The sequence below is a fragment of the Nocardioides deserti genome, from assembly GCF_014266025.1.
GTDB lineage: Bacteria > Actinomycetota > Actinomycetes > Propionibacteriales > Nocardioidaceae > Nocardioides > Nocardioides deserti.
This window is the reverse complement of record NZ_JACMYC010000015.1, coordinates 1-56,117: the sequence shown is the minus strand read 5'-3', so window position 1 is coordinate 56,117 and position 56,117 is coordinate 1. Positions and strand designations below refer to the sequence as shown.

The window sequence follows — 56,117 nt, the reverse complement described above, 5'->3', positions numbered from 1 at the left end:
CGGCGATGTCCGGCTGGCTGCCCAGCGCCCGGGACAGGTCGCGGGCGACCTGGGCGACCTCGAGGCTGTGGGTGAGCCGGTTGCGCACGAAGTCGTCGGACCGGGGGTCGACGACCTGCGTCTTCGCCGCCAGCCGCCGCGACGCGGCCGCGTGGACCACCCGGGCCCGGTCCCGCTCGAACGCGGTGCGCTCCGGGGCGTCGACGCGCTTCGGCGGCTCCGGGACGAGCCGCTCGCGGTCGGCGTCGTCGTACAACTCCTCGGTCGTCATGTCGGGGGCGAGCCTAGGGCCCGCCACCGACGGAGTGACGACGGCGGAGTGCCGACGGCGGAGCGAGCGCCGGGATCAGTACGTCGTGACGTGGACGTGGTCGTAGTGGTTCGCCGTGGCCGAGCCGCGGTCCTCCATCGCACGCCAGCCCTCGCCGGAGCGCTCGACCGACCAGATCTTCTGGGCGTAGATGAGGTAGGAGATGCCCAGCTCGCCGTAGTTCGCGCGGAGGAACTCCGCGATCTCCCAGCCAAGGTCGCCGCTGACCATGATGTCCAGCGCGATGCCCTGCGAGTGCTCCCCGTCGCTGCGGAAGTCGCCGTACGAGGTGATCTGCGGGAACGCCGAGCAGACCGCCTGGTGGACCGCTGCGACGTTCGGGCTGACACCGGCGGAGACCGACGTGCCGTTGGTGCAGGTGCCACCGACCGCGGGCTTCGCGGAGCCGGCTTCCTCCACCGACTCGACGGCCTCGACCTCGGGCTTGTCCGCGACCAGGTAGCCGGCGCTCACCCACCGGGAGCGGCCCTCGACGACGACCTCCTCGCGGCCCCACAGGGTGCGGCCGGTGACGAGCACCTTGGTCAGCTCGTCGAGGAGGCCGACCTTGCGGGCCTTCTCCCCGGGCTCGCTCCACAGGTTCAGCGCCTCGGTGGTCCACCGCTTCTGGTCCGCCTCGCGCACGGCGCGGCGGGTGGCCGCAGCGGCCATCATCCGCTCCGCCTTCGTCGGCTCGCGTTCGATGCGGTCGGAGGTACGGGAGACGACCGGCTGGCGCTCGAACTCCATCGAGGGACCGGGGACGGCGGCCTCACGAGCGTTGGCGGTCACCAGCTCGGTCGGCGAGGGTGCCCCGACGACACCGAGGGTGACGGCGCCGGCGGTGGCGAGGAGGGCGATCGGCGCCGCCACGAAGGCGGCCCGGGGCTTGCGGCGGGCATTGGTGTCCCGCTTGTGGCGGTGGTCTGCCACAGCGCTGATCCTTTGCAGTTGCGTACATGGGACGGCCGGTCAGCTCGTCGCTGGACCGGCACGGCCTCCACCGTGACACACCTCGGCGCCACTGCGTGAAAGTTGAACGGCAAAAGTTGCTGTGTGTCCAGTCACCCGCCGGAGCCGCTGTCGGCGTCCTCCGCAAGCACGCAGCCCAGCCCGTCGGTCTCGTCGAGCCACCCCTCGGGGAGCACGACCTTCGACCGCGGCGAGCCCTGCCGGCCGCGCGGCGCACCCAGCTCGGAGGCGGGGAACGGCTCGTCGGGGTCGAGCTCGGCGAGCAGCCGGTCGAGCGCGGCGAGGCTGTCGACCAGGCCCAGCGAGCGGCGCATCTCGCCGCCGGCGGCGAAGCCCTTGAGGTACCACGAGACGTGCTTGCGGAACTCCTTGCAGCCGCGCTCCTCCCCCATGTGCTGGCACAGCAGCTCGGCGTGGCGGCGCATCATCGCGGCCACCTCGCCCAGGGTCGGCAGGGTCGCGACCTGCTCGCCGCCGAACGCTGCGGCCAGGTCGCGGAAGAGCCAGGGGCGGCCCAGGCAGCCGCGGCCGACGACGACGCCGGCGGCGCCGGTCTGCTCGACCATCCGCACCGCGTCGGCGGCCTCCCAGATGTCGCCGTTGCCGAGCACCGGGATGTCGACGGACGCGGCCAGCTCGCCGATCGCGTCCCAATCGGCCTCACCGGAGTAGGCCTGCGCGACGGTGCGGCCGTGCAGCGCGATCGCCGCGGCGCCGGCCTCCTGGGCGATGCGACCGGCGTCGAGGTAGGTGAGGTGGTCGTCGTCGATGCCCTTGCGGGTCTTCATCGTGACCGGCACGTCGTAGGGCGTGGCTGCCGCGACCGCGTGCTCGAGGATCCGGCCGAGCAGCCCGCGCTTCCAGGGCAGCGCACCGCCGCCGCCCTTGCGGGTGACCTTCGGGACCGGGCAGCCGAAGTTGAGGTCGATGTGCGCGACGCCGTACTCCGCGCAAAGGATCTCGGCGGCCTTGCCGACGTAGACCGGGTCGGTGCCGTAGAGCTGCACCGAGCGGGTGGTCTCCAGCTCGTCGAAGACCAGCATGTCGCGAGTGTGCTGGTCACCCTCGACCAGGCCGCGGCTGGTGATCATCTCGCAGACGTAGAGGCCGGCGCCCTGCTCGGCGCACAGGCGGCGGTACGCCGCGTTGGTGATGCCGGCCATCGGCGCGAGCACCACGGGGGTGTCGACGCGCAGCGACCCGAGGGTCAGCGAGGAGGGCAGCGGCATGGGGTCCATTCTCCGGCGGGCCCGCCGGGCGGCCCAAATCGTCCTGGCCGGCCTCAGCGGGGCACGGCGCCCTGCACCGCGAACCCCCACTCGCGGCGGTAGCGACTGGCCCGGGCGCAGGCGGCGCCGCCCGCCACGGCGTCCACGACACAGCGGACCAGCACGTATCCCTTGCCGGGCACCCCGGAGAGGTGGACCAGCGCGCCACCGTCCTTCTCGAACCACACCCGGTCGCCCGTCTGGTGGGTGAGCCGGCGCGTTGCGAGCAGGCGTCCGTCGGCCACGCGGCGTACCTGCAGGTCCTCGTGGCGGGTGGTCGGCGTGTGCGCGACGCCGGCGACGAGGGTGCCGTCGGCCGACACCGCGCTCGGCAGGAACGCCGCGTCCCACGCGGGCACCCCCGGCTCGGTCAAGGACGTCGGACCGTGACGCCCGACGGCCGTCTCGACCAGCGCCAGGTCGTGCTTCGGCGCGACGACCGCGCTGCGCCCGTCGACGCAGGTCAGCCGCTCCTGCTCGTCCCGTCCCGGGTCGGGCGGGACCCACGCGCAGGTGCGGTCGGCCAGCGCGATCCGCACACCGCCGCCGTCCCACCGCAGCGCCCTGCCGACCTCGCCCGGGAACGTCCGACGGGCGACCACCCGACCGTCCAGGGCGTGCACCACGCCGAGCGCCCCGCCGTCGCGGTCACGGGTCCACCGCAGCACCCGGGTGCCGCGGTACGAGGACAGGTACGACGTGCCGCCCGCGCGGTCCCACGCCGTCGCGACCCCCGAGGCGCCGCCGCGGCCGCCGACGGCGTACAACCGCACGGACGTCTGGCGGTGCTGGGCCACCAGCCAGCCGCTGTTCGACGGGCCCACCAGCCGCAGCTCGTGCGCCGGGTCGCGGGGCACCTCGATCCGGCGCTCGGTGCCGTCGCGCAGGTGGAGCAGCGCGGACCCGCGCGGCCGCTCCAGCCGCTCGACCCACGCGAGCCGGGCATCCGGCCCGCGCGGCAGGTCGGCGTCGGGCGCGGCGACAGGGGCGGCGACCGCAGGCGCCGCCCCACCGACCAGGGACAGGGAGAGCAGTGCGAGCAGGAACGGCCTCATGCCTGGTCCGACGCTCGGCGGGGCCGGTCGGTTCAGCCCCGCTGGTTGTTCTTGCCCTTGCCCTTGCCGCCCGCCTTCTTGACCTTCTGCAGCTCACCGGTCCAGGTGACCGGGTTGAACTCCTGCGTGGGGCGGAAGCTCACCGCCGTCAGGTCGCCCTTGTCCGGCGCGAGGTAGACCAGGCAGACCTCGGCCTTCTTGCCGGGGCCGAACTTCTTCGGCAGCGGCGCGCTCGGGCACGGGTCGAAGCGGCTCGCGAACGACGAGTGCTCGATCAGGGTGTTGTTGCCGTCGACGATGTAGAGAGGCTGGAGCCGCCGGCCGCCGAGGTTCGTCTCGCCGGCGTTGGTGACGGTGGCCCGGACGAAGTACGGGCTCGAGTTCCTCGTCGCCTTGTCGAGCTGCCACCCGCTGAAGGACTCCTTGAACGACGTCCGCTCCAGCCGGTCGACGCGGATCGACAGCACGCCGACCTGGTCCTGCTTCGGCTCGTAGGCCACGACGGCCTCCTCGCCGACCTCCAGCTCGCTGCCCGGCGGGGTCAGCTCGACGTCGTCCGGCACCGGGAGGTACGGCGTCGCGCTCGCCGACGCCGTGCCGGCGCTGCTGGACGGCGAGCTGCTGCCCTCCGCGTCCGGCTCGTTCCCGGAGTCGTCGGAGCAGGCGGTCAGCAGCAGGCTGCCGGCGAGCAGGCCGGCGAACGCGGCGCGGGTGCGGAGGGGACGCATGCCCCGATTGTGCACGGAGCCCCTGGTCAGCAACCGACGAATCGCTGCGCGAACCATCCGGTCACCTGGTCCAGGCCGACGCGCTCCTGCTCCATGGTGTCGCGGGAGCGGACGGTCACGGCGTGGTCCTCGAGGGTGTCGAAGTCCACGGTGACGCAGTACGGCGTACCGATCTCGTCCTGGCGGCGGTAGCGGCGGCCGATCGCGCCGGAGTCGTCGAAGTCGATGTTCCAGCCGGCGCTGCGCAGCTCCGTCGCGAGGTCCTTGGCCTTGGGCGAGAGGTCGGCGTTGCGGCTCAGCGGCAGCACGGCGACCTTGACCGGCGCCAGGCGCGGGTCGAGCCGCAGCACCGTGCGCTTGTCGACGCCGCCCTTGGTGTTGGGCGCCTCGTCCTCGGTGTAGGCGTCGACGAGGAACGTCATCAGGCTGCGCGAGAGGCCGGCGGCCGGCTCGATGACGTAGGGCGTGTAGCGCTCGTTGTTGGCCTGGTCGAAGTACGACAGGTCCTGCCCGGAGTGCTGGGCGTGCGTGGAGAGGTCGAAGTCGGTGCGGTTCGCGATGCCCTCGAGCTCCCCCCACTCCGAGCCGGTGAACCCGAAGCGGTACTCGATGTCGACGGTGCGCTTGGAGTAGTGGCTGAGCTTCTCCTGCGCGTGCTCGTAGTGGCGCAGGTTGTCGGGGTCGATGCCGAGGTCGGTGTACCACTGCGTGCGCTGGTCGATCCAGTACTGGTGCCACTCCTCGTCCTCGCCCGGCTTGACGAAGAACTCCATCTCCATCTGCTCGAACTCGCGGGTGCGGAAGATGAAGTTGCCCGGCGTGATCTCGTTGCGGAAGCTCTTGCCGATCTGGGCAATGCCGAACGGCGGCTTCTGGCGGCTCGAGGTCACGACGTTGGCGAAGTTCACGAAGATGCCCTGCGCGGTCTCCGGGCGCAGGTAGTGCAGGCCGGTCTCGTCCTCGGTGACGCCGAGGTGGGTCTTGAGCATCCCGGAGAACTGCCGCGGCTCGGTCCACGCCCCGCGGGTGCCGCAGTTGGTGCAGGCGACCTCGGCGAGGTCGACGGAGTCGGGGTCGGCGCTCTGCCCGGTCTTCTTGGCCATCTTCTCCGCGTACTCCTCCTGGAGGTGGTCGTAGCGGAAGCGCTTGTGGCACGACTGGCACTCGGTCAGCGGGTCGTTGAAGGTGTCGACGTGGCCGCTGGCCTCCCACACCTGGCGCGGCAGGATGATGCTGGAGTCCAGGCCCACGACGTCCTCGCGCATGGTGACCATGGACTTCCACCACTGGCGCTTGATGTTCTCCTTCAGCTCCACGCCGAGCGGGCCGTAGTCCCACGCGGAGCGGGTGCCGCCGTAGATCTCGCCGCACGGGTAGACGAAGCCTCGCCGCTTGGCGAGGGAGACGACGTGGTCGACGGTGGTTGCTGGCGGCTTGGCCACGGGGAACCTCTCAAGCGGAACTTCTCAGGCGGGGCTGCAGGGTGCTGCAGGGGGCTCTCGGATCGAGCGAGCGGTCAGCCTAGCGAGCGAGGAACGCCCGTGTTGAGGACGGTCCCCGGGTCGACCGGCTCGTAGGCGCTCGGCTCGTCGAGGGCCCTGCTGAGCACGGGCACGGCGTCCAGCTTCACGTCGTACGACGACAGCGCGCGGCGGTAGGCACCGACGTTCTCCCAGGTGGTCGTCAGCACCCACAGGGTCGGGTCGTCGACGTTGCGGCCGATGCGGCCGGCGACGTAGCCGGCGCGTGCGGCGAGCGTCTCGTGCGCCCGCTGGAGGTCCGCGCGGAACCGCTCGTCGCCCTCGGGCACGCGGAACCTGTTGACGACCAGCACGCGGCCGAGCCTAGTGCCCCCCCGAGTTGACAACCGTTCTCAGCCAGTCTGAGAATCGTTCTCATGAACTTTTTCCGTCCCGCTCTTGCCACCTTGGTCGCCGTCTCGCTCACCGGGTGCGCAGCCCTCACCGGCGAGGACGAGCCCGCGAGCAGCGACGGCTCGGGGACGGTCGCCGCCGCGCTCTACCCGTTGGCGTACGTCGCCGAGCGGGTCGCCGGCGACGCGGTCGACGTCGAGAACCTCACCTCCCCCGGCGGCGAGCCGCACGACCTCGAGCTCGGCGTCCGCGAGACCGCCCTCGTCACCGACGCGGCGCTCGTGGTCCACGTCAGCGGCCTGCAGCCTGCCGTCGACGCCGCGGTCGCCGAGAACGCCTCCGGCGACGTGCTCGACGCCGCCGACGTCGTCGACCTGCTACCCGTCGAGGACGACGAGCACGCGCACGAGCACGGGGAGGAGCACGGGGACGAGGAGCACGCGGACGAGGAGCACGCGGACGAGGAGGGTCACGAGGGCCACGAGGGCCATGACCACGGCGACCACGACCCGCACTTCTGGCTCGACCCGCTCCGGATGGCCGAGCTCGGCGACGCCTTGGCCGACCGGCTCGCCGACCTCGACCCCGGCGGCGCGGAGACGTTCCGGGCGAACGCGGCCGACCTGCGGGCCGACCTCGAGGAGCTCGACGCGGAGTACGCCGCCGGGCTGGCCGGGTGCGCGCGGGACACGGTGGTCACCAACCACGACGCGTTCGGCTACCTGGAGAAGTACGGCCTCCACCTGGTCTCCATCACCGGCCTCTCCCCCGACGCCGAGCCGAGCCCGGCCGCGCTGGCGGACCTGCAGGAGCTGATCCGGGAGGAGGGCGTGACCACCGTCTTCTCCGAGTCGCTGGTCAGCCCGAAGACCGCCGAGGTGCTCGCCGACGACGCCGGCGTGGGCACCGCCGTCCTCGACACCGTCGAAGGCCTGACCGACGACACCGAGGACGAGGACTACGGTTCGCTCATGCGTCGCAACCTGGCCGCCCTGCAGGAGGCGAACGGCTGTTGAGCACCACCTCCCCCGTCGTCGAGCTGCGGGACGGCGCCGTCGCGATCGCCGGGCGACCGATCCTGCGGCACGTCGACCTCACCGTCCGGCCCGGTGAGTTCCTGACGCTGCTCGGGCCCAACGGGTCGGGCAAGTCGACGCTCGTGCGCGCGCTGACCGGCCTGCGACCGCTGACGCTCGGCTCGCTGTCGCTCTTCGGCACGCCGATCGCGGAGTTCCGCGACCACCACCGGCTGGGCTTCGTCCCGCAGCGGGCCAGCGCCGCGAGCGGCGTGCCCGCCTCGGTCGCCGAGGTCGTCGCCTCCGGGCGGCTCACCCGGCGTCGCCTGCTCCGGCCCGCCGGCAGGGCCGACCGGGCCGCGGTCACCTCCGCGCTCGAGCTGGTCGGCCTGGCCGACCGGGCCCGGGACAGCGTCGCCACGCTCTCCGGCGGCCAGCAGCAGCGGGTGCTCATCGCCCGCGCGCTCGCCGGCGAGCCGGAGCTGTTCTTCCTCGACGAACCGACCGCCGGCGTCGACCTGCCCAACCAGCGCGCGCTGGCCGAGGCGCTCGGCACCCTGTCGAGCACCGGCAGCACGATCGTGCTCGTCACCCACGAGCTCGGCCCGCTCGCACCGCTCGTCGACCGCACCGTGGTCCTCCGCGACGGGCGGATCGTGTACGACGGCGCCCCGCTCCAGCTCGACGACGCGCACGGCCACCACCACCCCGACCCACGGCGTACCGACCACCACCCCGGCGTCGTCGCGCCGCTCGACCGGACCGGAGAGGACGCGGACTGGTGATCGACCTCCTCGGCTACCCCTTCATGCAGCGCGCACTGATCGCGGCGTTCGTGACCGGTCTCGCGGCGCCGGTGATCGGCACCTACCTCGTCCAGCGCCGGCTGGCCCTGCTCGGCGACGGGCTCGGCCACGTCGCGGTCACCGGGGTGGCGCTCGGCCTGCTCACCGGCTTCGCGCCGACCTGGACCGCCGTCGTCGTGGCGGTGCTCGGCGCCATCGCCATCGAGGTGATCCGAGAGCGCGGCAGCACCAGCGGCGACCTGGCGCTGGCACTGCTGTTCTACGGCGGTCTCGCGGGCGGCGTGATGATCACCGGCCTGGCCGGGCAGAGCGCGGCGAAGCTGCAGCAGTACCTCTTCGGGTCGATCACCGCCATCTCGGTCACCGACGTGTGGTTCACGATCGGGCTGGCCGCGCTGATCCTGTTGCTCGGTGTCGGGCTGCTGCCCCAGCTGTTCACCGTCGCCCAGGACCAGGACTTCGCGAAGGTCGCGGGGCTCGACGTCCGCGCCTACAACCTGCTGGTGGCGGTGCTCGCCGCCGTGACCGTGACGATCGCGATGCGCACCGTCGGGCTGCTGCTCGTCTCGGCGCTGATGATCGTGCCGGTCGCGGCCTCGCAGCAGCTGGCGCGGTCGTTCCGCGCCACGCTCGGCGGGGCCGTCGTCGTCGGCGCCGGCGCCGGGGTCGGCGGCCTGCTGCTGGCCGGCTGGATCTCGGTGCGCCACGACGCCTCGGTCGCGCCCGGGCCGACCATCGTGCTGCTGGCGCTCGCCTGCTTCGTCGCGACGTGGCCGGTGGGCGCGTGGCTGCGGCACCGGGACCGGCTGCGCCAGCCCTTCCCCGCCGGCGCGGTCGCGCCGCTCGAGGCGACCGACCACGACGACCACGACCACGGACCGGCCTGCGGCCACCTCGCGGTGCCGCACGACGACCACGTCGACTACGTGCACGACGGGCACCGGCATGCCCGGCACGGCGAGCACTACGACGAGCACTGACGACGAGCACTGACGACGGGCACTGACGCACCGACGGACCCTGACGGGAGCAGCGCATGACCGAGCAGACCCCTCTCCGCCCGACCCGGCAGCGCCTGGCCGTGGCCGAGGCCCTCGCCTCCGTCGACGACTTCCGCTCCGCGCAGGAGATCCACGACCTGCTCGGCCGCCGCGGCGAGCCCGTCGGCCTCGCCACCGTCTACCGCACCCTCCAGCGCCTCGCCGACGCCGGCGAGGTCGACCTGCTGCGCACCGAGGACGGCGAGGCCGTCTACCGCCGCTGTTCCGGCACCCACCACCACCACCTGGTGTGCCGCACCTGCGGCGCCACCGTCGAGGTCGAGGGCCCCGCCGTCGAGCGCTGGACCCGCAGCATCGCCGGCGAGCACGGCTTCACCGACGTCAGCCACACCCTCGAGATCTTCGGCACCTGCCGCACCTGCTCCGCCGGCTGAGCTCTCCGACCGCTGGTCGAGCAGGCGAGATCGCGGGGCGAGCAGCGAGCCCTGGCGAGCGTCGCCGAGACCCGGCGAGGAAGACAGTGCGCGTGGGGCCGCTCGTCAGGCGGGCGGGTCGGGGTCTAGGTCCGCATGTGGAAGGTGACCTGGTTGTCCGGGTGGATCGTGGTCTCGAACCTGGGGTCGTGGATCCGCGCGTGGTGGCGAGGGCACAGCAGCCGGGCCCTGTCGAAGTCCGTCCGTCCGCCGGAGAACCAGCTGTCGTCGTGGTGCGCGTGGCACAGGTGAGCCGGCCAGTCACACCCGACCGCGGTGCAGACCCGCTGGGTGATGACCATCCCGAGACGTTGTGCTCCGGTGAACAGCCGGGCGGCGCGGCCGAGGTCGAGCAGCTCGGAGCGGCTGCCCAGGACAGCAGGGATCAACCCCGCCTCGCACGCCATGCGTCGGGCCAGGGAGGCGGAGATGGGTTCGCCGGTCTCGAGGACCGCGCGGCCGATGTCGCTCTTCAGGCCGGTGAAGTCGAGCAAGACGATGATCGAGGCGTTGAGCCCGCCCAGCTTCGGCAGCTTGTGAGCGGGGAGGCGCTCGATGAGCTCGCAGAACGCGTCGCCCAGGCGTTCGGGTGACGGCCGCCGCTCCACCTGCTCCTCGCCGGACTTCACCGCCGCCTGGTGCTTCGGCGCGGCGAACGCGACGAGCATCTTCTTCAGCATCGCGCCCTGCATCGTGGGGATGGAGAACTTCCCGCGGTAGCTGCCCTTCCCGTCCGGGCACATCGTCAGCCACGCGTTCGCCCGGGCCTCTCGCTCCTCCCGCTCCAAGGCGCGGGCGTCGCGTTCCTCACCGATCTCAGGAGCAACCACCGTCAGGACGTGCTTGGCCAGGATCGCCAGCGATCGCGGGTCCAGGTCGAGCGCCTCGTGCAGCAGGTGCTTCTCGGCTCGCTCGGGGATCGAGTCGTCGTCGAGGTCTTTCGGGAGCCGGTCGACGCACTCGGTGATCACCTTCGCGTGGTCGATGCTGATCGCGCCTTCAGCCAGAGCCGCGGCCGTGGGCGCGTGGCGGTCAAGGGACTCCGCGAGCCTCATACGCCGCTTCGCGGCGGGCCGGTCCTGGCGGGTCTCGTGGCCCCACCAGGACGCGGTGCCGGTCGCGCCGACCTTGTCGCCCACCGCCCTCCGGTCGGCCTCGGCTGCCAGCTTCAGCTCGAGCGCCTCGACCTGCGCGCGCAGCCGAGTGGCCTCGAGCAGGGTCTTGGAGACCTCGTCGTCGGACATCGTCCACAACTGCGCGCCTGCCGCGGAACAGGTCTTCTTGCGGGACTTCGCGACCGCGCGACACACCGGGTGCGCACTGTGTCGGGAGTCCCTGGCCATGGGTCTACTCAAGCAGCGACCACCGACAGTGACGGCACTGTTTCACGAGGTCAGACCACTATTCGGACAGAAACTTCAACAACCTTCGCGTTGAGTTCGCCGGCCGTGAGCCGGGAAGCGGCCGCGACCCACGGCGTACCTCGTCCTTGCTGCTCCTCACCCGCAACCACCCACGGCCTGCAGGCCGAAGGTCGGCTGGCAGGGGTCTCGTCAACGGTCGGCCTGACGGCCCTCCTCAACCAGCGGGGGCGGGGGCGCGGGCGGTGGAGCCGAGAGGGAGGCGCACGCGGAAGGTGCTGCCGATGCCGAGCTCGCTGTCGACCTCGATCCGGCCGCCGTGGGCCTCGACGATGCCGCGGGTGATGCTGAGATCGAGGCCCACGCCCTGGATCGAGCGGTCCTCGGCGTCGCGGGAGCGGAAGAAGCGGGTGAAGAGCCGGTCGCGGTCGGCGGCGGAGATGCCGATGCCCTGGTCGGCGACGGTGAGCTCGGCCCGGCCGTCCTCGACGGCCAGGGAGACACAGACCTCGGTGCCGCTGGGGCTGTACTTCATCGCGTTGGTGAGCAGGTTGTCGACGACCTGCTCGATGCGCTGCCGGTCCAGCAGCATCGACAGCGCGGGCGGGGCGGCGAGGTCGAGGCGGATGCCCGCGGCGCGGTACGCCGGGCGGGCGGCGTCGACGCAGTCGCGGAGCAGGCCGGCCAGGTCGCACGGCGTACGCGCCATCCCGACCGGGCCGGCGTCGATCTGGGCGGTGTCGAGCAGGTCGCTGATGAGCCGGAGCAGCCGCTGGGCGTTGCGGTCGACGACCTCGAGCTGCCGCGTGGCCTGCGGTGCGAGCCCGTCGTCCTCGAGCAGCATCTGCACGTAGCCGACGATCGAGGTCAGCGGGGTGCGCAGCTCGTGGGAGACCGAGGCGACGAACTCGTCCTTGACCTCCATCGCGCGCATGAAGTCGGTGACGTCCTTGTAGGCGAGCGCCGCGCCGGCGAAGCGCCCGGCCTCGTCCCGCACCGACCGCGCCGAGACCGACAACGCGCGCTGGGTCAGCGGGTCGTCGCCGGCCCAGATGCGGCAGTCGTCGAACTCCTCCCCCTGCGCCGCGCGGTACGTCGGCATCGACTCGCGCGGCAGGAGGGTCGACCGGTCCGCGTCCAGGACGTGCCCCACCTGACGGGCCGCCCCGCGTGGCCGTCCGGGTAGGCGAGGGCCATGAAGTCCTCGTGCCGGCGGTTGATCGCGACGTACTCCCCGTCCCGGCCGAGCAGCACCAGCCCGACGTCGACCGTGTCGAGCGTGGCCTCGGAGACCCGCCGCTGGTGCTCGACGGTCTCCATGGCTCGCCCGACCTGCTCCATGCCGCCGGCGATGGCGAGCGCGGCGATGGTGGCGACGACCGGGATGATCACCGAGCGGGAGAGGAAGATGCCGTCGGCGCCGGTGTAGACGAGTCCCGGGACGGTGACCAGCGCGACCGTGGCCACCCCGGCGACGGCGGCCCCGCGCCGGCCCAGCAGTCGTCCGAGCCACAGGGCGGGGAGGACGACGAGGAGGCCGGAGCCCCCGTCGGGGTCAGGCGAATCGTCAGGTGCGGCGCGTCAGCGCGCTCCGCCGTACCGCCGGTCGCGCCGGGCGTACTCCTCGATCGCGGCCCACAGGTGCCGCCGGTCGACGTCGGGCCACAGCACGTCGGAGTAGACGAGCTCGGCGTACGCGGCCTGCCAGAGCATGAAGTTCGAGAGCCGCTGCTCCCCCGAGGTCCGCCACACCAGGTCGGCGTCGGACTGCTCGGGGACGTAGAGGTGCTTCGCGAAGGTGCGCTCGTCGACCTTGCGGGGGTCGAGCCGGCCGGCGGCGACCTCCTCGGCGATCCGGCGGGCGGTGTCGGCGAGCTCGGCGCGGCCGCCGTAGTTGACGCACATGGTCAGCGTCAGCACGTCGTTGTCGCGGGTGAGCTCCTCGGCGACCTGGAGCTCCTTGATGACCGACTTCCACAGCCGCGGCGCCCGCCCGGCCCAGCGCACGCGGACGCCGAGCTCGTGCATCTCGTCGCGGCGCCGGCGGATGACGTCGCGGTTGAAGCCCATGAGGAAACGGACCTCGTCGGGGCTGCGCGACCAGTTCTCGGTGGAGAAGGCGTAGGCCGAGACCGCCTTGACTCCGATCTCGATCGCGCCCTCGACGACGTCGAACAGCGAGGACTCGCCCTCCTCGTGCCCCTTCGTCCGCGGCAGGCCGCGCTCCTTGGCCCACCGGCCGTTGCCGTCCATGACGACGGCGACGTGGCGCGGGACGAGCTCCTTCGGGAGCTCCGGGGGCCGGGCACCCGAGGGGTGCGGCGTGGGCTGGCGGACGGCGCGCTTCACGGCGGCGAGCCTAGAGGGCGCGCCGGGGGGACAGGTCACCGCTCGACGTGCTCCATCGAGCGCAGGGCGCGCTCGAGGTGCCAGTGGAGGTACGCCGCGACCAGGCCGCTCGCCTCCTTCAGCTGCCGGGGCTCGGCCGCCTCGACGGTCTCCCAGTCGCCCGCGAGGAGCGCGCCGAGCAGCGAGAGCGTCTCGGCCGCCGGCGACGCCGACCCCGGCACCCGGCAGGTCGAGCACAGCACCCCGCCCATCGACGGGTTGAACCAGCGGTGCGGGCCTTCCAGACCGCAGCGCGCGCAGTGCTCGAACGACGGCGCGTAGCCGGCCACCGACAGCGACCGGAGCAGGTAGGAGTCGAGCACCTGGCCGGGTCGCCGCTGGCCGGTCGACATCGCCCGCAGCCCGCCGACGAGCAGCAGGAACTGCTGGAGCGAGGGCTCGCGCTCCTCGGCGGCCAGCCGCTCGGCGGTCTCGAGCATCACGGTGCCGGCGGTGTAGCGGTCGTAGTCGAGCCCGATGCCGGAGTGGAACGGCGTCAGCGTCTCGGCCTGGGTGATCGTGTCGAGGTTGCGCCCCTCGGCGAGCTGCAGGTCGACGTGCGTGAACGGCTCGAGCCGCGACCCGAAGCGCGAGGTCGTGCGGCGTACGCCCTTGGCCACCGCGCGGACCCGCCCGTGGTGTCGGGTCAGCAGGGTGATGATGCGGTCGGCCTCCCCCAGCTTGTGGGTGCGCAGCACGATCGCCTCGTCGCGGTAGAGAGGCACCTCTCCATTGTGCGCGACTCAGGAACCGGTACGACGCCGCCGCCCCGTCGTGCGCCCCGTCGAGCGCCAGCAGCCGAGCGCGAAGCCGACCGCCGCGCGGTCGAGCCGCTCGGGGGCGACCCGCCACTCGAGGATCGACCGGGCCTTGACGAAGGTCGCCTGAGGCAGCTCCCCCGCCAGCATCGCCGCGTCGGCGGCCGGGTGCACCGGGTCCGCGGGGTGGCCGACGACCAGCGCCGGCACCTGGATCCGCCGGCGGTCCTTCGACGGCGGCGCCATCCGTCCGAAGAACAGGCCGTGCACGACCGCGGCGAGCGAGTCCGCGCGCTGGTCGAGGGTGTCGAGGACGATCCCGGCCCAGAACGGCACGATCCCCCGCGGCACCGGCCGGGTCAGCCGCCGGACGGCGGTGACGGTGACGGGCAGGAACCGTGCGGCCATCAGCAGCGGGGCGAAGGTGAGGATGCCCGCCTCGACCGCGTTGTCGAGGACCGGCATCTCGCAGATCAGTCCCCGCACCCGCTCGGGCGCGAGGACCGCGGTCTCGAGGGCGATGTTGGCGCCGATCGACGTGCCGCCGACGACGGCCTGGGCGGCGCCGAGGTGGTCGAGCAGCGCGACCACCTGCTCGGCGAACGCGGTGACGGAGTAGACGAGCGGGTCGGCCGGGCGGTCGGAGCGGCCGTGCCCGAGCAGGTCGATGGTGACGACGTGGAGCCCCTCGGCGGCCAGCCGGCGGGCCAGCGGCGCGTGCATCCGGCGCGGCATGAGCTGTCCGTGGACGAGCACCACCCAGGAGTCCCCGGCGCCGTACTCGGTGTACTCCAGCCGGTCGCGCCCGGTGTCGCCCTCGACGAAGAACTGCCCGATCCGCTCGGAAACCAGCATGCGAGGCACAGTAGTCCAGGGCGGCCGGGCCGCGACCGGACCGGACCGGACCGGACCGACGGACGGCGCGACGACGGGCCGGAGGCGCGGGGGCTCAGGCGCGGTTGACGGCGCTGACGACGGCCTTGAGCGAGGCGGTGACGATGTTCGGGTCGACGCCGATCCCCCACAGGACCTGGTCGCCGACCGCGCACTCGACGTACGCCGCGGCGTAGGCGTCGCCGCCGGCCGACAGCGCGTGCTCGGCGTAGTCGAGCACCCGCACGTCCCAGCCGCGCTCCTCGGCGACCTCGAGCCCGTTGATCGCATCGACGAACGCGGCGATCGGGCCGTTGCCGGAGCCCTCGAGCGTGCGCATCTGCCCGTCGACGTACACGTTGACGGTGAGCTGGTCCTTCTCCCCCGCCGCCGACGAGGTGTGCACCGAGTTGAGCTTCAGCGGCGCCTCGCGGTCGAGGTACTCCGCGCGGAAGACCTCCCAGATCGCGTCGGGCGTCATCTCGCCGCCCTGGGCGTCGGTGCGCTCCTGGATGACCCGGCTGAACTCGATCTGGGCGCGGCGCGGCAGGTCCAGCTTGTGCTCGTTCTTCAGCACGTAGGCCACGCCGCCCTTGCCGGACTGGCTGTTGACGCGGATGACCGCCTCGTAGGTGCGGCCGACGTCGTGCGGGTCGATCGGCAGGTACGGCGCCTCCCAGGGCAGCTGCTCGACCGGGACGCCCTGCTCGGCGGCCTGGCGGTCGAGGTCCTCCAGGCCCTTCTTGATCGCGTCCTGGTGGGAGCCGGAGAACGCCGTGTAGACCAGGTCACCGGCGTAGGGGTGCCGCGGGTGGACCGGCAGCTGGGTGCAGTACTCGACCGTGCGGCGGACCTCGTCGATGTCGCTGAAGTCGATCTGCGGGTCGATCCCCTGGCTGAACAGGTTCATGCCCAGCGTCACCAGGCACACGTTGCCGGTGCGCTCGCCGTGGCCGAACAGGCAGCCCTCGACGCGGTCGGCGCCGGCCATCATCGCCAGCTCGGTGGCGGCGACGGCGGTGCCGCGGTCGTTGTGGGGGTGCAGCGAGATGACGGTGTGCTCGCGCCGGGTCAGCTGGCGGGAGAACCACTCGATCTGGTCGGCGTAGACGTTGGGCGTCGACATCTCGACGGTCGCCGGCAGGTTGAGGATGATCTCGCGGCCGTCCTCGGGCTGCCACACGTCGGTGACGGCCTCGCAGACCTCGGCGGAGAACGGCAGCTCGGTGGCGGTGAAGATCTCGGGGCTGTACTCGTAGCCGATCACCGTCGTGTCGAGGTAGCTCTCGACGTTCTTCATCACCGCGTTGGTGCCGCGGACGGCGATGTCCTTGATCTCGTCCTTGCTCGCGCGGAAGACGACGCGGCGGAAGAGCGGCGCGACGGCGTTGTAGAGGTGGATGTTGGCGCGCGGCACGCCGACCAGCGACTGGACGCTGCGCTCGATGAGGTCCTCGCGGGCCTGGGTCAGCACCGAGATCGTGACGTCGTCGGGGATCCGGTCGCCCTCGATGAGCTGGCGCACGAAGGAGTAGTCGGTCTCCGAGGCGGCCGGGAAGCCGACCTCGATCTCCTTGTAGCCCATCTTCACGAGCAGGTCGAACATCATCATCTTGCGCGCCGGGCTCATCGGGTCGATGAGCGCCTGGTTGCCGTCGCGCAGGTCGGTGGAGAGCCACCGGGGCGCGTGCGTGATCGGGTTCGACGGCCAGGTCCGGTCGGGCAGGTCGACCGGCGGGAACGCTCGGTAGCGCTCGAACGGCATGCCGCTCGGCTTCTGCTGGGACTGCTGGCGGGCCGGGATGTCCTGCTGGGTCATGGGAGCAACCTCGTGCTGTCTGCTGGGGTGGGGCCTGGGTGGCCCAGGGGGCGCCGGCCGCGCGAGCACTCCGCAGCGAGGGGGTCCGGCTGGGCTCAGACCTCGCTGCGGCAGCGAAGGAGGAGGTGCTGACGCATCATGACGCCGCCACGATAACCCACGGTCCGCGCCGCTCGCCCGCTGGGGTTCCTAGGCTCAGGACATGGCCCGCCTGCTCGTCGTCCACCACGTCCCCACCACGACCGTCCGCTCGCTCGCCGACGCGGTTGTCGCCGGCGCCTCCGACGACGCGATCGAGGGCGTGGACGTCGTCGTCCGCGCCGCGCTCGAGGCGACGGCCGAGGACGTGCTGGCCGCGGACGGCTACGTGCTCGGCACGCCCGCGAACTTCGGCTACATGAGCGGCGCGTTGAAGCACTTCTTCGACACGATCTTCCTCCAGGCCGGCGGGGCGCTGGCCGCCGACGGGTCCGCCGGCGCGACGGGCGGCGACAAGCGACCGTTCGGGCTGTGGGTGCACGGCCGGTACGACACGACCGGCGCGGTCCGCTCAGTGCTCTCCATCGTCGGCGCGCTCCCCTGGCGTCAAGCCGCGGACGTGCTCGAGGTGATGGGCGACGTCGGCGAGCCGGAGCAGGCGGCGGCGTACGAGCTCGGCGCCACGGTCGCGGCGCTGCTCGCGCCCTGACCGGGCCCCTGACCGGGCCCCTGACCGGGCCCCTGACCAGACCCTGCTCAGGCCAGTGCACGGATGTTCACCCTTTCGGGGGAGGAAGCACGCCATGCGCCCGGGCACCTGACGGTCGCGCTCGTCGACGGGCGTTTTCCCCGCACGCCGTCCGGCACGTCGACCTCGAGGGCCGGACGCAACCAGAAGGAGCATCTGCATGTCCACGCACACCCCTGACCAGCACCGCACCGCACCCCGCCGCATCAGCACCGAGACGAAGGCGTCGGTCAAGACGACCGAGCTCATCGCCTATGTCGCCGCGGTGATCGGCGTGCTGATCGCGTCGGCCGTCGTGGACGCCTCCGACTTCGGCGCCCAGGAGGCCTGGTTCTACGTGACGCTGCTGACCATCGGCTACATGGTCAGCCGCGGTCTGGCGAAGTCCGGCAGCCGGGACTTCTACGACGACGACGACCGCAGCGCGGCCCCGCACCAGCACTGAGCGTCGGGCTGCTCGCCGGCCCCCACGACGTACGACGACCGCCCCCGCGCTGCTGCGCGGGGGCGGTCGTCTGTGCTCGAGGGCCGGTCGGCCCGGCGATCAGCCGCCGTTGCGCTCGTCGACCAGCTGCTGGGCGATGTCGCGCAGCTTGAGATGGCCGTGCGAGGACGCGCGGACGAGGTAGTCGAAAGCACGGTCCTCGTCGATCTGGTAGCGCTCCATGAGGATGCCGAGCGCCTGCCCGATGACCTTGCGCGAGCGCAGCGCCTGGTTCAGGGTCTCCCGCTCCTGCGCATGGCCGAGCGCGATCGCGGCATGGGCGGCGAACAGCTCGGCCGAGGCCTTCGCCTCCTCCGAGATGTCCTCGGAGCTGGTCGAGTAGAAGTTGAGGCTGCCGAACGCTCCGTCCTCACCGACGTGCAGAGGCAGCCCGAGCTGGGACTTGAGCCCCCGCCCGACCGCCACCGGGACGTACCGGGGCCAGCGCTGGTCGTGACGCAGGGCAGTCGCGCGATGTCCCTCGACCGTAGCCCATGCACTGCCGCGTGGGTCCTTCCAGCGGAGCCTCAGGTGGTGGTGTACGGCAGCCGCACCATCTCGAGGACGTGCTGCGCCGGCGAGCCGAGCGGAGCCACCAGGGACAGACCCCCGAGCGGGACCCCGTTCGCCGGCGCCATCGCCTCGTAGAGCACCTGCACACCGGCGCTGGCCAGCAGCGTCACGCCGGTCATGTCGACGACCAGGTCAGCGGTCCCGCCGTACGACGCGTGGGCCAGGCGGCGGCGCAGCTCGTCGGTGGCGCGGTGGTCGACGGTCCCGGTCAGCACGAGGGTGCCCGGACGCTCCTCGATGACCAGCGGCTCCCGACCGGCCGCGGCCGCACCGGAGGCGGTGAGCATGCCGACCGATCGGGTCGGCCGCAGCCGGAGCCGCGCGGTCGTGCCGTGCTCGTCGTGGTGCAGCTCGAACTCGTCGGTGAACCCGCGCGCCATCGCAAGTCCGCGGCCGCGCGTGCTCGGCCGGCCGGGGGTCCGCCACGTGCCGCTGTCAGCGACCACGACGTCGACGACGCCCTCGTCATCGAGGTGGGCCGTCAGCCGGACGACCGCGTCGGCGCGGCGGGTGGACTCGGGGTAGGCGTGCTCGCAGGCGTTGGTGACGACCTCGCCGACCGCGTGCTGGAGGGCGACCTCGTCCAGCGGACCGACCTGGAGCTCGTCGAGCCACTCGGCCAGCTCCGCGCGGACCACGCGCGGGGTGTCCGGCATGGCCGGGTAGGTCAGCTCGAGGTCCGGCATCGGCTGCACGAGCTCGGCGGCCAGGACGGTGACGTCGTCGGCGACGCCCGTAGCACCCGCCAGCCGCTCGATGGACTCGCGGCAGATGCGGTCCGGCACGCGCTCGTCGATGCGCTCGAGGTCCGGGCCGGCCAGCACGGCCTCCCGCACGACCTCGGCCAGGTCCAGGGTGCACTGAGCGACGGTGCGCCCGGGGCGCTCGACGATGCCGTCGCTGTACATGACGAGCACGTCGCCCTCCTGGAGGCGGTGCTCGGCCAGTTCGAACGGCAGGCCGGAGGCCAGCGGCCCCGCGCCGGACGCCGGCAGGAACGTCGTCTCCCCGTCCGGGCCGACCACCATCGGCGGTGGGTGCCCGGCGGTGCAGTAGACGAGGTCGCCGGTCTCCGGGTCGAGCACCGCGGCGCAGACAGTGGCAGCGCGCGCGGGCGGCACCCGACGGGCGCGTGAGTCGAGCAGCTCCAGGGCCGCCTCGATGTCGCCGTCGAGCCGCGCCCGCTCCTCGAAGAGCGCACGCAGCTCGCCCATCGCGACCGACGCCCGGACGCCGTGCCCCACGACGTCGCCGACCGCCAGGACCAGACGGCCGTCCTCGAGCGCGACCGCGTCGAACCAGTCGCCTCCGGCGACCACGCCCTCGTCGGCGAGCAGGTAGCGGGCGGCCAGGCGGATGCCGCGCGGGATGGGGACGCCGCCCGGCAGGAGTGCGTCCTGGAGCGCGACGAGCGTCTGGTCGCGGGCCGGCTCAGCAGCAGGGGCAGCGGGGGCGGCAGGGGCGGCGGGGGCGGCCGGCGCGGCGGAGCGCCGGGCCGGGCCGGCCAGCGCCTGGACCACGACACCCAGCAGGTCGCCTGCGTCGTCCCGCCAGGGCGCGAGGCTCAGCGTCAACGTCCCGGCGTCGTCGAGCGCGAGCTCGCCGGAGCGGGCATCTCCGGTCTCGTGGACCGAGCGGACCAGGTCGAGCAGCTCACCACCGGGTCCGCCGTCGTCGCCGGCAACGAGGCAGTCGACGGTGCGGTCACCGAGCACCGCCCGGCCGGCCTCGTTGACGTCGGCCAGGCGCAGGTCCGGACCCCGGAACAGCGCGAGGAGGCCCGGCGCCTGGGAGAAGGCAGCCGACCGGTCGGTGTCGTCGTACGACCCGTCCATGGCGTCCCTTCGCTGGTGCTGCTCGTTCATGGCCCTCCTGTGCCCACTTACCTGCGTCGGTCACCCGCAGCAGAGGCCAATCCTCACAGGTCTTCCTGACCCGTGCCGCCGGTTCCCGGCAACGCGTCCGACACACGCGGTCCCCGTCCGGTCGGCACCCCCACCACCCGCAAGGGTGAGGTTCACAGCGTCGCCGACAGGGTTATGTGGAGGACGTACCCGCTGAGCACTCGGCGGCGTACCCCTCCACTCGGGACGGTTCCCATGACGTCTGCCCACACCGCCACCCAGCCGGCCACCCGACTGCCCCGCGCCGAGCGTGCCGCCCGCACCGAGGACCTGCTCGAGCGGCTCCGCGCCGCCGACGGCGACGCGCTCCGCGAGGATCTGCACCGCGAGCTCGTGCTCGTCAACCGGGGCGTCGCCGAGGCCGTTGCCCGCCGCTACCGCGGTCGTGGTCTCGCCGACGACGACCTCGTGCAGGTGGCGTACGTCGGGCTGGTCAAGGCGGTCGCCCGCTTCGACCTCGACCGCGGCCACGACCTGCTCACCTTCGCCGTCCCGACCATCCGCGGCGAGCTCACCCGGCACTTCCGCGACCACGGGTGGATGGTCCGGCCGCCCCGCCGGATCCAGGAGCTCCAGGGCCGGCTCGGGCGCACCCTCGAGGAGCTCGGCCAGAGTCTGGGGCGTGAGCCCACCGAGGACGAGCTGGTCGCGGCTCTCGGCACCACCCGCGAGGAGTACGACGAGGCCAGCCGCGCCTGGGGCTCCTTCACGCCCAGCTCCTTGGACCAGCCCGTCGGCGACGAGGGCACCAGCGCCCTGGGCGACCTGCTGCCGGACGAGGCCGGGGAGGACCCACTCGCCGCGAGCGACGCCCGAGTCGCGCTGGCGCCGATCGTCCGCTCCCTGGGCGAGCGCGACCAGCGCATCGTCTACCTACGCTTCTTCGAGGACCGCAGCCAGGCGGAGATCGGCGAGGACATCGGGGTCAGCCAGGTGCAGGTCTCCCGGCTCATCGGCCGGATCCTCGACCGGATGCGGGCCGAGCTGAGCTGACCCGGGCCGACCCGAGCTGCCCGAGCCGACCCGCAGGTAGCATCCGGCGCGTGCGTCTCCTGCCCGCGTTGCTCCTGGCGACGGCCCTGCTCGTCGGCTGCGGCACGGACCCCCAGGGCGGCGACACCGATCCCGACCAGGTCGACGCCGTCGAGGTCCCCGAGCTGGGCGCCTGCCGGGTGCTCACCCCCGACGACGTCGCGCGCGCCTCCAACGCCACCCGCACGGTCCCCTGCTCCGAGCGGCACACCGCGCAGACCTACGCGGTCGGTGAGCTTCCCGAGGAGCTGCGGGACGCGGCGTACGACGACGAGGAGCTCGGCGCGTTCGCCTACCAGACCTGCTCGAAGCGGTTCCAGGAGCTGCTCGGCGCCGACGAGAGCCTGGTCATGCGCACGGTCGTGAGCTGGGCGTGGTTCCGCCCCTCGCAGGAGGCGTGGGAGGACGGCGCACGGTGGTACCGCTGCGACATCGTCGGCGGCGGCGAGGAGAGCGAGGAGTACGTCGCGCTCCCCGAGACCGCCGAGGGGCTGCTGCTCGGGCGTCCCCAGGACCGGTGGATGGTCTGCGCGGTCGGCCCGTCGGTCGACGCCGGCACCAAGGTGCCGTGCTCGCGGGAGCACGACTGGCGTGCCGTGACCACGATCAAGGTCGGCGACCAGGACGACGAGTACCCCGGCGACCGGGTCGTCGAGGTCACCACCCGCGACTTCTGCTCGGAGTCGGTGGGTGCGTGGCTGGGCTACCCGGTGGAGTACGACTTCGGCTTCACGTGGTTCCACGAGGCCGAGTGGCAGGCCGGCAACCGGCGCTCGGTGTGCTGGGCGCGGACCCCGGACTGATGCGCGGTCGCGCCGCCGCCCTCCTGCTGCTGGCCCTCGCGGCCGGCTGCTCCTCGGTCTCCGAGCCGGAGCCCTCCTCCACGTCCCGGCCCACCCCCTCGGGCAGCCCCACCGCTACCGCCCCCTCGGCCGCGCCGCTGCGCGAGCCGGAGGACCGCGCCTGCTACCGGATGACCTACGCCGAGGCGGTCGCCCCGACGACCGCGACCGACCCGGTGCCGTGCTCGGGTCGGCATACCTCGAGGACGTACGCCGTCGGCACTCTCGACGCCGTCGTCGGCGGTCACCTGCTGGCCGTCGACTCCGACCGGGTCCAGCAGCAGGTCGCCGACGAGTGCCCGCGGCGGCTCGGGCCGTTCCTCGGCGGGGATCGCGAGGCGCAGCGGCTGAGCATGCTGCGATCGGTGTGGTTCACCCCGACCGTCGAGGAGTCCGACGCCGGGGCCGACTGGTTCCGCTGCGACGTCGTCTCGCTGGCCGGACCCGAGGAGCTCGCGCCGCTCACCGGGCGACTGGCCGGCGTCCTCGACCGCCCCGAAGCCGCCCGCCGCTGGGCGATGTGCGGCACCGCCGGCCCCGACGCCCCGGGCTTCCGCCGGGTCCCGTGCTCCGCGGACCACACCTGGCGCGCGGTCGCCGTCGTCGACCTCGGCTCGGGCCGCTACCCCGGCGAGGCGGCCGTGCGCGACGCCGGCCAGGACCCGTGCGAGGACGCCGGCCGCGACGCCGCCGACGACCCGCTCAGCTTCGAGTGGGGCTACGAGTGGCCCAGCGCCGACCAGTGGCGCTCCGGCACGACCTTCGGCCGCTGCTGGGCTCCTGACTAGAAGCCGAGCTTGCGCAGCTGACGCGGGTCGCGCTGCCAGTCCTTGGCGATCTTGACGTGGAGGTCGAGATAGACCGGGGTGCCCAGGAGGGCCTCGATCTGCTTGCGGGCGTCGGTGCCGATCTTGCGCAGCCGCGAGCCCTTGTGGCCGATGATGATGCCCTTCTGGGAGTCGCGCTCGACGTACACGTTGGCGTGGATGTCGAGCAGCGGCTTGTCCTCGGGGCGGTCCTCGCGGAGGTTCATCTCCTCGACGACGACCGCGATGGAGTGCGGGAGCTCGTCGCGGACGTCCTCGAGCGCGGCCTCGCGGATCAGCTCTGCGACCAGGATCTCCTCGGGGGCGTCGCTGAGGTCGCCGTCGGGGTACAGCTGCGGTCCGGCCGGCAGCAGGCCGATGAGGAGGTCGGCGAGGAGCTCGACCTGGTCGCCGGCCTGCGCGGAGACCGGCACGATCTCGGCCCAGTCGGTGCCGGTCTCGGCGCCCAACGCCTGGATGTCGAGCAGGTGCTGGCCGACCTGCTCGGGCGTCGCGAGATCGGTCTTGGTGGCGATGGCGACCTTCGTGGTGCGCTTGACCTTCGCCATCTCGTTGACGATGAACCGGTCGCCGGGGCCGATCTTCTCGTTCGCCGGGAAGCACGCTGCGACCACGTCGACCTCGGCGAGCGTGGTCTTGACGAGGTCGTTGAGCCGCTCGCCGAGCAGCGTGCGCGGGCGGTGCAGGCCGGGGGTGTCGACGAGCACCAGCTGCGCGTCGGGGCGGTGCACGATGCCGCGCACGACGGTGCGGGTGGTCTGCGGCTTGGAGCTGGTGATGACGACCTTCTGGCCCACCAGCGCGTTGGTCAGCGTCGACTTGCCGGCGTTCGGCCGGCCGACGAACGAGGCGAAGCCGCTGCGGTGCTCGGTCGATCCGGAAGTGCTGGGGGTGGTGTCGCTCATGTCAGGCCTGTCCGTCGGATGCTGGGTCGGATGCTGCTGAGTCGTAGTCGGCCCAGATCTGGTCGTCGCTCTTGCCGGCCGCCTTGCCGGCGCGCCACACCGGCCCGGGGTCGACAGACCGGGGCTGCCGCTTCGCGTTGGCTCGCCAGTAGCCCATGACGTCGTACGCCGTGCTCGGCAGCTGCCGGACCCGCATGAGGTGCTTGCGGACCGCGCGCATCTGCGCGGACTCGCCGGCCATCCAGAAGTAGCCCTCGCCCTCGGGCCAGTCGATCGCCTCGACGGCCTCGGCGAGCCGGCTCTCGCCGTCGCCGGGCTGGTCGAGCCAGGTGACGTCCGCGCCGGCGGGCAGGTAGCCGGCGAGCTCGTCGTCGGCCGGCACCTCCGCCCAGACGCGGGTCGGGACGTCGACGGTCTCGCGGATCCGGGCCATCGCCGGCAGCGCGGTGAGGTCGCCGACGAGCAGCAGCCAGGCCGCGTCGTCGGGCATCGCGAAGGAGCCCTTCGGCTCGGTCACGATGACGGTCTTCCCCACCACGTCGCGGCGGGCCCACTCGGTGACCAGGCCGACGTCGTGGACCACGACGTCGAGGACGAGCTCGCCACCCGCACCGGAAGCCGGGTCCCAGGAGCGCACCGTGTAGTACCGACTCTGGAACTGGCCGGGCACGACCAGGCCCACCCACTCGTCCGGCACGCCGGTCGAGGTGAAGTCCGCGAGGCCCGGGCCGCCGAGCACGAGCCGCACGAGGTGGTCGGAGACCTGGGTCCGGCCGACGACCTCGGCGGTGTGCTGCTGGGCCCGGGTGCTCACCGGGTCAGGCTAGTCACCACGTCGGACGCAGCGGGAATCCGTCGCGGCCGTCCTCGGTGGTGTTGACCGCCAGCACCTGGTGCAGCTGGATCTCGTTGCGCTCGAACGCCAGCCGCGACCCGGCCATGTAGAGGCCCCACACCCGCGCGGTGCCCTCGCCGACCTCGGCGACGCAGGCGTCCCAGTTCTCCACCAGGTTGGCGCACCACTCGCGCAGCGTCATGGCGTAGTGGAGGCGCAGGTTCTCCTCGTGCATGACCTCGAGGCCGACGTCCTGCGCCGCGGTGATGATCGTGCCGGAGCCGGTCAGCTCGCCGTCGGGGAAGACGTAGCGGTCGATGAACGCGCCCGTCGACTCCGGGCGGTTGTGCGGCCGGGTGATGCAGTGGTTGAGCAGGCGTCCCTCGGGCTTCAGGTGGTCGCGCAGGAAGCCGAAGTACGCAGGGTAGTTGCGCACCCCGATGTGCTCGGTCAGCCCGATGGAGCTGATCGCGTCGAACCCGGTCTCGGGGACGTCGCGGTAGTCGGAGTGCCGCACCTCGACCAGGTCGCCGACGCCGGCCTCGTCGATGGCCTGCTTGGCCCACGACGCCTGCTCGCGGGAGAGCGTCACGCCGAGCGCGCGCACGCCGTACTCCTTGGCGGCGTGGATGACCATCCCGCCCCAGCCGCAGCCGACGTCGAGCAGGCGCTGCCCCGGCTGGAGGTCGAGCTTGCGCGCGACCAGGTCGAACTTCTCGGCCTGGGCCTCCTCCAGCGACGCCGACTCCTTCGGGAAGACCGCGCAGGTGTAGGCCATCGACGGGCCGAGCACGTGGCGGTAGAAGGTGTTGGAGACGTCGTAGTGGTGGCTGATCACCTCGGCGTCGCGGGTCAGCGAGTGCCGCACGCCCTCGACCACGCGGCGCCAGCGCGGCAGGTGCTCCTGCGGTGGGGGCGGCGGCGGCTTGAGGTGGTTGAGACCCAGCCCGCGCACCAGCCTGACCGCCTCGGCGGGGGTCGGCTTGCGGAAGCGCAGGTGGTTCATCAGCAGCGACATCGCGTCGTACGGGTCGCCGGGGTGCACGCCGTGCACCTCGAGGTCGCCCGAGACGTAGGCGCGCGCCATGCCGAGGTCGCCCGGCGCGGTCATGATGTAGGCCAGCCCGCGCGGGTTGGTCAGCACCAGGCGGATGCCGGCGTCCCTCGGCCCGGCGGCCGAGCCGTCGTACGCCTCGAACCGCACCGGCATCCCGTCACGGAGCAGCGACGCCACCGCGTCGCCGATCGAGATCGAGCTCACCGTCTCCTCACCACCTTGTCGTAGAGGCTCGTCAGCCTGTCGTCGGGGTCGTAGGTGCTCTTGACGGCCGCGAGGTGCTCGCCGGCGTAGAGCCGGTCGAAGGTCCCGCGGTCGTAGAAGGCCTCGGAGTAGAGCGACTTGTGGCCGCCGAGCTCGTGGACCTTCGCCTCGATGGCCCGGTTGAGCGGGGCCTCGGGCGCGTCGTCGCCGACCGGGACGGTCCCCCAGAAGCCGACGTTGACGTACGTCGCGCCGCGCTCGAGCGGGTACGTCGGCCAGTCGTGCTGCGCGACCAGCGGGCACAGCCACACCGGCCGCATCCCGACGGCCTCGTCGAACCAGGCGAGGAACTCGGTCAGCCGCTCGACCGGCACCTCGACGTCCTGGATCACCCGCTCGCGCTGCGGGCGGCCCGCCCGCCGGTCCAGCCGGTCGACGATGCCGTGGCGGCGCTCGAAGGCGACCATCCGGTGGTAGACGTCGGAGCGCCGCCACCTGCGCGGCCACACGCGGCGCGCGACCGGGTGCTGCGCGCCGAACGCACCCGAGCACCAGAACCAGTCGGTGTCCCAGCGCCACAGGTAGTCGTAGGTGGTCAGCAGGTCGGTCGCCCGCTGCCGGATGCTCCGGTAGTAGATGTCCTGACCGGTGTAGTCGCTGGTCGGGCCCGGCTCGTCCTGCCAGGTCGCCAGGGTCAGGTAGACCTCGTCCAGCGCGAACGCCGTGCCGTCGAGCCCGTCGACCCGGACGCCGTCGAGCTCACCGGTCGCGACGATCCCCTCGATCGTCCTCGCCAGCAGCTCCGGCTCGACACGGACGTGGCGCAGCGCGACGTACGACGGCACCTGCTCGAGGCTGATCTCGAGCCGCGTGGCGTAGCCGAGCGAGCCGTAGGAGTTCGGGAACGCGTCGAAGAGCGTGCTGTGCTGACCATCGGGGCCGGGCCGGGTCGTCACGACCTCGCCGGCGCCGGTGAAGACGTCCATCTCCAGCACCGACTCGTGCGGCAGGCCGTTGCGGAAGCTGGTCGACTCGATGCCCAGGCCCGTAACCGCGCCACCGAGCGTGATCGTCCGCAGCTGCGGGACGACGTAGGGCATCAGGCCGTGCGGCAGCGTCGCGTCGACGAGGTCCTCGTAGGTGCACATGCCCTGCACCTGCGCGGTCCGCCCGACCGGGTCGACCTCGATGACGCCGGTCAGGCCGCTGACGTCCAGCCCCGGACCGGTCGTCGCGGTGCGCGGGCGGAACAGGTTCGAGGTCTGCTTCGCCAGCCGGACCGGCGCGCCGGACGGGATCGCGGCGTACGACGCCCGCAGCCGAGCCACCGCCTGCTCGTGCCGCTCCCACGCCCCGGAAGTTGTCACGGGCAACAAGTTACTCCTGCGCGTGGGCGGTGCGGAGGGGGTTCCTCAGGTGGTGACGGTCGCCACAAGCGTGCCGCGCGGGTCGCCACGATGGACGACGATGCCGGCGCCGGCGACGTCGCGGAGCGCGGCCAGATCGGTGTCGGCCACCCCGTCGGCCTCGGTCAGGACGGCCGCGGCCTCGAGGCCGGTCGCCCCGGACGCGACCGCCATCGCGACGCACACGCCGAGCGCGGAGACCTGCAGGGAGGGCAGGTCGACCGTCGCGGCGGCGTACGTCCGGCCGTCGGCGTCGCGCACCGCCGCGCCCTCCGCGGCCCGGGTGCGGGCACGCGTGGCGCGGGCGAGGGTGACCAGCTTGCGGTCCTCGGCGCTGAGCCCCGGGCCGTTCTCGGTGGTGGTCACTCGTCCTCCTGGATGGTGTCGGGGTCGTCGGCGACCACCGGGACGATCCGCACGGTGGCGACCTTGTTGCGGCGGCCGGCCGGGCCCTCGGCCTCGAAGCGCAGGCCGTGCGCCACCACGACCGAGCCGGGGATCGGCACGCGGCCCAGGTGCTTGGCCATCAGGCCGCCGACACTGTCGACGTCCTCCTCCTCGACGTCGAAGCCGAAGAGCTCCTCGAGGTCGTCGACCGGGTAGCGGGAGGAGACCCGCCAGCCCTCCGGCTGCCCGTCCTCGTCCTCGAGCCGCTCGGTCTCGACCTGCTCCTCGTCGTACTCGTCGGTGATCTCGCCGACGATCTCCTCGAGCAGGTCCTCGATGGTGATGATGCCGGCGGTGCCGCCGTACTCGTCGACGACGACCGCGATGTGCTGGCGGTTGGCCTGCATCTCCGAGAGCAGCGCGTCGACGGGCTTGGACTCCGGCACGTACGTCGCCGGGCGCATCACCTCGTCGATGTGCTGGGTCAGCTCGACCTCGGGCGCCTCGAAGTCCCGCCGGACGACGTCCTTGAGGTAGGCGAAGCCGACGATCGTGTCGAGGTTGTCCTCGATCACCGGCACCCGGGAGAAGCCGGAGCGCAGGAAGAGGGACATCGTCTGCCGGAGGTTCTTGTGCCGCTCGACGTAGACCACGTCGTTGCGCGGGACCATCACCTCGCGCGCGGTGGTGTCGCCGAGCTCGAAGACGGAGTGGATCATCCGCCGCTCGCCGGACTCGATGACGGCGGAGGCCTCGGCGAGGTCGACGAGCTCGCGCAGCTCGGTCTCGGTGGAGAACGGGCCCTCGCGGAAGCCCTTGCCCGGCGTCAGCGCGTTGCCGACGACGATGAGCAGCCGCGGCAGCGGGCCGAGCACCTTGCTCAGCGCCATGAGCGGGCCGGCTGAGTAGAGCGCGACGGTCTCGGAGTGCTGGCGGCCGAGCGTGCGCGGAGCGACGCCGATGACGACGAAGCTGACCACCAGCATGATCCCGATGGTCAGCAGCACGCTGGCCCACCAGGCGCCGTCGACGGCCTCGTCGATGTGCAGGGTGACCAGCACGATCGCCGCGACCTCACACAGCAGGCGCAGGAACAGCGCGGTGTTGAGGAAGCGGACGGGGTCGTCGAGCAGCGCGACCAGCTTCTTGGCGCCGGCGCGCTCCTCCCCCACGAGCTCCTCGGCGCGGGCGCGCGAGAAGGCGCTGATGCCCGCGTCGACGGCGCTGAAGAGGCCCGCGAGCACGACGAGTGCGGCTGCCGTGACCAGCAGCCCCACGTCCCCGGCGGTCACCGGGTGCGCCACTCCTTCAGGATCTCGTCCTGCAGGCCGAACATCTCCTTGTGCTCCTCCGGCTCGGCGTGGTCGTAGCCGAGCAGGTGGAGGATCCCGTGCACGGTCAGCAGCTCGATCTCCGCGTCCTTGCCGTGCCCCGCGGTCTCACCCTGCTTCGCCGCGATCTCGGGGCACAGCACCAGGTCGCCGAGCACGCCCTCCTCGGGCTCCTCGTCGACCAGGCCGGGGCGCAGCTCGTCCATCGGGAAGGCGAGGACGTCGGTCGGCCCCTCCTTCTCCATCCACTGCTCGTTGAGCTCGGCGATGGTCGCCTCGTCGACGGCCTTGATGCACAGCTCGGCCATCGGGTGGACCCGCATCCGGTCCATCACGAACCGGCTCAGGTCGGCCAGCCACCGGACGTCCAGCGCGTGGCCGGACTCGTCGAGGACCTCGATGCTCACCGGCTCGCGTCCTTGGCCGCGCGCTGCTCGCTGACGCGCTCGCGCTCGGCGTCGAACTCGTCGTACGCCGCCACGATCTTGCCGACCAGGCGGTGCCGGACCACGTCGTGGCTGGTGAGCCGGTTGAACGAGATGTCCTCCACGCCGTCGAGGATCCCCTCGACGATCCGCAGGCCGGACTTCACGCCACCCGGCAGGTCGGTCTGGGTGATGTCGCCGGTGACGACGATCTTCGAGCCGAAGCCGAGGCGGGTCAGGAACATCTTCATCTGCTCGGGCGTGGTGTTCTGCGCCTCGTCGAGGATGATGAAGGAGTCGTTGAGCGTGCGGCCACGCATGTACGCCAGCGGGGCCACCTCGATCGTGCCGGCGGCCATCAGCTTCGGGATCGACTCGGGGTCGATCATGTCGTGCAGCGCGTCGTAGAGCGGGCGCAGGTAGGGGTCGATCTTCTCGCTGAGCGTGCCCGGCAGGAAGCCGAGGTGCTCGCCGGCCTCGACGGCCGGGCGGGTCAGGATGATCCGGTTGACGTTCTTGCTCTGGAGCGCCTGCACGGCCTTCGCCATCGCGAGGTAGGTCTTGCCCGTGCCCGCGGGGCCGATGCCGAACGTGACCGTGTGCTTGTCGATGGAGTCGACGTAGCGCTTCTGGTTCAGCGTCTTCGGGCGGATCGAGCGGCCGCGGTTGCTGAGGATGTTGAGGCTCAGCACGTCGGCGGGGCGCTCGGTGGTCTCCGCACGCAGCATCGCGAGCACGCGCTCGACGGTCTCGCCGGTCACGCCCTGGCCGGTGCGGAGGATCGTCACCAGCTCGTCGAGCAGCCGCTCGGCGAGGGCGACCTCGCCCGGCTCGCCGTACAGCGTGATCCGGTTGCCGCGGACGTGCACGTCGGCGTCGAAGGCCTGCTCGATGAGCCCGAGGTGCTCGTCGCCCGGTCCCAGCAGGCTCACCATGTTGATGCTGTTCGGGACCACGACGGTGTGCCGCGTGGAAGAGGTCTGGCTGTCAGTCATGGATGCCCGGTCCGGGCGGCCTTTCGTCGACGATGGGTGCCTGGCCATGCTACGGGAGCGCTCGCGCGCGCCCCAGCGAGTTGTGCTGCACCGGCGTAGCGTCTGTGGCGTGCCGAGTGTTCCCGTCGACCCGTGTGATCCCGTCGAGGATCCCGACGACCACGACGACGACACCGAGCCGATCTGGTACGCCGGCATGCACCTCCCGCCCGACGCCCGGCGGATGGGCCTCACCGCCCACGTCCCCGACGGCGCGATCCTCGACTTCGCCGCCCGGCTGGACCCCACCCAGCGGCGGCACCGGATCACCGCCTGGGTGATGCTCGTCGTCTTCGGGTTGCCCGTCGTCTTCGCCGGCATGCGGGTGCTGCAGCTGTTCTGAAGCTGTCGTCGGCTGGTTCGCCGGCTGAGGCCCGGGTCGGGGGCGGCAACGATCGTTCAATTGCGCGGTTTCAGCGCCTGCCCGGCCGTCCGACCCGCTGCAGCCGCGCAATTGCTCGATTGTCGACGGGGTCTCTGGGACTGCTGAGGCCGCCGTGACGCAGGTCGTCTCCTGCGCCCGCCCGCTGTCCACAAGATGACGTCGAGCGGTGTCCCCGGGCGCGGGACGTGGTTATCGTCCGTGACGGCGCCTCGGTCTGGGCGCTGCTGTCTCGGGAAGGACCACACCATGCCCCTGCGGAACCTCAGCGCGCTGGCTCTCGTCGCGACCCTCGCGCTCTCCGCCTGCTCCTCTGACGACCCCGAGCCGAAGGTCGCTCCGGAGCCGACGGCCTCGACCCCGTCCGCGGTCGCCTCGCCGTCGGCGTCCGCTAGCGCGGCCAACGACGACATGCCGGACGACGAGGTCGCGTTCATCGACTTGTTCTATGCAGCCTTCACCGAGGCGATCTCCACGGGTGATCCGGCCGGATTCATGGTCCTGGCCGACGAGTCCTGCACGAATTGCAAGACCCTGGCGAAGAACCTTCGCGCCGCCTACAAGAACGGCGGTCGCATCGTCGACGGAGACTGGACGGTGCTGTCCGCCGAGCCTGACCTGGGCGATGACGACAACGTATGGGAGGTAAGGGTCCGCACCGCCCGCGAGCGGTGGCTGGACGCATCAGGTGAGACGGTCAAGACCGTCGCTCCGAGCATCCAGACCGTCGCCATGGCGCTTCAACAGGACGCTGCCGGGTGGCGAGTCAGAGAACTGAAGTTGCGATGAATAAGCGGCGCACGGCGCTCGTCTCAGCCGGCGCACTCCTGCTATCGATATCAGCGAGTGCCACGGCCGTGGCCGACGAACCTTCGGGCCCAGTCGAGGTCGGGACCACTACCGGCGGTTTGTGGACCAACATCGAGACGACGACTCCGTCGGCGCAGACTGGCGGTTCTGATTCGGACGCAGCTCAGACGGTGAGCCTCGGCGCCCAGGTCGACGTCGGCACGGCTCTCGCCGAGGGGTTCTGCGCGGGAACGAATTGGAACGTCGAGTGCGTCCCGGAGGTCGAGGAGCCCAGCGCACCGCAGCTCACGCCGGGAATGGTCGCCAACGCCTTCCGGCGCTTGCCGCTGCCAGGCGCCACTCTCCAGGTCCAGCCACCCAACGGGCGCACGCTGGTCAACTTCGCCACGAACTTCTACACCGAGCGAGGCGACCTCACCCGCAGCGTGACCCTCCTCGGCCGCCGGGTCGACCTGCGCATCACTGCCACGGGCTACACCTGGCACTTCGGCGACGGCACGACGACCACGACGACCGAGCCCGGTGCGCCGTACCCGGCTCTCGACGTCACCCACGACTACCGGAAGGCCGGACGGGTCGCACCCAGCGTCGACACCACGTACAGCGCCGAGTTCAGCGTCGACGGCGGACCCTGGCGCCCCGTCAGCGGCACCGTCACCATTCCCGGGCCGCCCACCGCCCTCCGCGTCCTGACCGCCACCCCGACCCTCGTCGGTCACCGCTGACGTCGGTCACCAGCGACAGGCCGACCGGCCGACGTACCGAAGTGGGGACGAGGACGCGAGGCCCCGCGGGGACGGGGGGGCCCGGGACAGCGTCGGTACGTCCGGCGCTCGGGATCAGCCCGGGGGCCAGGTCATCGACCGCCCGGCGAGCACGTGCAGGTGCGTGTGGAAGACCGTCTGGCCGACGCCGGCGCCGGTGTTGAAGACCAGGCGGTAGTCCTCGTGGCCCTCGGCCGTGGCGATCGCCGCGGCGGCCGTCACCAGCTCCGCGGACGCGACGGGGTCGCCTGCAGCGAGCGCGGCGGCGTTCGCGTAGTGGTCCCGCGGCACGACCAGCACGTGCGTGGGCGCCTGCGGGTTGATGTCCCGGAAGGCGACGGTCCGCTCGGTGACGTGCACGACCTCGGCCGGCACCTCCTCGGCGACGATCTTGCAGAACAGGCAGTCCGGATCGCTCATGCACGCAACCTAGCGCCGTCCCGCGCGCGTCTCACCGGCATCGGCACCCCGAACCGGGAGGATGGGCACCATGGACGCTCGCCTGCGGATCTCCGCCCTGCTGACCGCCTCCACCCTCGCGCTGACCCTGGCCGGGTGCGGTGAGGACGACACCTCGGCCGAGGACCCGACGCCGGCCGGCAGCACGAGCTCACCGACCGCCGACAGCACCTCCAGCGACGAGCCGGACCCGGCCGACCCCTCCGCTACCGGCTCGCCGGACGAGGGTGGCGAGACGACGGTGCCGGTCTACTTCGCCGGCGAGACGCCGCAGGGCGTGCGGCTCTACCGCGAGTTCCGTCGCGTCGACGGGGACCCCTTCACCGCCGCCGCCGAGCTGCTGACCACGGGCGACGCGCTCGACCCCGACTACCGGTCACTGTGGCCCGGGGGCACCTTCGCCTCCGTCGAGGCGCAGGACGACGCGATCGTCGCCACCCTGGCCGACGAGGCCTGGACCGAGCGCGGCGACCTGTCCGCCAACGGCGCCCGGCTGGCCGCCCAGCAGCTCGTCTACACCCTCCAGGGCGTCGCGCAGGAGCGGCTGCCCGTGCGCGTGGTCGACAGCAGCGGTACGCCGGCGCCGCTGTTCGGCCTCGAGGGAGACCTCACCGCGGCGGCACCGCTCGAGGTGCTCGCCCTGGTCAGCGTGAGCGGCCCCGAGGAGGGTGCGACCGTGGCCGACTCGTTCACGGCCGCGGGCGTGGCGTCGTCGTTCGAGGCGACCGTGCCGTGGGAGGTGCGTGACAGCGGCGGGAAGGTCGTCGTCGACGGGTTCGCGACCGCCGAGGGCTGGATGGACAAGCTCTACCCCTGGGCGAGCGAGGTCGACGTGTCCGGGCTGGAGCCCGGCACCTACACGTTCGTGGCCATGACCGACGACCCGTCCGGCGGCGAGGGCTTCGGCCCGACCGAGGACAGCAAGACCATCACGGTCGAGTAGCGGGCGCCGGGCTCAGCCCCAGCGCTGGGTCCGCGCGAGGAGCGCGGACACGGCGGCGACGCCGGCGGTCGAGGTGCGCAGCACCTCGGCGCCCAGCCGCACCGCGGAGGCACCGGCCGCGGTGAACGCCGCGACCTCCTCCCCGGTCAGCCCGCCTTCGGGGCCGACGACGACCACGACCGGACCATCCGAGGGAACGTCCAGCGACGCGAGCGGCACCGACGCCTCCTCGTGCAGGACCACGCCCAGCGGGGCGGACGACAGCAGCGCCACGACGTCGGCGGTCGAGGCGAGCTCGTCGACCTCGGGGAACCACGAGCGCCGCGCCTGCTTGGCCGCCTCGCGCGCGGTCGCGCGCCACTTGCCCAGCGACTTCGCGGCCCGCTCGCCCTTCCAGACCGCCACCGACCGCGACGCGGCCCACGGCACGACCCGCGCGACCCCGACCTCGGTCAGCACCTCGACGGCCAGCTCGCCCCGGTCGCCCTTGGGCAACGCCTGGACGACGACGAACGCCGGCGACGGCGCCGCCACGCGGCGTACGTCGGCGGCGACCGCGGTGAAGACCCGCTTCCCGGTCGAGGTGACCTCGGCGGTGACCGAGGTGCCGGCCCCGTCGGTGAGGACGACGCTCTCCCCCACCCGCAGCCGGCGGACGGCGACGGCGTGGTGCGCCTCGTCGCCCTCGACGGTCACGGCGGACCCGACGGCGACCCCGTCGAGCGCGGGGACGAGGTGGACCGGCAGCGACATCGCAGGAGCGCCTGTCAGTGGCCGTCGAACGCGTCGCGCAGCCGGCCGAAGAACGACTTCGAGCCCGGCTTGACCTGGCCCGAGGGCGTCTCCTCGCCGCGGATCGCCGCCAGCTCGCGCAGCAGCTCCTCCTGGCGGGGGTCGAGCCGCTGCGGGGTCTCGACGGCGACGCTGACGACCAGGTCGCCGCGACCGCCGCGCAGGCCGGGCACGCCGCGGCCGCGGAGCACCTGCTCGGTGCCGGACTGGGTGCCGGCGGGGATCTCCAGGCTGAACTCGGTCTCGACGCCGGAGTCCGCGCCCTGCTCGACGTCCGCCTCGAGGGTCGGCAGCGTCAGCGACGTGCCGAGCGCGGCGGCGGTCATCGGCACGGTGACCGTGCAGTGCAGGTCATTGCCGTGGCGGGTGAAGACGGGGTGCGGGGCGACCTGGATCTCGACGTACAGGTCACCGGCGGGGCCGCCGCCCGGGCCGACCTCGCCCTGCTCGGCGAGCTGGACGCGGGTGCCGGTGTCGACGCCGGCCGGGATCTTGACAGTGAGCGTGCGGCGAGAGCGGACGCGGCCGTCGCCGGAGCACTCGCGGCACGGCTCGGGGATGATCGTGCCGAAGCCGCGGCAGGCCGCGCAGGGGCGCAGCGTGCGGATCTCGCCGAGGAACGAGCGCTGCACGTGGGCGACCTCGCCCTGGCCGCGGCAGGTCTCGCACGGCACCGGGTGGCTGCCGGGCGCGGCACCGTCGCCGTGGCAGGTCGTGCACAGCACGGCCGTGTCGACCTTGAGCTCGCGGGTGACGCCGAAGGCGGCCTCCGCGAGGTCGACGTCGAGCCGGATCAGCGCGTCCTGGCCGCGACGCACCCGCGGGCGCGGCCCGCGACCACCGCCGGCGCCGCCCGCCTGGCCGCCGAAGAAGGCGTCCATGATGTCGGTGAACGAGAACCCGGGCCCCTGGCCGAAACCGCCGCCGGCGCCGCCGAACGGGTCGCCGCCACGGTCGTACGCCGAGCGCTTCTGCGGGTCCGAGAGCACCTCGTAGGCGCGGGAGATCTCCTTGAACTTGTCCTGCGCCTCCGGCTCGGGGTTGACGTCGGGGTGGTACTGCCGCGCGAGCCGCCGGTAGGCCTTCTTGATCGCGGTGTCGTCCGCGTCGCGGTCGACTCCGAGCAGGTCGTAGAGGTCCTGGCTCACCTGTGTTCCTTACGAGATCGGGAGGTGGTTCGGGTGGAGAGGTACGGCGTGGCGAGGGCCGGTCAGCCCTCGTCGAGGATCCGGGAGACGTAGCGGGCGACGGCGCGCACCGCGGACATCGTCCCGGGGTAGTCCATGCGCGTGGGCCCGACGATGCCCAGCGTGGCCAGCGCCTCGTCGCGCGGGCCGTAGCCGGTGGCGACAACGCTGGTGGAGGCGAGCTCCTCGTAGGGCCCCTCGGCCCCGATCCGCACCGTGACTGTGCCGCCGACGGTCGCCTCGCCGAGCAGCTTGAGCAGCACGACGTGCTCCTCGAGCGCCTCGAGCAGCGGGCGGACGGCGGAGTCGAAGGAGTCGCCGTAGCGGGCGAGGTTCGCCGCACCGCCGACCGCGATCCGCTCGTCGGAGCGGTGGTCCTCCATCGCGTCGGCGAGGGTCTCGACCACGGCGCGGGTCACGCCATCGTCGCGGTCGGGCCCGGGGCCCGGGGACTCCGGCACGGCCTCGCGCAGTCGGCGCACGGCATCGGCGATGACCTGGCCGGTCGCGGCCTGGAGGACCTGGGACCGCAGGTCGGCGAGGGCGTCCTCGGACAGCTCCGCCGGCAGCTCGACGAGGCGCTGCTCGACCCGGCCGGTGCTGAGGATCAGCACGGCGAGCAGCCGGGTCGGGCTGAGCGCGACGAGCTCGACGTGGCGGACCGTGGAGCGCGAGAGCGTGGGGTACTGCACGACCGCGACCTGGCGGGTCAGCTGCGAGAGCAGGCGGACCGAGCGGGTGACGACGTCGTCGAGGTCGACGGCGCCGTCCAGGAACGAGGAGATCGCGCGCTTCTCCGCGCCGGTCATCGGCTTGACGGTGCTGAGCCGGTCGACGAAGAGCCGGTAGCCCTTGTCGGTGGGCACCCGGCCGGCGCTGGTGTGCGGCTGGGTGATGTAGCCCTCGTCCTCCAGCACGGCCATGTCGTTGCGGACCGTGGCCGGCGAGACGCCGAGGCCGTGCCGCTCGACGAGCGCCTTGGAGCCGACCGGCTCCTCGGTCGCCACGTAGTCCTCGACGATGGCCCGCAGCACGGCGAGCCTGCGGTCCTCCTGCACGTCGCCTCCCACCATCTGGCACTCGTCACTACTGAGTGCCAACTGTAGCGCGACCCGGGCCGTCGGCCCGATCTCGGCGACCGAGACGGCCGTGCGCCGGCGGCCAGTGTGGGACGTAGGTTAGGCTCACCTAATAGCGAGATCGACTGCCTGACGAGCGCACCGAGGAGCCCCGCATGACCGTCGTCCCGAGCAGCACCACCCGCCACGACCCGCACCGGTCGGCGGCCGCGGCGCGCGCGGTGCTCTCCTGCCCGGCCGACGTGCAGATGGCGGTCGACGGGGCGCCGGGCGTCCTCGACGGGCCGGACGCCGAGGGCACCGTCATGCTGGAGTGCGGCGGCGAGCCGACCTTCTCCACCCCGCTCGGCTCCGAGCTCGCGGTCGCCGCGGCGGAGGGGCGCGCCGCCGTGCTCACCGTCACCAGCGGGCTCGGCCGGCCGGGCTCGGCGGACCGCGAGGCCACGGTGAGCATCGCCGGGCGGCTCGTCGTGCGCGGCCGCGAGAGCTGCGCGTGCTGCGGCGACCCGCGCGACGTCGTGGCGCTCGAGCCGGATCGCGTGGCGCTGGGCCGTGTCGGCGCGTCGGCGACCGAGCAGGTGCCGGTCGACCTGGCGCGCTTCCGGGCGTCGCAGCACCAGCTCAACCGCGGCTACCTCCAGCGCTCGGTCGAGCACGCCAACGACTACCACCAGAAAGAGCTGCGGCGCGCGGTCGCGACGACGACGGGCACCCCGCTGGCCGAGGTCCTCGGCGTCGCGCTGGCCGACCTCCGCGTCGACGGCGTCGAGGTGCAGTGGGTCGGGACGCACGGGGCGGACCGCACCGTCCTGCGCTTCCCACGGGCGGCCCGCACGCCCGCCGAGCTCGGCGACATGCTGCGCCGCCAGCTGCACCACGGCATGTGCTGACGGGGTCCCGGCCTAGTCTCGGCCGGGTGACGTTCACCGAGATCGCCGACCGGGTCTGGGTGACCCGCCGCCCCTGGTACGACGTGACCACCACCGTCGTGGGTGGGGAGCGGGGGCTCGTGGTGGTCGACACCCACGCCTCGACCGTCGCGGGACGCGCGCTGGCGGACGACGTACGCGCCCTCGGCGCCGGCGAGGTCGTCGCCGTCGTCAACACCCACTGGCACCTCGACCACACCCTCGGCAACGGGGCCTTCCGCGAGGGCTGGCCCGGGGTGGCCATCCACGCGCACGAGGAGACGGCGGCCGAGCTGGAGCGCGGGGCCGAGGCCGCCCGCCAGGAGTACGCCGGGGAGCCGGCCGACCCGCACCACGACGAGGTCCTCGCCACCCCGGTCGTGGTGCCCGACCAGACCTTCTCCTCGGCCCGCGTGCTGGACCTCGGCGACCGCGCCCTCGAGCTGGTCCACCCCGGGCGCGCCCACACCGCGGGCGACCTGGTCCTTCGTGTGCCGGACGCCGACGTCCTGGTCGCCGGCGACCTGGTCGAGTCCTCGGCGCCGCCGTCGTTCGGCGACGACTCGTGGCCGATGGACTGGCCGCTCAGCCTCGACATCGTGCTCGGGCTGACCACCTCCGCCTCGGTCGTCGTCCCCGGGCACGGCCCCGTGGTCGACCGGGACTTCGTCGAGGAGCAGCGCAACCAGATCGGCGTGGTCGCCGAGACCGCCCGCGACCTCGCCTCCCGCGGCGTGCCCGTGGCCGACGCGCTGGACGCCGCGGAGTGGCCGTGGCCGCGCGAGCACCTGCGCACCGCGGTCGAGCGGGCCTACGCCCAGCTGCCCCGCAGCCAGCGCCGCTTGCCACTCATCTGAGCCGGGTACGGGCCTGCCATGAGCGAAGCGACCCCTGAGGACGCCGGCCAGGACGCGACCGGCATCGGCGACGAGCAACTGCCCGAGGACCTCCAACCCGGCGAGGACAACCCGCTCGCCGAGGGCCTGGAGCCCGGCGAGACCGCCGGCGACCTGCTGGAGGAGGGCAAGCACACCGACCAGGAGCAGGACGCCGAGGCAACGGACGGCGCGGCGCAGCCACCGGACGGGTCGAGCACGTCACAGGGCGGCTGACCCCGGCGCGCCGTGCGCCGGACCGTCGGCGCCCGCGCCTAGCGTCGGAGGCGTGACCGACCGCTACGGATCCGACGTCCTCTCCACCGATTGGCGTGCGCCCAAGCGCGGCCGGGCCGTCGAGGCGCCCGCCGAGCTCGGCGCGGTCGTCGAGGAGGTCACGACCGACTGGGTCGGCGAGATCGTCGCCGTCGACCGCGACCTGCACACCGTCACCCTCGAGGATCGCCGCAACCGCCGGCGCACGTTCCCGCTCGGCGCCGGCTTCCTGCTGGAGGGCAAGCCGGTGCTCCTCACCGCGCCGGTCCGGCGGACGGCGCCGGCCAAGCCCACCCGCACCGCGTCCGGCTCGGTCGCCGTCCACGACGCGAAGGCGCGGGTGGCGCGCGCGAGCCGGATCTTCGTGGAGGGACGGCACGACGCGGAGCTCGTCGAGAAGGTCTGGGGCGACGACCTGCGGATCGAGGGCGTGGTCGTGGAGTACCTCGACGGCATCGACGACCTCTCCGAGCACCTGCGCGACTTCCGCCCCGGCCCACACCGCCGCGTCGGCGTCCTCGTCGACCACCTCGTCAAGGGCTCGAAGGAGAGCCGGATCGCCGACGCCGTGCGCCGCTCGCCGGTCGGGCAGCACGTGCTCATCGTCGGCCACCCCTTCATCGACGTCTGGGCCGCGGTCAAGCCCGCCCGGCTCGGGCTCCAGCGGTGGCCGGACGTCCCGCGGCACCTCGAGTGGAAGAAGGGCGTGTGCCAGCAGCTGGGCTGGCCGCACCGCGACCAGGCCGACATCGCCCGGGCCTGGAAGCACATCCTTGGGAAGGTCCAGTCCTTCGGCGACCTGGAACCGGCACTTCTCGGTAGGGTCGAGGAACTGATCGACTTCGTCACCGAGGAGCAGCCGTGAGCGACCCCTACGGTCCGCCGCCGTCCGGACCCCAGGACCCGTACGGCCAGCAGCCGTACGGCCAGCAGCCGTCGGGCCAGCAGCCCTACGGCTACGGCCAGCAGCCGCCCGGCCAGCCACCGTTCCAGCCCCACCACGGCGGCGGTCCGGCCGACCCCGACGAGCGCACCTGGGGCGGCGCCGCGCACTGGTCGGCGCTGATCGGCGCGTTCGTCGCGCTGGCGTTCCTCGGCCCTCTGCTGGTGATGCTGATCAAGGGCAACCAGTCCGGCTACGTCCGGGCGCAGGCGGTCGAGTCGCTGAACTTCCAGCTCTCGATCCTCATCTACGGCATCGTCGCGTTCGTGCTGGCTTTCGTGCTCATCGGCTTCCTGCTGCTGCCGATCGTGGGCCTGATCTGGCTCGTCTTCACGATCGTCGGCTCGGTCAAGGCCAGCAACGGCGAGCTCTACCGCTACCCGCTGACCATCCGGATGGTCAGCTGAGGCTCACCCCCAGCAGCTCGGGCCGAGTCGTTCAGCCCAGCAGGTCGCGCACCACGGCGTCGGCGAGCAGCCGGCCGTCGCGGGTGAGCACCAGCGGGCCCGCACGCTCCTCCAGCAGTCCCCGGTCGACCAGGCCGGGGACTGCTGCGTTCCCGACCTCGTCGAGCACGGCGCGGTCGAGCCCGTCGGCGAGCCGCAGCTCGAGCAGCACCCGCTCGACGCGCCGGTCCTCGGCGGTGAGGACCTCGCGGGCGTGGGCGGGGCTGCGCCCGGCGGCGAGCCGGTCGGCGTACGCCGCGGGGTGCTTGACGTTCCACCAGCGGGTGCCGCCGACGTGGGAGTGCGCGCCGGGGCCGACGCCCCACCAGTCCGCGCCGGTCCAGTAGAGCTCGTTGTGCCGGCAGCGGGCGGCGCGGTCGCGGCTCCAGTTGGACACCTCGTACCACCCCAGCCCGGCGGCGGTCATCTGCTCGTCGGCGAGGAGGTACTTGTCGGCCAGGTCGTCGTCGTCGGGCATCGGCACCTCGCCGCGGCGGACCTGCCGGGCCAGGGCGGTGCCCTCCTCGACGATGAGCGCGTACGCCGACACGTGGTCGGGGCCGGCCGCCAGCGCGGCGTCGAGCGACGTCGCCCAGTCGGCGAGCGACTCCCCCGGCGTGCCGTAGATGAGGTCGAGGCTGACCTGGTCGAAGCCGGCGGCGCGGGCCCACTCGACGACCGCCGGCACGCGCAGCGGGTCGTGGGTCCGGTCGAGGACGCGCAGCACGTGCGGCACCGCGGACTGCATGCCGACCGAGACGCGGGTGAAGCCGGCGGCGCGCAGGCCGTCGAGGTAGCGCAGGTCCACGCTGTCGGGGTTGGCCTCGGTGGTCACCTCGGCCCCCGGGACCAGCCCGAACTCCTCGTCGATCGCGGCGAGCACCGACCCGAGGTCCTCGGGGCCCAGCAGGGTCGGGGTGCCGCCGCCGAGGAAGACGGTCTCCACCGGCAGGTCCCGGTCGCCGAGCACGCGCCGTGCGCGGCGTACCTCCGCGACCGCGGAGGCGGCGTAGGAGGTGCGGGACACCGTGTGCCCGTCGCGGGTCAGCTCCTCGGCGGTGTAGGTGTTGAAGTCACAGTAGCCGCAGCGGACCGTGCAGAACGGCACGTGGACGTAGAAGCCGAACGGCCGCTCCCCCAGCCGCGCGAGCGACTCCTCGGGGAGCCTGCCGTCCTCGGGCACCGGGTCGCCGGTGGGGAGGACGGAAGGCACTGCCTCATCCTCCCACCGCGGACCGGGTCGGGCACGTTCGGCGGCGGCGTGGCCCCGCTCACCGGAAGTCGCGGGAGCGGTGCTTCTCGCGCAGCGCCCGGCCGGCCTCGGGGTGGAGCTCCTCGAGGGAGGAGATCTTGTCGGCCACCAGGTTGGTGACGCCGTCCTCGCGCTCGAGCATGCCGCGGATGACGACCGCCGAGGAGCCGGCGGCGGCCTTGCGGTGCCGGCGCCAGACGCCGACGGTGCAGATGACGTTGAGCATGCCGGTCTCGTCCTCGAGGTTGAGGAAGGTGACCCCGCCGGCGGTGCCGGGGCGCTGCCGGTGGGTGACCAGGCCGGCGACGCTGATCCGCCGGTTCGCCTCGGTCGTGGCGAGGTCCGCGACCGACCGGACGCCGGCCCGGCGCAGCTGCTCGCGCAGGTGCCCGAAGGGGTGGCTGTCGGTCGTCACCCCGGTGGCCCACAGGTCGGCCATCGTCGTCTCGACGGCGTCCATGTCCGGCAGCATCGGCGCGTCGCCGGAGACCCGGACGCCCTCGAGCTGGTCCTCCCGCTCGGTCCAGCCCGCGTTCCACAGCGCCTGGCGGCGGGTCAACCCGCTGCTGTCGAAGACCCCGGCGGTCGCCAGCGCCTCGAGCTGGCGGGCGTCGAGACCGGCACGCCGGGACAGGTCGACCTGGTCGGCGAACGACCGCTCGGCGCGCGCCGCGACGATCCGCGCGGCCACCTCCGGCCCGATGCCGCGGACGGAGTCCAGCCCCAGCCGGACGGCGTACGCCGTGTCGCGGCGGTGCTGCGGGGTGGGGTCGGGGGTGCCCTGGACGAAGAACGTCTTGCCCGGGTGGTCGAGCAGGCAGGAGTCCATCCCGGAGACCCGCGCGTCGGGGGTCAGCGGCTCGAGGTCGGCCTGCGCGCCGGAGCGGTGGAGGTCCGGCTTGAGCACCGAGACGCCGTGGCGGCGGGCGTCGCCGACCAGCGACTGCGCGGAGTAGAAGCCCATCGGCTGGGCGCGCAGCAGCCCGGCGAGGAACGCGCCGGGATAGTGCAGCTTGAACCACGAGCTGGCGTAGACGAGCTTGGCGAAGGACAGCGCGTGGCTCTCGGCGAACCCGAAGTTCGCGAAGGACAGGATCTTGACGTAGATCGCGTCCGCGTCGTCGCCGAGGATCCCGCGGCGCTCCATTCCGGCGTACAGCTTGTGCTTGATGCTCTCGATCCGCTCGATGCCGCGCTTGGAGCCCATCGCCCGGCGCAGCAGGTCGGCCTCGTCGGGGGTGCAGTCGCCGATGGTCTTGGCCATGTCCATCAGCTGCTCCTGGAACAGCGGCACGCCCAGGGTCCGCTCGAGCACCGGGACGAGCTCGGGGTGGGGGTAGTCGACCGGGTCGCGACCGGTGGCGCGGCGGACGTAGGGGTGGACCGCGCCGCCCTGGATGGGGCCGGGGCGGATCAGCGCGATCTCGATGGCCAGGTCGTAGAAGCACCGCGGCTGGAGCCGCGGGAGGGTGCCGATCTGGGCGCGGCTCTCGACCTGGAAGACGCCGATCGAGTCGGCCCGGCAGAGCATGTCGTAGACCGCCGGCTCCTCCTTGGGGATCGTCGCCAGCTCCCAGCGGTCGCCGAGGTGCTCCCCGACGATGCGGATCATGTGGTCCAGCGCGGAGAGCATCCCGAGGCCGAGCAGGTCGAACTTGACCAGGCCCATGAACTCGCAGCCGTCCTTGTCCCACTGCAGGACCGTGCGCCCCTCCATCCGGGCGTGCTCGATCGGGCAGACCTCGCCGATGGGCCGCTCGGTGAGCACCATCCCGCCGGAGTGGATGCCGAGGTGGCGCGGCGCGGAGAGCAGCTGGTTGGCCAGCGCGACGACCTGCTCGGGCACCTCGGCGTCGCCGGTGTCCCCGTCGGGCTCGACCTTGGTCCAGCTCGAGATCGACTTCGACCACGCGTCCTGCTGCCCCGGCGAGAAGCCGAGCGCCTTCGCCGCGTCGCGGACCGCCATCTTCGGCCGGTAGCTGATGACGTTGGCGACCTGCGCGGCGTTGTGGCGGCCGTAGCGCTCGTAGACCCACTGGATGACCTCCTCGCGGCGGTCGGAGTCGAAGTCCACGTCGATGTCGGGCTCCTCGTCGCGGTGCTCGGAGATGAACCGCTCGAAGGGCAGCCGGTAGAAGACCGGGTCGATCGCGGTGATGCCCAGCGCGTGGCAGACCACCGAGCTGGCCGCCGAGCCGCGGCCCTGGCAGAGGATCCCGCGGGAGCGGGCGAAGGCGACGATGTCGTGGACGATGACGAAGTAGCCGGCGAAGTCCTTGCGCTCGATGACCTCCAGCTCGTGGAGGATCTTGGCCCGCGCCTCGGCCTCGAGGTCGGTGCCGTAGTAGCGCTGCTCGAAGCCGCGCCAGGTCAGCACCTTCAGCCAGCTGATCGGCGTGTGCCCCTCGGGGATGCCGTCCTTGGGCAGCCGCGGGGTCGCCTTCTGCAGGTCGAAGACGACCTGGTCGGCCAGCTCCACCGAGCGGGCCACCGCACCGGGGTAGCGGGCGAACCGGCGCGCCATCTCCTCCCCCGACCGCAGGCAGGCCGCGCCGCTCGCCGGCAGCCAGCCGTCCATCTCCGCCAGGCTCCGCCGGGCCCGGATCGCCGCCATCGCCGCGGCCAGCCGGTGGTCGCCGGGCCGGGCGTGGTGGACGTTGTTGGTCGCGACGGCCGGCAGCCCCTGCTCGGCGGCCAGCGCGAAGAGCAGGTCGTTGTCGCCGGAGTCGGTCGGGTAGCCGTGGTCGACCAGCTCCACGGCCACCGCGTCGCGCCCGAACAGCTCGACCAGCCGGCCCAGCTCCCGCGCCGCTCCGGCGGGACCGTCGGCCCGGAGCGCCGAGCGGACCGCGCCCTTGCGGCAGCCGGTCAGCACCAGCCAGTGGCCCTCCCCGCGCTCGGCCAGCTCGGCGAGGTCGTAGACGGGTCGGCCCTTCTCCTGCCCGCGCAGGTGCGCGTCGGTGATCGCCGCGGCCAGCCGGTGGTAGCCCTCCACCCCGCGTGCCAGCACCAGCAGGTGGGTGCCCTCGGGGTCGGCGACGCCCTGCTGGGAGCGGCCGAGGTCGAGGGAGAGCTCGGCGCCGTACGCCGTGCGCAGCCCCGAGCGCCCCGACGGCGCGGCGTTGACCTGGGCGGTCTCCGCGAACAGCGGCGCCCCGTGGAAGCCGTCGTGGTCGGTGATCGCCAGGCTGTCCAGCCCCAGCCGGATCGCCTCGAGCACCAGCTGGTCCGGGGAGCTCGCGCCGTCGAGGAAGCTGTAGCTGGAGTGGCAGTGCAGCTCGGCGTAGGGCACCACGGGGCCGTCCGGCGCGGCCACGTCGGTCTGCTTGGGCCGGCGCTTGCGCCGCGAGATCGGCGCCTCCGAGGACAGGTCGGGGCGACCGGAGAGCCGACGCTCAAGCTCGGCCCACGGCATGGCGGGGTTGTTCCAGCCCATCAGTCGCCCCGTTCCATGGCCGGCTCAGTCATAGCCGGCCTCGGTCCACCACACCGACTCCGCGGCGGCCTGGTCGTACGTCATCAGCCAGGCCCGTCCGTCGACCCCGACCACCTGGAAGCGGGCCACCCGCCGCGGGGTGCCCTCCCACCACAGCTCCTCGACCGGCCACGGGCCGGTCCACGCCGCGACCGGCTGCCACGGCTCGTCGGCACTGGGGCGGAACCGCGCCGGCTCCCCGCGCACGGCGCCGCGCTCGTCGACCACGACCGGCCGCCCGCCCGGCTCGACCAGCGCCGCCGGCCACGGGTCGGCCAGCACCCGCGCCGGCGCCGGCGGCGGGATGCTCCCCGGCCGCGGCAGCCCGGTGGGCCGCAGCCCGGTCGGCCGCTCGCCCCACGGCACCATCGCCTGCCGGTCCGCCGGCGCCCGTCCGCCCTGGAGCACCGGCACCAGGACCGCCTCGTGGCCGAGCATCCCCTGCACCCGCGCGATCCCGCGCTGGACCCGCTCGTCGGTGCCACCCCACAGCCCGTCGGCGTGCACGGAGTCCGGCACGACCGTCTCCGGGACGAACCGCACCCGCTCGACCGGCGCCCGCACCTCCCCGGCCCGGAGGCTGCCCTGCAGCTGCCAGTGCAGCCGGTCGACGACGTCGGCCGCGGCGAACCAGCGCGGGTGCAGCCACCGCCGCGAGGAGGCCACGACCCCGTCGGCCTCGGCCTGCACGAGCAGCTCGGTGCACACCAGGCCCTGGCGGGCCAGCCGCTCGACGAAGGCGTCGGCGGTGCGCCGGGCGCTGAAGCATATGGTCTCCGCGGAGTCCAGCGGCGGCTCGAAGTCGACGTGGACCTCCAGGTCCGGCGGCGGCGTGCGCTCGGCGAGCAGCCGCTCGCCCTGCCCCGAGACCACCCGGTGCACCCAGGCCACCTGCCGGCCGAACCGCGCGAGCACGTCGCCCGCACGCAGGTCGCCGAGCTGGCCCAGCGACCGCAGGCCGAGCCGCTTGAGCAGCCCGACCGTCTCGGGGTCCTCGAGCACCTCGACCGGCAGGTCGCGCAGGAACGGCACCGACCCCCCCGCCGGCACCACCACGCTGTCCTGCGGCTGCGCGCGGCGGGCGGCCTGCTCGGCGGTGAACAGCTCGTCGGCGATCCCGACCCGGCAGTCCCACACGCCGTGCTGCACCAGCCGCTCGGCCACGACGGCCGCGGCCTCGGCCTCCCCGCCGTAGAACCGGCCGGGCGAGCGCAGCGCCACCAGGCCCGGCCGCAGCGGCGCGATCCCGGGCCGCAGCTGCTCGAGCACCGCCAGGACGTCCTCGAAGGCGCGGGCGTCCCGGTCGGGGTTCGCGGCGAGGACGGCGATCTCGGGGCAGCGCGCCTGGGCGTCGCGCCGCCGCATGCCACGGCGTACGCCGAAGTCGCGGGCGGGACCGTTGACCGCCTGCACGACGTTGGCCGAGAACACCGCGGCCGGCTGCTTCGGCGGGAGGGTCTCCTCGGCCAGGGCGGCGACCACCGGCCAGTCCGGGCACCACACGACGAGGGCGCGCATCAGCTCGCCGCGACCACGGCGGGGAGATGGGCAGGGAGCTGGGCGGGAACGGCGAGCGGGACCTCGTGCCGGTCGGCCTCGGCGGGCGCGCCGGGGAACCACAGCGTCGCGCGCCGCGGAGGCGCCGAGCCGCGGCGCGCCTCGACGACCACCTGGCGGCTGCGCAGGTGGCCGTGGCCGAGGCCGACCCCGGTCCACCGCGGCTCGGCGGTGGTGAGCCGGACCTCGCAGCGCGGCCAGGCCCCGAGCGCGACCAGCACGCCGCCGCGCTTGCGCAGCCGCGCTCCGAGCTTCTCCGCCACGTGCTCCCCCACCCGCGGCGGCGGGCGCAGCACGACCAGCGGGGTGACGTCGACGAGCGCGGCGGTGACCTCGAGCCACTGCTCGCCGGGATCGGGGACCAGCACGGTGCGGGTCAGGTCGACGCCGGCCGCCGCGGCCGCCTCGGCGCCGAAGTCGGGCACGCCGACGACCGCGCACCACTCACCGGCCTGCGACGGGCCGGCCATGAGGGCCAGCGCGAGGGAGGTGCTGTCGACCTCGTAGCTGCCGCCGGTGCGCAGCTGCACCACCCCGCCGAGCGCCGGGTGCGTCGGCAACGGACGCCGCGGGACCCCGTCGGTCATCCGCTGCATGCGCTCGCGCAGGCGCTCGATCTCGGCTGCTGCCGAGGTCCCCGCCACGGACCCCGCCGATGTCACAGCAGAGGAAGAGGTGGCCACGCCCCAGTATCGAACACGCGTTCGAACGCGTCAACCGGGGGTGGCCACCTCTGGTGGTCCTGGGCTCAGGACCCAGCGTGCCTCAGGAGGCGTAGAGCGCGTCGATCCGGGCCTTGTTGTTGTCCTCGACGACGTTGCGCTTGACCTTCATCGAGGGGGTCAGCTCGCCCGACTCGATGGTGAGGTCGTGGTCGAGGATCTCCCACTTCTTGATGGTCTCCCAGCGGTTCAGGCGGCCGTTGAGCTCCTCGACGTACCCGGCCATCATCTCCTTGACCTGCGGGGAGGAGACGACCTCGGTGTAGGACTTCCCGCTCATGCCGTTCTCCTCGGCCCAGGTCGCCATCGCGTCCGGGTCGAGGGTGATCAGCGCGACGCAGTAGTTGCGCTCGTTGCCGAAGACCATGAACTGGCTGGTGTAGGGGCACAGCGCCTTGAACTTCGACTCGATGGCCGAGGGCGCGATGTACTTGCCGCCGGAGGTCTTGAACAGGTCCTTGATCCGGCCGGTGATGGTGAGGAACCCGTCGGCGTCGAGCGAGCCCTTGTCGCCGGTGCGCAGCCAGCCGTCCTCGGTGAACGCCTTGGCGGTCTCCTCGGGGAGGTTGTGGTAGCCCTCCATGACGTGCGGGCCCTTGATCTGGACCTCGTCGCCCTCGCCGATGCGCACCTGGGCGCCCGGCAGCGCGGGGCCGACGGTGCCCATCTTGTAGTCCTCGGGGTGGTTGACCGTGGCACCGGCGGCGTTCTCGGTCATGCCGTAGCCCTCGAGGATGAGGATGCCGGCGGCGTTGAACCACTCGGCGATCTCCTGGTTCAGCGCGGCCGAGCCGGAGATGAAGAAGCGGACGCGACCACCGAAGCGGTCGCGGACCTTGCTGAAGACCAGCTTGTCGAACAGGCCGTGCTGCAGCTTGAGCCCCAGCGGGATGCTCTTGCCGTCGCGCTTGAGCCGGTCGACCTGGATGCCGACCTCGAAGGCCTTCTTGAACAGCTTCTCCTTCGCGCCGCCCTCGGCGGCCTGCATCGTGACGATCCGGCCGTGGGCCTTCTCGAAGATGCGGGGCGCGGCGCCCATGAACGTCGGCTTCACGATGCCGAGGTTCTCCACGATCTTGTCGATCCGGCCGTCGATCGCGGTGGCGAAGCCGCACGCGAGCTGGCTGGAGAGCAGCACCTTGCCGAAGGAGTGGGCCATCGGCAGCCACAGGAACTGCAGGTCGTCCTCGTGGAGGATGTCCTGGGCCTGGATCGCCGCGCCCTCGTAGACCCACGAGCTGTGCTTGAGCCGCACGCCCTTGGGCTTGCCGGTGGTGCCGGAGGTGTAGATCAGGGTCGCGAGCTGGTCCGGCGGGATCGCCCGCGCGGTCTGCTCGACGATGTCGGGCTTGTCGGCCAGGAGCTTCTCGCCGAGCTCGGCGAGGTGGTCCATGGTGATGACCCAGTCGCCGTCGGCGGTGCCGTCGAAGGTCACGACCTTCATCAGGTGCGGCAGCTCGTTCTTGTGCGCCTTGAGCTTGGCCAGCTGCTCGTCGTCCTCGGCGAAGACGACCCGGCACTCGGCGTCGCCGAGGATGTACGCCACGTCGGGGGCGTTGGTGGTCGGGTAGACGGTGGTCGTCGCGCCGCCCGCGCACATCACGGCGAGGTCGGCGAGGATCCACTCGTAGCGGGTGCCGGCGGCGATGCCCACGCGCTGCTCGGACTCCAGGCCCAGCGCCAGGAGACCGGCGGCCAGGCGACGTACGCGGTCCCCGGCCTGCGCCCAGGTGACGGACTCCCACGCCTCGCCGCGCGGGAAGCGGTACGCCTCGGCGCCGGACGACTGGGCGACCCGGTCGAGGAACTGCACGGCGACGTTCGCGGGCAGGCGGTCGACGAAGCTGGTGTCGTGGTTGACAGGCATGGCTCTCCTGGGTGACGGCAGGGAGGGTAGGCCGAAACGGCCCGCTCCTCCCGTCGCGGACTGATGGTCCGTAACCTACGTCACTTGCGACTCGTCGGTAACCGGTTCAGACCGCTTTCGGACCCTTCCGGGCAAAGAGTCGGCCGAACCGCTTGGTCCAGCGAGGGTCAGCCGCGGGACGCGAGGTGCTGCTCGACCTTGCGGCGGGCCTTGGCCGCCAGCCCGTCGACCTCCAGCAGCCGCGGCAGCAGCGCCGGCTCGGTGTGCAGCGCGCGGAACATCGTCCCGATCGTCACCCCGTGCCCCGGGCTGTGGACGACACGCACCTCGTCGCCGGCCTCGAGCGTGCCCGGGGCGAGCACGCGGAGGTAGGCGCCCGGCGCGCCGTCGAGGGTGAACCGCTTCACCCAGGCCCGGTTGTCGAAGCCGCAGCGACCCATCCACGTCTTGAAGTCGTTGCAGGGGGTGCGGACGTAGGCGACCTCGAGCAGCACCGAGCCGACCTCCCAGCGCTCCCCCACCTCGGCCTCGGTCACCTCGACGCCGCGGGTGGTGAGGTTCTCCGCGAACTGGCCGTCGCGGACCTCCTGGCCCAGGTCGACCGCCCACCGGTCGAGGTCCTCGCGCGCGTAGGCGTAGACCGCCTGGTCGGGGCCGCCGTGGTGCCGGGTGTCGGACACCTCGTCGCCGGCGAGGCCGAACCGGCCCACCTCGACCGGGCCCGTGACGGGCGCCTTGTCGATGCTGGTGCGGCCGATGCCGGCCCAGGCCGCCTCACGGGGCGTGCCGACGTTGACGGAGACGAGCTGGGACACGCGGAGATTCTGTCCCGCGAGGGGCGTCCGCACCGCATCTTCGCCTCGATCCGGTCGTCCGGGCGTCAGTCCTGGACCGCCTTGGTCACCGCGACACAGCGGGTCACGAGCTCCCGGTCGCCGAGCGTCGCGAGCGCGCGGTGGACGGTGCGGACGACCACCCAGTCCCGGGCGCGGTCCTCGTCGAGCAGCGCTGCGTCGACCGCCGCGTGGAACCGGCGCCGCAGCGACCCGCGCACGTCACCGGCGACGTCGTCCCACTGGTGCCACAGCAGCGGCGCGACCTCGCTGTGCGGGTCGCCGGCGAGCGGCTTGGGCGACACGGCGCGCCACTCCTCCGGTGCCTCCGGCCCGGCGGCGACCAGGTGGGCGGGGTGGAGGTCGGTGTGCAGGAGCCGCTCCTCCCCCGGGTCGGCGACCAGGTCCCGCCCGAGCGCGACGGCCTGCTCGACCAGCCGGCGCGGCAGCGGCGCGTCCCGCGGGAGGGCGGCGAGCGCGGCGCTCCGCTCGGCGACGTACGCCGCCAGGCGGGGCACCTGCGGCGGCGGGTCGACGTGGAGGCCGGCGAGCTGCGCACCGACGAGCTCGCCGGCCGCGGCGTCCCACAGGCCGGCGCGCGGGTCGGCGGCGTCCGGCCCGGCCAGCCGCTCGAGCAGCAGCGCGCGGCGGTGCGGGTCGGCCCGCAGGAGCCGGACCGCACCGTGGCCGCTCCACCGCTGGAGCGCCAGCGCCTCGTGCTCGGTGCGCTCCTCGACCACGCCGACCTTGAGCACCGCCGGGCCCCGCTCGCCGACGACCGGCAGCACGGTCGCCCGGCGGGCCGGCAGGGGCGGGCCGTCCGGGGTGAGCCCCCAGGCGTCCAGGAGCTCCTCGACGCGGCCGGCCACGGCTCCATCCTGCCCGGCCCCGGGTCGAGCGGCAGGACGTGCGCCTGCGGTTGCGGCACGGCGTGCAGCACGACCTCGTCGACGCCTCCCCCGGCGACGGCAGGCCGCACCCGGCCCGCGGCTGAGCCGGACATCCCACGGAAGTCCTGCACATCTCGGGGCAGATCTGCCCCGATATGTGCAGGGGTCACCGGTTAACCGGTGACTCCTGCACCCCGCGGCCGGCGTGCCGGACGGTCGGACCTCGTCGAGCCCTGCCCAGAGGTCGGGGGGTGACCGCCGGAGGGTTGACCGGCCGTCCGACGGGGTAGACGCTCGCCCGGGGGGTTCGTCGCATGCGCTTGACCGACCGGTTCGTCGACCGGCTGCCGTGGGTGCGCAGCCAGCGACCCCTCCTCGTGCTCCTCGACGTGCTGGCGGTCGTGGTGGCCGCGGCACCGGTGCTCGGCACGGTGGACGTCAGCGCCGTGCCGGTCGGCGCGGCCGCGGCCGCGGTGTTCCTGACCTGCCACAGCGCCGACCTCTACCGCCCGCGGCTGGTGCTCTCCGCGCTGGAGGACCTGCCCCGGCTGCTGCTCGCCGCGGGGCTCGGCACGCTCGCGCTGGTGGCCGCGGCTCCCCGGGTCGGCGTGACCGGTGACCCGACCTGGCCGGTCGTGCCGGCGTTCGCCGCGAGCCTGGCGCTGCTGCTCGTCGCGCTGCGCGCGGCGGCGTACGCCACGACCCACGCGCTGCGCCGCCGGGGCCGCGCCGGGCACCCGGTCATCATCGTCGGCGGCGAGCCGGTCGGGTCCGCGCTGGCGGCGACGCTGCTCGACCAGCCGCACCTGGGCCTGCGTCCGGTCGGCATCGTCGAGCGCGGCGCCAGCGCCCGACGGCTGCCGGTGCCGCCGCTCGGCGGCATCGACCGGCTCGAGCGGGCGATGACCGACCTCGGCGTGCACGACGTGGTCTTCGCGTTCCCGGAGCCGCCCGACGCCGAGACCGTCGCCGTCGTGCGCCGGTGCGTGGAGCGCGACCACCAGGTCTTCGTCGTGCCCCGCTTCCACGAGCTGATGGGCGCCACCGGCACCCGCGGCGCCGAGGTCGTCCAGGGCGTCACGCTGATGCGGCTGCGGCGCTGGGGCCACCGCCCGCTCGCCCGCTGGGGTAAGCGGGCGCTGGACGTGGGCTTCGCCTCGGTCGGCCTGGTGCTCGCCGCACCGGTCATCGCGGCCTGCGCGCTGGCGTCGCGGATCGAGACCGGCCCGGGGGTGGTCTTCAAGCAGACGCGCGTGGGCGTCGGCGGCCGGCCGTTCACGCTGTACAAGCTGCGCTCGCTCAAGCCCGACGACGAGGCCGAGAGCGCCACCCGCTGGAGCATCGACGGCGACGAGCGCGTCGGCCCGGTCGGCCGGTTCCTGCGGCGCACCAGCCTGGACGAGCTGCCCCAGCTGGTCAACGTGCTCAAGGGCGACATGAGCCTGGTCGGTCCGCGGCCCGAGCGGCCCTACTTCGTCGACACGTTCAGCCGGGCGGAGAGCCGGTACGCCGACCGCCACCGGGTCCCGACCGGGCTGACCGGGCTGGCGCAGGTGCACCGCCTGCGGGGCGACACCTCGATCTCCGAGCGCACCCGCGTCGACAACTTCTACATCGAGAACTGGTCGCTGTGGAGCGACGTCAAGATCCTGTGCCGGACCCTCCCGGTCCTCGTCCGGGCACCGCGGGGAGAGGTCGGCGCCGTGCGGCTCGGCCCCGCTGCTCCCGCAGCACGGCCAGGTAGACGTCGAGGACCCGACGCGCCGAGCTGAGCTCGTCGTGGTGGTCCTCCACGTGGGACCGCCCGGCCCAGCCCTCCTCGCCTGCCTCCTGCGGCGCCTCGAGCCGGTAGACCACGGCGTCGGCCAGCGCGGCGACGTCGCCGGACGGCACCAGCTGGCCCGCCTCGGCGGGCACGGCCTCGGCGATCCCGGGGACGGCGGTGGCGACCACGCTGCGGCCGCAGGCCATCGCCTCGAGCGGCGCGAGCGCCATCCCCTCCCAGCGCGACGGGGCGACGACGACGTCGGCCGCGGCCAGCCACAGCGGCACGTCGGTGCGCGCGCCGACCAGCAGCACGCCGTCGAGGTCCGCGGCACGCCGCTCGAGCGCCGAGCGCTCCGGCCCGTCGCCGACGAGCACCAGCTGGGCGTCCGGCACCCGCTCCCGCACCGACGGCCAGGCGTCGAGCAGCGCGTCCTGCCCCTTCTGCCGCGCCAGCCGGCCCACGCAGACCGCAGTCGGCAGGTCGCGCAGCCCGAGCCCCGCCCGCGCGGCCAGCCGCTCGTGCGGCTCCGTCAGCTGCAGCCTTCGCAGGTCCACGCCGTTGGGCAGCACGACCGTCGGCACCTCGATCCCGGCCTCCTCGCCGGCCAGCCGCTCGGCCTCGCCCACGCACACGAGGCGGTGCGTCCAGCGCGCGGCGAGCTGCTCCCACCGCAACGAGGCACGGCGTACCCACCCCTCCACGGCGAGGAAGGACCACGCGTGCGGCTGGAAGATCGTCGGCCGCCGGCCGCGCACCGCGAGCCGGCCGGCCAGGCCGGCCTTGGCGCTGTGCAGGTGCACGACGTCGGGGTCGACCTCGGCGAGGATGCGCCGCAGCTCGACGGTCTCGGCCAGCACCGAGCGGCCCGGACCGCGGGACGCCGACCACCAGCGCACCTCGGCGCCGGCGGCGCGCGCGGAGTAGCCCAGCCACCCGTGGGTCGGGCAGATGACGGTCACCCGCCAGCCGCGCCGCAGCTGCTCGCGGATGTAGGAGTACTGCACCACGGCCACGCCCTCGGACGCGGGCTCGGACACGTGGGCCACGTGGAGCCGGCGGCGGATCCCGCCGTCCGGGCGCCCCGGTCGCCTGCGCACGCCCGCCCCCTAGGTGAGCACCCGCTCGGCGCGGCGCCCCACGAGCACCGAGCCGAGCAGGCCGGCGCCGACCGAGCGGACCCGGTCGGCGTGGGCGCGGAGCGCGGCGGCGGACACCTGGCCCTCGGGCACCACCATGAGCAGCGCCCCGCGGGCGGCCATCACCCGGGCGTCGTCGCAGGACTCGAGGGCGGGCCCGAGCACGACGACGACGTCGTACGTCGCCTCCGCCTCGGCCATCTTGTCGGCGAACACCGTCTCGAGCATCGACTCGTACGGCTCGGAGCCCGCGTCACCGGCGGGCAGGACGCTCAGCAGCTCGACCGGGCCGGGACTGACCGCGCGGGACAGCTCGGTCCCGGCGAGCACGTCGAAGAGGCCCGGGGTGTCCGGCTCCGCGGCGATCGGCCGGCCGTGGCGCGGACCGATCCGGCCGTCGACGAGCAGCACGGTCCGGCCGACGTTGGCCAGCGAGATCGCCAGGTTGGCCCCGACCCACACGTTGACCTCGCCCGGTGTCACGCCGGCGACCACCACCCGGCTGACCGGGGCACCGGCCGCCTCGGCCTCGAGGGCGATGCGCAGCTGCCGGAAGACGTCGGCCGCGGCCGTGCCGGGGTAGAGCGCCGGCAGCGTCGTCGGGTCCCGCGGGACCCCGACGTGCGCGAGCAGCGGTGCGCCGGTCGCCTCCTCGAGCGCGGACCCGTCGTCGACGGTGCTGGTGCGCCGGTCGCGGGCGACCGCGGCGACGACGGCCAGCACGATCGCCAGCGCCGCACCGCCGCCGATCGCGAGCAGCAGGTTCGGGCTGCTGTAGGTGCGCGGCGGCTGCGCCTCGTTGGTCTGGGTGAACCGGAACGCGTCGGTGCTCGGGTCGTAGTACGGCAGCGTGACCGCGACCCGGTTGGCGAGGTCCGCGGCGACCTGCGGGTCGGAGTCCTCGGCGACGACCTGGATGAGGATCGTGCCGCCGACCCACTCCGCGTCGACCGCCGACCGCAGGTCGCTGACCTGGCGCTCGACGTCGAGCGTGCCCTGGACCTCGGTGAGCAGCTCGCGGCTGCTCGCGAGCTCCGCGAGCGTGCCGCGCAGTGCGTCGAGGTCGTCGGGCGACTCCAGCGTCGCCGGGTCCGCGGCCGCCGCGAGCACCGCCGTGGCCCGGTAGGTCTTCGGTGCCAGCGCCACGCCGACGGCCACGGCGGCCGCCGTCACCGCCAGCACGAGCAGGACGAGCAGGCGTTGGCGCCACAACGCCCCGCCGATCTGGTGCAGCTCCATTGTGTTTCCCCCCATGGTGGTGCCGGTCGTTCTCAGGTCACGTCTCGGTAGATCGCGTCGTACGACGCCGTCATCGCCGCCGGGGAGAACCGCTGCTCCACGAGCAGGGCGGCCGCGGCGGCCAGGTCGCCCCGGCGTCCGGGGTCCTCGAGCAGGCGGTGGACGGCCCCGGCCCACGCGTCCGCGGTCGGCTCGGTCACCAGCTCGACCGCGCCGGCCAGCGACGTGAGCCCGCCGACGGCCGACGCGGCCACGGGCACGCCGGCGGTCATCGCCTCGAGCACCGACATCGGCAGCCCTTCACGGTCGCTGGCCAGCACGAGCAGGTCGGCGGCGGCGAGCAGCCGGTCGACGTCGCGACGGTCGCCGAGGAGGCGGACCCGGTCGGAGACGCCCGCGGCGGCGACCCGTCGCTCGAGGTCGGCGCGGCCGGCCCCGTCGCCGGCGACGAGGAGCAGGGGCGCACCCGCACCCGCCCCCGGGTGCGGCAGCCGCGTCCAGGCGTCGACGAGCAGGTCGTGGCGCTTGGGCGGCACGAGGCGGGCCACGCTCACCGCGACCGGCGCGTCCTCGGGCAGGCCGAGGGATGCGCGAGCCGCAGCCCGACCGGGCAGGCGCAGCGCCGGCGCGGCGTTCTCGACGACGCGGAGCCGGTCCGCGGGCAGCCCGCCGTCGCGCAGCCGGTCGGCCACGTCGTCGGAGACCGCGACGACGACGTCGGCGCAGCCGCGGAGCAGACGCGCGGCGCGCGGGTAGTCCTCGGCCGCCAGGCCATGCACGGTGGTGACCAGCGGCGCGCGCCGCCCGGCGGCGCGCTGGGCCAGCGACGCCGCGGCGGT

At 73.4% G+C, this 56,117-nt stretch carries 56 protein-coding genes and 1 pseudogene (1 of these 57 running past the window's edge); 19 read left to right on the top strand and 38 right to left on the bottom strand.

The window, feature by feature from the left end:
* The 7 genes from H7344_RS17325 to H7344_RS17295 form a co-directional block, all read right to left on the bottom strand.
* On the bottom strand, positions 1-271 hold the 5' portion of the coding sequence (locus H7344_RS17325; RefSeq protein WP_186347248.1) for a deoxyguanosinetriphosphate triphosphohydrolase. 1,007 nt of this gene lie to the left of the window's left edge; only the first 271 of its 1,278 coding nucleotides appear in the window; the start codon lies at positions 269-271; the stop codon falls past the left edge of the window.
* 75 nt (positions 272-346) lie between these two features.
* Positions 347-1,243, bottom strand: coding sequence for a hypothetical protein (locus H7344_RS17320; RefSeq protein ID WP_186347247.1), 897 nt, complete (start codon positions 1,241-1,243; stop codon positions 347-349).
* A 131-nt stretch (positions 1,244-1,374) separates the two neighbouring features.
* Positions 1,375-2,520: a tRNA dihydrouridine synthase DusB gene (gene dusB, locus H7344_RS17315; RefSeq protein WP_373286529.1), complete on the bottom strand. Its 1,146-nt coding sequence runs from the start codon at positions 2,518-2,520 to the stop codon at positions 1,375-1,377.
* Positions 2,521-2,564: 44 nt separating this feature from the next.
* Complete coding sequence (locus tag H7344_RS17310; protein WP_186347245.1) at positions 2,565-3,605, bottom strand: hypothetical protein; 1,041 nt, start codon at positions 3,603-3,605, stop codon at positions 2,565-2,567.
* Positions 3,606-3,637: 32 nt separating this feature from the next.
* Positions 3,638-4,333: a hypothetical protein gene (locus H7344_RS17305; RefSeq protein ID WP_186347244.1), complete on the bottom strand. Its 696-nt coding sequence runs from the start codon at positions 4,331-4,333 to the stop codon at positions 3,638-3,640.
* A 26-nt stretch (positions 4,334-4,359) separates the two neighbouring features.
* Positions 4,360-5,775 carry a glycine--tRNA ligase gene (locus H7344_RS17300; protein WP_186347243.1) on the bottom strand — a complete coding sequence of 472 codons (1,416 nt, stop codon included), beginning with the start codon at positions 5,773-5,775 and terminating at the stop codon, positions 4,360-4,362.
* 74 nt (positions 5,776-5,849) lie between these two features.
* The gene (locus tag H7344_RS17295; protein ID WP_186347242.1) at positions 5,850-6,167 is read right to left on the bottom strand and encodes an antibiotic biosynthesis monooxygenase family protein; all 318 of its coding nucleotides are present in this window, start codon (positions 6,165-6,167) and stop codon (positions 5,850-5,852) included.
* A 63-nt stretch (positions 6,168-6,230) separates the two neighbouring features.
* Between H7344_RS17295 and H7344_RS17290 the strand changes: the two genes are divergently transcribed.
* From H7344_RS17290 to H7344_RS17275, 4 genes are read left to right on the top strand one after another with little or no spacing between them, the layout of a single operon-like run.
* Positions 6,231-7,223: a metal ABC transporter substrate-binding protein gene (locus H7344_RS17290; RefSeq protein ID WP_186347241.1), complete on the top strand. Its 993-nt coding sequence runs from the start codon at positions 6,231-6,233 to the stop codon at positions 7,221-7,223.
* Positions 7,220-8,008, top strand: a complete 789-nt coding sequence (locus H7344_RS17285) for a metal ABC transporter ATP-binding protein (protein ID WP_186347240.1) — start codon at positions 7,220-7,222, stop codon at positions 8,006-8,008. Before H7344_RS17290 ends, H7344_RS17285 begins: the two co-directional genes overlap by 4 nt.
* A complete protein-coding gene (locus H7344_RS17280; RefSeq protein WP_308423366.1) occupies positions 8,005-9,009 on the top strand; it encodes a metal ABC transporter permease in 1,005 nt (334 codons plus the stop codon). The genes H7344_RS17285 and H7344_RS17280 overlap by 4 nt, the downstream gene beginning before the upstream one ends.
* A 56-nt stretch (positions 9,010-9,065) precedes the next feature.
* On the top strand, positions 9,066-9,464 hold the full coding sequence (locus H7344_RS17275) for a Fur family transcriptional regulator (protein WP_186347239.1): 399 nt from the start codon (positions 9,066-9,068) through the stop codon (positions 9,462-9,464).
* 125 nt (positions 9,465-9,589) lie between these two features.
* Here the strand turns inward: H7344_RS17275 and H7344_RS17270 are convergent, their stop codons facing one another.
* The 7 genes from H7344_RS17270 to leuA all read right to left on the bottom strand — a co-directional run bounded on the left by H7344_RS17270 (position 9,590) and on the right by leuA (position 16,702).
* The gene (locus H7344_RS17270) at positions 9,590-10,747 is read right to left on the bottom strand and encodes an HNH endonuclease signature motif containing protein (RefSeq protein ID WP_186347238.1); all 1,158 of its coding nucleotides are present in this window, start codon (positions 10,745-10,747) and stop codon (positions 9,590-9,592) included.
* A gap of 334 nt (positions 10,748-11,081) precedes the next feature.
* A complete protein-coding gene (locus tag H7344_RS17265) occupies positions 11,082-11,966 on the bottom strand; it encodes a sensor histidine kinase (protein WP_186347237.1) in 885 nt (294 codons plus the stop codon).
* Positions 11,894-12,331 carry a hypothetical protein gene (locus tag H7344_RS17260; protein ID WP_186347236.1) on the bottom strand — a complete coding sequence of 146 codons (438 nt, stop codon included), beginning with the start codon at positions 12,329-12,331 and terminating at the stop codon, positions 11,894-11,896. Before H7344_RS17260 ends, H7344_RS17265 begins: the two co-directional genes overlap by 73 nt.
* A 114-nt stretch (positions 12,332-12,445) precedes the next feature.
* Positions 12,446-13,213 carry an isoprenyl transferase gene (locus H7344_RS17255; protein ID WP_166193506.1) on the bottom strand — a complete coding sequence of 256 codons (768 nt, stop codon included), beginning with the start codon at positions 13,211-13,213 and terminating at the stop codon, positions 12,446-12,448.
* 35 nt (positions 13,214-13,248) lie between these two features.
* A complete protein-coding gene (recO, locus tag H7344_RS17250) occupies positions 13,249-13,977 on the bottom strand; it encodes a DNA repair protein RecO (RefSeq protein WP_186347235.1) in 729 nt (242 codons plus the stop codon).
* An 18-nt stretch (positions 13,978-13,995) separates the two neighbouring features.
* The gene (locus tag H7344_RS17245; RefSeq protein WP_186347234.1) at positions 13,996-14,865 is read right to left on the bottom strand and encodes an alpha/beta fold hydrolase; all 870 of its coding nucleotides are present in this window, start codon (positions 14,863-14,865) and stop codon (positions 13,996-13,998) included.
* A 94-nt stretch (positions 14,866-14,959) separates the two neighbouring features.
* Positions 14,960-16,702 (bottom strand): 2-isopropylmalate synthase, encoded by a 1,743-nt coding sequence (gene leuA / locus H7344_RS17240; RefSeq protein WP_229707206.1) that lies wholly within the window; start codon positions 16,700-16,702, stop codon positions 14,960-14,962.
* A gap of 202 nt (positions 16,703-16,904) precedes the next feature.
* On the opposite strand from leuA, the gene H7344_RS17235 reads away from it, so the two are divergent.
* Both H7344_RS17235 and H7344_RS17230 read left to right on the top strand, forming a co-directional pair.
* A complete protein-coding gene (locus tag H7344_RS17235; RefSeq protein WP_186347233.1) occupies positions 16,905-17,390 on the top strand; it encodes a flavodoxin family protein in 486 nt (161 codons plus the stop codon).
* 199 nt (positions 17,391-17,589) lie between these two features.
* Positions 17,590-17,874, top strand: coding sequence for a hypothetical protein (locus H7344_RS17230; protein WP_222130811.1), 285 nt, complete (start codon positions 17,590-17,592; stop codon positions 17,872-17,874).
* A gap of 99 nt (positions 17,875-17,973) precedes the next feature.
* On the opposite strand, the gene H7344_RS21300 is transcribed toward H7344_RS17230, so the two are convergent.
* A complete protein-coding gene (locus tag H7344_RS21300) occupies positions 17,974-18,339 on the bottom strand; it encodes an ANTAR domain-containing protein (RefSeq protein ID WP_186347232.1) in 366 nt (121 codons plus the stop codon).
* A gap of 101 nt (positions 18,340-18,440) precedes the next feature.
* The gene (locus H7344_RS17220) at positions 18,441-20,351 is read right to left on the bottom strand and encodes a SpoIIE family protein phosphatase (RefSeq protein ID WP_186347231.1); all 1,911 of its coding nucleotides are present in this window, start codon (positions 20,349-20,351) and stop codon (positions 18,441-18,443) included.
* Between the two features lie 234 nt (positions 20,352-20,585).
* Here H7344_RS17220 and H7344_RS17215 point away from each other — a divergent pair, with 234 nt between their 5' ends.
* The 3 genes from H7344_RS17215 to H7344_RS17205 are packed head-to-tail and all read left to right on the top strand — an operon-like array spanning position 20,586 to position 23,052.
* A complete protein-coding gene (locus H7344_RS17215) occupies positions 20,586-21,383 on the top strand; it encodes a sigma-70 family RNA polymerase sigma factor (RefSeq protein ID WP_186347230.1) in 798 nt (265 codons plus the stop codon).
* A 50-nt stretch (positions 21,384-21,433) separates the two neighbouring features.
* Entirely contained in the window at positions 21,434-22,225 is a 792-nt protein-coding gene (locus H7344_RS17210; protein ID WP_229707205.1) for a septum formation family protein, read from the top strand.
* On the top strand, positions 22,225-23,052 hold the full coding sequence (locus H7344_RS17205; RefSeq protein WP_186347229.1) for a septum formation family protein: 828 nt from the start codon (positions 22,225-22,227) through the stop codon (positions 23,050-23,052). The genes H7344_RS17210 and H7344_RS17205 overlap by 1 nt, the downstream gene beginning before the upstream one ends.
* Here H7344_RS17205 and era read toward each other — a convergent pair.
* From era to H7344_RS17165, 8 genes are read right to left on the bottom strand one after another with little or no spacing between them, the layout of a single operon-like run.
* Positions 23,049-23,996: a GTPase Era gene (gene era / locus H7344_RS17200; RefSeq protein ID WP_186347228.1), complete on the bottom strand. Its 948-nt coding sequence runs from the start codon at positions 23,994-23,996 to the stop codon at positions 23,049-23,051. The genes H7344_RS17205 and era overlap by 4 nt on opposite strands.
* 1 nt (position 23,997) lies before the next feature.
* Positions 23,998-24,810 carry a siderophore-interacting protein gene (locus H7344_RS17195; RefSeq protein ID WP_186347227.1) on the bottom strand — a complete coding sequence of 271 codons (813 nt, stop codon included), beginning with the start codon at positions 24,808-24,810 and terminating at the stop codon, positions 23,998-24,000.
* 13 nt (positions 24,811-24,823) lie between these two features.
* The gene (locus H7344_RS17190; RefSeq protein ID WP_308423365.1) at positions 24,824-26,092 is read right to left on the bottom strand and encodes a class I SAM-dependent methyltransferase; all 1,269 of its coding nucleotides are present in this window, start codon (positions 26,090-26,092) and stop codon (positions 24,824-24,826) included.
* The gene (locus tag H7344_RS17185; protein ID WP_186347226.1) at positions 26,089-27,459 is read right to left on the bottom strand and encodes an FAD-binding oxidoreductase; all 1,371 of its coding nucleotides are present in this window, start codon (positions 27,457-27,459) and stop codon (positions 26,089-26,091) included. Before H7344_RS17185 ends, H7344_RS17190 begins: the two co-directional genes overlap by 4 nt.
* 45 nt (positions 27,460-27,504) lie before the next feature.
* Complete coding sequence (locus H7344_RS17180) at positions 27,505-27,864, bottom strand: cytidine deaminase (protein ID WP_186347225.1); 360 nt, start codon at positions 27,862-27,864, stop codon at positions 27,505-27,507.
* Positions 27,861-29,177: a hemolysin family protein gene (locus H7344_RS17175; RefSeq protein ID WP_186347224.1), complete on the bottom strand. Its 1,317-nt coding sequence runs from the start codon at positions 29,175-29,177 to the stop codon at positions 27,861-27,863. The genes H7344_RS17180 and H7344_RS17175 overlap by 4 nt, the downstream gene beginning before the upstream one ends.
* On the bottom strand, positions 29,174-29,623 hold the full coding sequence (gene ybeY, locus H7344_RS17170; protein ID WP_166193465.1) for an rRNA maturation RNase YbeY: 450 nt from the start codon (positions 29,621-29,623) through the stop codon (positions 29,174-29,176). The genes H7344_RS17175 and ybeY overlap by 4 nt, the downstream gene beginning before the upstream one ends.
* The gene (locus H7344_RS17165; protein ID WP_186347223.1) at positions 29,620-30,636 is read right to left on the bottom strand and encodes a PhoH family protein; all 1,017 of its coding nucleotides are present in this window, start codon (positions 30,634-30,636) and stop codon (positions 29,620-29,622) included. Before H7344_RS17165 ends, ybeY begins: the two co-directional genes overlap by 4 nt.
* Positions 30,637-30,745: 109 nt before the next feature.
* Here H7344_RS17165 and H7344_RS17160 point away from each other — a divergent pair, with 109 nt between their 5' ends.
* From H7344_RS17160 to H7344_RS17150, 3 genes are all read left to right on the top strand, one after another.
* On the top strand, positions 30,746-31,018 hold the full coding sequence (locus tag H7344_RS17160) for a hypothetical protein (RefSeq protein WP_186347222.1): 273 nt from the start codon (positions 30,746-30,748) through the stop codon (positions 31,016-31,018).
* 288 nt (positions 31,019-31,306) lie between these two features.
* Complete coding sequence (locus H7344_RS17155; RefSeq protein WP_186347221.1) at positions 31,307-31,846, top strand: DUF6318 family protein; 540 nt, start codon at positions 31,307-31,309, stop codon at positions 31,844-31,846.
* A 191-nt stretch (positions 31,847-32,037) separates the two neighbouring features.
* Positions 32,038-32,592: a hypothetical protein gene (locus H7344_RS17150; RefSeq protein WP_229707204.1), complete on the top strand. Its 555-nt coding sequence runs from the start codon at positions 32,038-32,040 to the stop codon at positions 32,590-32,592.
* 114 nt (positions 32,593-32,706) lie between these two features.
* Here H7344_RS17150 and H7344_RS17145 read toward each other — a convergent pair whose 3' ends face one another.
* Positions 32,707-33,051, bottom strand: a complete 345-nt coding sequence (locus H7344_RS17145) for an HIT domain-containing protein (protein ID WP_186347220.1) — start codon at positions 33,049-33,051, stop codon at positions 32,707-32,709.
* A 70-nt stretch (positions 33,052-33,121) separates the two neighbouring features.
* On the opposite strand from H7344_RS17145, the gene H7344_RS17140 reads away from it, so the two are divergent.
* Positions 33,122-34,033, top strand: a complete 912-nt coding sequence (locus H7344_RS17140; RefSeq protein WP_186347219.1) for a Gmad2 immunoglobulin-like domain-containing protein — start codon at positions 33,122-33,124, stop codon at positions 34,031-34,033.
* A gap of 12 nt (positions 34,034-34,045) precedes the next feature.
* On the opposite strand, the gene H7344_RS17135 is transcribed toward H7344_RS17140, so the two are convergent.
* From H7344_RS17135 to hrcA, 3 genes are all read right to left on the bottom strand, one after another.
* The gene (locus tag H7344_RS17135) at positions 34,046-34,786 is read right to left on the bottom strand and encodes a 16S rRNA (uracil(1498)-N(3))-methyltransferase (protein ID WP_186347218.1); all 741 of its coding nucleotides are present in this window, start codon (positions 34,784-34,786) and stop codon (positions 34,046-34,048) included.
* 14 nt (positions 34,787-34,800) lie between these two features.
* Positions 34,801-35,973 (bottom strand): molecular chaperone DnaJ, encoded by a 1,173-nt coding sequence (dnaJ, locus tag H7344_RS17130; protein WP_186347217.1) that lies wholly within the window; start codon positions 35,971-35,973, stop codon positions 34,801-34,803.
* Positions 35,974-36,035: 62 nt separating this feature from the next.
* A complete protein-coding gene (gene hrcA / locus H7344_RS17125; protein ID WP_186347261.1) occupies positions 36,036-37,070 on the bottom strand; it encodes a heat-inducible transcriptional repressor HrcA in 1,035 nt (344 codons plus the stop codon).
* 176 nt (positions 37,071-37,246) lie between these two features.
* On the opposite strand from hrcA, the gene H7344_RS17120 reads away from it, so the two are divergent.
* Genes H7344_RS17120 through H7344_RS21295 form a run of 5 tightly spaced genes read left to right on the top strand, consistent with a single transcriptional unit; the run spans position 37,247 to position 40,500 of the window.
* Positions 37,247-37,981, top strand: a complete 735-nt coding sequence (locus tag H7344_RS17120; RefSeq protein WP_186347216.1) for a hypothetical protein — start codon at positions 37,247-37,249, stop codon at positions 37,979-37,981.
* Positions 37,982-38,007: 26 nt separating this feature from the next.
* Positions 38,008-38,856: an MBL fold metallo-hydrolase gene (locus H7344_RS17115; RefSeq protein ID WP_186347215.1), complete on the top strand. Its 849-nt coding sequence runs from the start codon at positions 38,008-38,010 to the stop codon at positions 38,854-38,856.
* An 18-nt stretch (positions 38,857-38,874) separates the two neighbouring features.
* Complete coding sequence (locus H7344_RS17110; RefSeq protein WP_186347214.1) at positions 38,875-39,111, top strand: hypothetical protein; 237 nt, start codon at positions 38,875-38,877, stop codon at positions 39,109-39,111.
* 52 nt (positions 39,112-39,163) lie between these two features.
* Complete coding sequence (locus H7344_RS17105) at positions 39,164-40,015, top strand: DUF3097 domain-containing protein (RefSeq protein WP_186347213.1); 852 nt, start codon at positions 39,164-39,166, stop codon at positions 40,013-40,015.
* Positions 40,012-40,500, top strand: coding sequence for a DUF4870 domain-containing protein (locus H7344_RS21295; RefSeq protein ID WP_229707203.1), 489 nt, complete (start codon positions 40,012-40,014; stop codon positions 40,498-40,500). Before H7344_RS17105 ends, H7344_RS21295 begins: the two co-directional genes overlap by 4 nt.
* 31 nt (positions 40,501-40,531) lie before the next feature.
* Here the strand turns inward: H7344_RS21295 and hemW are convergent, their stop codons facing one another.
* The 7 genes from hemW to H7344_RS17065 all read right to left on the bottom strand — a co-directional run bounded on the left by hemW (position 40,532) and on the right by H7344_RS17065 (position 51,114).
* Positions 40,532-41,752, bottom strand: coding sequence for a radical SAM family heme chaperone HemW (gene hemW / locus H7344_RS17095; protein WP_186347212.1), 1,221 nt, complete (start codon positions 41,750-41,752; stop codon positions 40,532-40,534).
* A 58-nt stretch (positions 41,753-41,810) separates the two neighbouring features.
* Positions 41,811-45,227: an error-prone DNA polymerase gene (locus H7344_RS17090; protein ID WP_186347211.1), complete on the bottom strand. Its 3,417-nt coding sequence runs from the start codon at positions 45,225-45,227 to the stop codon at positions 41,811-41,813.
* A 24-nt stretch (positions 45,228-45,251) separates the two neighbouring features.
* Positions 45,252-46,784: a DNA polymerase Y family protein gene (locus tag H7344_RS17085; RefSeq protein ID WP_186347210.1), complete on the bottom strand. Its 1,533-nt coding sequence runs from the start codon at positions 46,782-46,784 to the stop codon at positions 45,252-45,254.
* Complete coding sequence (locus H7344_RS17080) at positions 46,784-47,467, bottom strand: hypothetical protein (protein WP_186347209.1); 684 nt, start codon at positions 47,465-47,467, stop codon at positions 46,784-46,786. Before H7344_RS17080 ends, H7344_RS17085 begins: the two co-directional genes overlap by 1 nt.
* A gap of 121 nt (positions 47,468-47,588) precedes the next feature.
* The gene (locus H7344_RS17075) at positions 47,589-49,412 is read right to left on the bottom strand and encodes an AMP-dependent synthetase/ligase (protein WP_186347208.1); all 1,824 of its coding nucleotides are present in this window, start codon (positions 49,410-49,412) and stop codon (positions 47,589-47,591) included.
* Between the two features lie 167 nt (positions 49,413-49,579).
* Entirely contained in the window at positions 49,580-50,227 is a 648-nt protein-coding gene (locus tag H7344_RS17070) for an MOSC domain-containing protein (protein ID WP_186347207.1), read from the bottom strand.
* Positions 50,228-50,292: 65 nt separating this feature from the next.
* Entirely contained in the window at positions 50,293-51,114 is an 822-nt protein-coding gene (locus H7344_RS17065; RefSeq protein ID WP_186347206.1) for an aminoglycoside phosphotransferase family protein, read from the bottom strand.
* A 335-nt stretch (positions 51,115-51,449) separates the two neighbouring features.
* On the opposite strand from H7344_RS17065, the pseudogene H7344_RS20880 reads away from it, so the two are divergent.
* Positions 51,450-52,754, top strand: a pseudogene (locus H7344_RS20880) (exopolysaccharide biosynthesis polyprenyl glycosylphosphotransferase); the annotation flags it as partial.
* A gap of 22 nt (positions 52,755-52,776) precedes the next feature.
* Here the strand turns inward: H7344_RS20880 and H7344_RS17060 are convergent.
* The 3 genes from H7344_RS17060 to H7344_RS17050 form a co-directional block, all read right to left on the bottom strand.
* Positions 52,777-54,000: a glycosyltransferase gene (locus H7344_RS17060; RefSeq protein WP_222130808.1), complete on the bottom strand. Its 1,224-nt coding sequence runs from the start codon at positions 53,998-54,000 to the stop codon at positions 52,777-52,779.
* Positions 54,001-54,009: 9 nt separating this feature from the next.
* Positions 54,010-55,278: a Wzz/FepE/Etk N-terminal domain-containing protein gene (locus H7344_RS17055; protein ID WP_186347205.1), complete on the bottom strand. Its 1,269-nt coding sequence runs from the start codon at positions 55,276-55,278 to the stop codon at positions 54,010-54,012.
* 32 nt (positions 55,279-55,310) lie between these two features.
* On the bottom strand, positions 55,311-56,117 hold an 807-nt coding region (locus tag H7344_RS17050; RefSeq protein WP_186347204.1), incomplete at its 5' end, for a glycosyltransferase.

What these genes read in the sequence shown, in the direction of transcription:
- H7344_RS17220 (WP_186347231.1), bottom strand. Translation starts at nt 20,351, where the DNA reads ATGAACGAGCAGCACCAGCGAAGGGACGCCATGGACGGGTCGTACGAC.
- H7344_RS17215 (WP_186347230.1), top strand. Translation starts at nt 20,586, where the DNA reads ATGACGTCTGCCCACACCGCCACCCAGCCGGCCACCCGACTGCCCCGC.
- H7344_RS17275 (WP_186347239.1), top strand. Translation starts at nt 9,066, where the DNA reads ATGACCGAGCAGACCCCTCTCCGCCCGACCCGGCAGCGCCTGGCCGTG.
- H7344_RS17270 (WP_186347238.1), bottom strand. Translation starts at nt 10,747, where the DNA reads ATGTCCGACGACGAGGTCTCCAAGACCCTGCTCGAGGCCACTCGGCTG.
- H7344_RS17230 (WP_222130811.1), top strand. Translation starts at nt 17,590, where the DNA reads ATGTCCACGCACACCCCTGACCAGCACCGCACCGCACCCCGCCGCATC.
- H7344_RS17145 (WP_186347220.1), bottom strand. Translation starts at nt 33,051, where the DNA reads ATGAGCGATCCGGACTGCCTGTTCTGCAAGATCGTCGCCGAGGAGGTG.
- era (WP_186347228.1), bottom strand. Translation starts at nt 23,996, where the DNA reads ATGAGCGACACCACCCCCAGCACTTCCGGATCGACCGAGCACCGCAGC.
- H7344_RS17290 (WP_186347241.1), top strand. Translation starts at nt 6,231, where the DNA reads ATGAACTTTTTCCGTCCCGCTCTTGCCACCTTGGTCGCCGTCTCGCTC.
- H7344_RS17075 (WP_186347208.1), bottom strand. Translation starts at nt 49,412, where the DNA reads ATGCCTGTCAACCACGACACCAGCTTCGTCGACCGCCTGCCCGCGAAC.
- H7344_RS17055 (WP_186347205.1), bottom strand. Translation starts at nt 55,278, where the DNA reads ATGGAGCTGCACCAGATCGGCGGGGCGTTGTGGCGCCAACGCCTGCTC.
- H7344_RS17135 (WP_186347218.1), bottom strand. Translation starts at nt 34,786, where the DNA reads ATGTCGCTGCCGGTCCACCTCGTCCCCGCGCTCGACGGGGTCGCCGTC.
- H7344_RS17310 (WP_186347245.1), bottom strand. Translation starts at nt 3,605, where the DNA reads ATGAGGCCGTTCCTGCTCGCACTGCTCTCCCTGTCCCTGGTCGGTGGG.
- H7344_RS17140 (WP_186347219.1), top strand. Translation starts at nt 33,122, where the DNA reads ATGGACGCTCGCCTGCGGATCTCCGCCCTGCTGACCGCCTCCACCCTC.
- H7344_RS17155 (WP_186347221.1), top strand. Translation starts at nt 31,307, where the DNA reads ATGCCCCTGCGGAACCTCAGCGCGCTGGCTCTCGTCGCGACCCTCGCG.
- H7344_RS17265 (WP_186347237.1), bottom strand. Translation starts at nt 11,966, where the DNA reads ATGCCGACGTACCGCGCGGCGCAGGGGGAGGAGTTCGACGACTGCCGC.
- leuA (WP_229707206.1), bottom strand. Translation starts at nt 16,702, where the DNA reads ATGACCCAGCAGGACATCCCGGCCCGCCAGCAGTCCCAGCAGAAGCCG.
- H7344_RS17110 (WP_186347214.1), top strand. Translation starts at nt 38,875, where the DNA reads ATGAGCGAAGCGACCCCTGAGGACGCCGGCCAGGACGCGACCGGCATC.
- H7344_RS17085 (WP_186347210.1), bottom strand. Translation starts at nt 46,784, where the DNA reads ATGCGCGCCCTCGTCGTGTGGTGCCCGGACTGGCCGGTGGTCGCCGCC.
- H7344_RS17305 (WP_186347244.1), bottom strand. Translation starts at nt 4,333, where the DNA reads ATGCGTCCCCTCCGCACCCGCGCCGCGTTCGCCGGCCTGCTCGCCGGC.
- dusB (WP_373286529.1), bottom strand. Translation starts at nt 2,520, where the DNA reads ATGGACCCCATGCCGCTGCCCTCCTCGCTGACCCTCGGGTCGCTGCGC.
- H7344_RS17165 (WP_186347223.1), bottom strand. Translation starts at nt 30,636, where the DNA reads ATGACTGACAGCCAGACCTCTTCCACGCGGCACACCGTCGTGGTCCCG.
- H7344_RS17245 (WP_186347234.1), bottom strand. Translation starts at nt 14,865, where the DNA reads ATGCTGGTTTCCGAGCGGATCGGGCAGTTCTTCGTCGAGGGCGACACC.
- H7344_RS17235 (WP_186347233.1), top strand. Translation starts at nt 16,905, where the DNA reads ATGGCCCGCCTGCTCGTCGTCCACCACGTCCCCACCACGACCGTCCGC.
- H7344_RS17205 (WP_186347229.1), top strand. Translation starts at nt 22,225, where the DNA reads ATGCGCGGTCGCGCCGCCGCCCTCCTGCTGCTGGCCCTCGCGGCCGGC.
- H7344_RS17090 (WP_186347211.1), bottom strand. Translation starts at nt 45,227, where the DNA reads ATGGGCTGGAACAACCCCGCCATGCCGTGGGCCGAGCTTGAGCGTCGG.
- H7344_RS17120 (WP_186347216.1), top strand. Translation starts at nt 37,247, where the DNA reads ATGACCGTCGTCCCGAGCAGCACCACCCGCCACGACCCGCACCGGTCG.